Here is a 55,383-nt window from a genome sequence, read left to right as displayed (position 1 = left end):
CTGCGCGAAAAGGGGCAGCATATAACGGTTGCTCTTGGCGGTGGTGGCGACCTGTTTGGCGCGATCGCGTTCGTCTGGTGCTTGCCGACCGCGCCAAACCGTTCGTTCGGATTCCTCAGCGCAGTCCTGCGCGGCGGCGGCTTTTTCAATCGCCTTCTTGTTCGCCTCAAGGACGCTCTGAGCGCCGCTACGCGCCGGTCGCGGCAGCGATGCGTTCAGCGGCATTCTGGGCGGCTTTGGATCGGTCAGATCGGTGGGCGCGCGGTACCTCCATCCAGTCGCAGGGCACCGCTCCCCAGCGCATCACCTCTTCATCCCCTCGCCGTGCCCGGATATCTGTAGGCAGATCGCATGTCGATAATGTTGATTGTCGTTATGTTGACCATTGACCCAAAAAACGTAACGTGACATACCTGTTTCCTGTCGTGTCATGCAGATATGTTTTGGTAGAGTACTTGAGTGACCGACAACGCAACGCCTCGCGCCGCGGATGCACCACATAGCGCCGATTTCGGCCTTCGACCTCAACGAGGCCTTTCGGTCGACCCGGCGGAGGATCTGCTCGACGGCGGCTCGCCCGGCCTGGGCCGCTCCGACGGCGCGGAGGGCGTGCCGGCCGAACCGCCCCTGGCGCCCACCGCCGACACTGGGGCCCCGCACGGCCGATGTGCCTGGGACGGCCAGCCACTGCCCCGCTCCACTGGCCGCCGGCCCCGCCAGTACTGCAGCGACGCCTGCAAAACCGCCGCCTCCCGCGCCCGCCGCAAGGAACAGCTCACCGCGGTGACCACTGCGGTGACCGAGTCCAGCGTGGTTCTGGCCGAAGCGCGCCCGCTGCAGGAGGCACTGCGCACGCTTCTTGACCGCTTCGCCGAAAAGGTCGATCTGGCCGAAACCGGCGCGCTGGCCCGGATCAGCGCCGTCGAAGCCGAAGCCGCCGAGGACCGCTCGGACGCCGCGATCGCCCGCGAGCATGCCGCGGCCGCCGATCGCGCCCGCATCAACGCCGAACGGCGGATGCGTGAGGCCGAACAGGCCCAGCGACTGGCCGAGGAGCGCGAGCGCACCGCCCGCGCCGACCTGGAACGCATCGGGGAAAAGACCCGCGCTCACGTGCTCGAACTCGGCGAAAAGCTCGGTGACGCCAAGAAGGCCCTCGAGCTTGCCGAAGGCGTGAGCGCCGACCAGGCCAACCAGCTACGCGCGCTGCGCACCGAAAACCGCGAGTTGCAGGCCGCACGCACGGCATTGGAGGACGAGCTCGCCGAACGTGGCCGCCAGCTCCACGACAGCCAGCACACCAACGCCCAGCTCCGTACCCAGCTGGCCGAACACAGCGACCGGGCCGCAGCCTTGGCGCTGCAACTGGCCACCGCCACCGCTGAGGCCGCCACAGCGCGCGAGGAGGCCCTGGCCACCCACGCTGACCTGGAGAAAGTGCGCCAGCGTCACGACGAGCAATCCCAGCGTCTGCGCGTCGATCTGGAGGCCGCCCGCCAGCAGGCCGAGACCCGCACCGCCGAACTGATCCGGGTGCAGACGCTGCACGAGGCCGCCCAGGACCTGCTCGCCGAGCTGCGCGGCCAGCGGGAGGATCTCACAGCCCGCTATGACGCTCTGTACGCCGAGGTGGGGGAGCTGCGAGCCGAGATCGCACGAACTCGGGCGCACCCCGCACCTGACGCCTCAGAGCCCGAACGGAAGCGGTGAAGCTGTACCCGGCCGATATTTCCCCAGACGGCGATGTCGGCCTGCCTATGAGGCGCGATGTCGATGGTCAAGACAGGAGAGCCGAAGAGCCGTCTCCCGGGTATGGGGAACCTACGACGATCAGCCAGAGAACGTTCACCGGTAAGCCTCAGATGACCAGGCCAGACTCTGTCGATCGTGTATGACCACCACTGACATCACGGTGGCGATTCCTGCTGACAGAAAGTGACGAAACCGCAGGTCAGCGGAGTGTGACACCACCAGAACATCACGGGAAACATCACCGGATGTCGGCTGGGGAACACCGTTGCGCCTGCTCAGGAGGGCTTATAAACCCCGCAGGTCAGGTCGCCGGGTTGCGGAACGTCCGCCGGAGGGACATGTAAGGGGCTTCAGCAGTTAGGGCGAACCTAGACAAAAACGACAAGGAAGGGGGGAGTCTTTAGGTTGCTGACACGAAGTGACGATTTCGCGGACACCAAGCGACGAAACCCCATGTCAGCGAAATGACGCATCCCAAAGATCCCGATACGGGGCGAATGTGCGCCCGCTCGGGGTGCGCCAACCGGCTCGAGTCACCGGGCCGCGCAGGCCGCCGCAGCGGCCGTCCGGCTCTGTACTGCGGAGACGCCTGCCGCGCCGCCGCGCACCGCGCCCGCACCCCGGCGGTCACCGACGCGCTGCGCCGCGCCGGCGCGCTGAGCGGCGACCTGTTGAGCGCGGGCGAGCAGTGGAGCGCTCACCTGGCGGCCTTCACCGAGGCGCTGAACGCCGCCAGGTGAGCGCGCCACCGCCGCCCAGCACAAAGCCCAGGCCGCGATCACCGGAGCCGACCAGGCCGTCCAGCAGGCCACCGCGGCACAGCAACGCGCCGAGGAGTCCGAACGCGCGGCCTGGCGCGCGGCCGGCGAACACGAATCCGAACGCGCCCGCGCGGTGCAGGCCGCCGCCGCGGCCGAGGAACGCTGCGCGGCCGCCGAGCGCGCCACCCGGCGCATCACCTCTGAGCGCGACGCCCTGCAGGGCGTCCTGGAGGCCGAACGCCGCCAAGCCGCCGCTGCGGCCGATGAGCACGACCGGCAGATCGCCGCCTTGCACAACGCGCTGGCCGATCGCACCGCCGACCTCGACCAGGCCCGAAGCGACCTGGGGACCGCCGGTAGTCGTCTTGAACGCGCTGAGACCGCCCGGCACAAAGCCCACCAGGACGCCGAAACCGCCCGCGCTCAGACCGGCCGGGTCCGCGAGGAACTCAGCGCGCACATCACCCGGCTGAAAGAAGAGCTCGCCACCGAACGCGGCGAGACGTGGCGAACCCGAACAGAACGCGACGAGGCACGAACCGCCACCGCGGTGGTCGACGCCCGAATGGAGGCCCTGCGGCAGGCCCACCAGCAGGCACTGCACAACGCCGAACACCGCGCCCAGACCGCCGAGCACCGCGAACAGATCGCCCAGCAGACGATCAACCGCCTCCTGGCCCTCCATCCGGCCGCAGAGACCGTATCGGCCGAGGGAACCGACAATGCCGCCCGTAGCGAGGACTTCCCTGAGCGCCCCTGAGACGCACACGCTTCTGCGCTGCGGCGGCCGCCGACGCCGGAAAACGTCTCCCTCGACGCCGCTTCGGCCCCGTTTGGGGAGACCAGTCGTCGGCGGAGGAGCTGGGCGTCGAGGTAGGAGCGGGTGATCCCAAGGGAGGGTCCTGCCGATCTCGCGATGGCGGACGCCGCTCGACAGCGAGGGCGAGCCGCCGTCGTAACGCACCACGCGCAGTACTGATCTTCACCCCCTCGTTCCCCGGCACTGGGAGAGGCTGCCACGACAGCTGCTGACATTTAGATGGCAGCAGCGCTGACACTTGATGACAAAAATGCAGGTCAGAGCACTAATGAGGACTGTCAGTACGTGGCAAAGTGCCACAACCTGTCAGTCGAGGGTGGCCAAAAGCGGTATCGAAATGCCCCGGAGGGTCTTCAGCAGACCGGAGGAGACGCTGCTCGTGCGGAGGAAGAGCATCGGCGTGTACACGACGGGTGGCGCACGTCAGGGCGATGAGCGTTCCAGAAAATGTGGCTCTTAGCTGGGAAAACTACCTGCGCTACGGGACCTTCAGCAGGTGGATCAAGTAAGACTTAGTGATCTTGCTGACACCAAGTGGCAAAACCGCTGACATCAACTGGCATTACGCCAGGACAACTTCGTGGCAGTTCGCAACACAGGACAACAGAACAGGGGGGTGTCGTTCGGCACAAGTTCCGGGTAACTTGCGGGAATTTACATTCCCGGTAGTTGCCGATATGCGCCGTACGCGCAACGGATCGCCTTTATTGATTTCTAATTTCCAGAAAATCAATCCTGTAGGCTGGGCGCATGCGGGAGACGGGAACGATGACGCCGTGCAGGCACTGCGGGACGCCGATCGAGCAGCGGCAGGGCCGCGGCAGGCCGCGCGCCTACTGCGCGCAGGGGGACTGCCAGGCGGTGGCCAAGCGGGAACGCGAGATGCGGCGGGCGACGCCGGGCCTGGAGGGGTCGCTCGCCAGGGCCGAGGAGTTCTACGACCGCATGGAGAAGGGCATGATCGCGGCGATAGAACCGCTGGCCCAGGTGCTCGCCCAGGAGCTGAGCCCGGCCGGGGTGGAGGCCAAGGTCAGCGCCGTGCAGGCCGAGGCGCACACCCGGGTGGCGATCGCGCGTACCGAGCGCGAGCAGGCCTTCGAGCAGGTACGGCTGGCGCGGGAGGCCTCCGAGCACGCCCGCCGCGAGCGTGACGCGATGGCGGAGCGCGTACGGGAGGCCGATGCCGAGCGCGACACCGCGCTGGCCGACGCCGAGACCGCCAGGCAGCAGGCGCTGGCCGCGTTGCACGAGGCCGCCAGCACCGAACGCCGGGCCAGGCAGGCCGAGCAGGAGGCCACCGGCAGGGCGCAGCGGGCCGAGGCGGCCCGGGACGCGGCGCTGCGCGAGATGGCCGAGCGGGTGGAGGCGGCCGAGAGCGAGACCCGCCAAGCCCGGGAGCGGGCGCTGGCCGAACGCGAGCAGGCCGAACGGGCGCTGGCCGAACGCGAGCGGGCGCTGCGCGAGGCCGCGACCGCCACCAAGGCGGTCGGGCAGGCCGAGCGGGCGGTCGCCGCCGCGGTGGCGCGGGCCGAGGCCGCCGAGGCCGAACGCGATCGGGCACTGACCCGTGCCGACGCCGAGGCCGACGCCCGCGCCCAGGCCGTGGCCGAGGCCGCGCAGGCGGGCACCCGGGCCGAGCGGCTGGAGAAACACGCCTCCGAGGTGGAGAAACGCACCACGCGACGGCTGGCCAAGGCCGAGGAACGGGCCGCGGAGAAGGTCGCCCAGGCCCAGGAGCGTGCGACGGCCACGGCGGCCGAGGCGCTCGCCGAACGCGACGAGGCGCGGATGCGGCTGGCCATGGAGCAGATGCGCCTGTCGGACCTGCGGGAGCAGATGGAGACGCTGCGCGCCGAGGCCGCGCTGCTGCGGGAGCGCGCGGTCACCGCGGAACTGCGGGCCGGCCCCGGCTGACGGCGGCGTCCGGGACGGCGAGGCCCGCAGCGGGATCGGCGGGATCGGCGGGATCGGCAGGGTCGGCGGGGTCGGCCCCGCGGCGGAAGCGCACGTTCCACGGGCAGGAAGGCGGCCAGGCGGATCACGTGCGGCAGAGGATGGATCGTGATCGACGCCCATGTCGCGGGGGTTGAGCAGCAACCGAACCGTCAGTGGCGTTAGCGAGTCCTCGCAGCGCGCGTCACCGCCACTGACGGTTCGGACGGGGGTCGCCACCGGCAGGTTGGGTGCCGGCAGCAGACGATTTTCCGACAGGCGCTCAACCAGCGTCGCGAACCTCCGGAAAGCCGAACATCAAGTGACAAAGCATGACGTTGAGCAGCCGGTTCGGAGGCAGAATTGACGACAGTATTTTCCGACAGATAGAACGGGGCTCCTCATCCCTTTCCGAGGAGCGCCGGTGCAGATCGTCTACTCCCGTGTCTCCACTGCGACGCAGTCGCTGCTGTGACAGCGGCACATCCTCACCGAGGCCGGCCTTCTCGTGCGGACCGAAGGCGTCGCCGAAGGATTCCGGCCAGCTGACGGGGTTCTCCTCTTCGAGGATCCGGCCACCACCTCCACGATTCCCGCTCTGGAGCGTCCCGCGTTCGGCAAGATCGCCGCCAAGACTCACCCGGGCGACACCTTGACGGTCTCGGAGCTGTTCCGGCTGTGCCGCGACCTGCTCGACATCCACGCCGTCCGCAACTGGTGCCAGGCCCGCGGCGTCGTCCTGCGGGTCCTATCCGGGCCGCTGTCGAACTTCCACGATCTGGCCGCCAATGACGCCACCACCGCCGTGATCATCAATGTGATCACGGCCGTGGGCCAGTTCCAGCGCGACATCCAAAACGAGCTCACCGGCGAGGGGATCGCCGCCGCCGAGGCCCAGGGCCGCTACCGCGGCCGCCCGCCCGCGCTCACCGGCGGCGAGGCGGAGGTGGTGCGGTCGACGTACACCGATCAGGGCGCCTCGATCGCGGCGCTCGCCCGCACTCACGGGGACCCTTAAGACGATCTTGTTAGCGCTGCTCCGAGACGTTTCCGCTGATCATCCGACATAACGACATACGTGACTTGAGGTGCTGCCGTTCCCGCTAATCCTCCTCTGGCCTGTCGGCATCAATGACGGTGGCAGGTTGCGGTGTATCGATGACCGGGGAGAGATCGGGGGGGAGGTTGCTGGCGGGGAGTGTGGTGTGGGTGCGGGCGCCGGGGGCATCGGCCACCCAGGGCAGGACACCGGCTCCGCCGGGGAATTCGCCGGTCACGTAGTAATCCGTACGGAAGTCGAGGCTCGCCTGATTGCTGAGCATGCTGCCATCGGCACGGATGGGTTCGAGTTCGTGCCGCTCCATCCACAGGCAACCGGAGCTGCGCGGTGGAATCGTGAGACCGCGTTCTTTGGAACTCTCGGCCATGATCGACACGTCGCGGCGCCTTTCGTACCCCATTTCGGTCGAGGTGGAGAAGGACGCGGAGACCGATGTGCTGACGCCCATGCCGAAGGGCTTGGCGGACACCTCCACGCCGACCGACGCACCGACGCTGATGCCCGTGGTCCGACTGAAGGAGGTGCCGTCCTGCTGGGTGACGCCCGTGGTGACGGTTTCCTTCTCAGTCTGGGGCTCGGTTCCGTTGCGGTTGTCGCGGTAGAGGATGAGGGTGAAGTTCCGATGGCGACGGACCCGGTAGAACGGCGAGTTGTGGATCTGCCAGTCCACGTCGCGGGCGGGATCGTCGATCATGTAGTAGGGGACGGTGACGGTGCGGTCGGTCACCCTCGTCTGCGTCGGTGGCCTTTCGTGCGACGTCAGAACCGGGATATCAGGGCCATTGCGGCGTTCCACGACAGCGGGCAGGTCCAGGATCCAGGTGGTGGGCGTCGGCGCGGGCCGCCCGGCGACGGTCACGGCCGTGAACCCGCCCGTGGGAAGGAGTAAGCGTTCTTCGGTGTCCACACTCGGGTACGAGGGAGTCACCACCGACCATAACCGTATTCCGTTGAATTCGAACAACTGCTCGCCGCATTCGCCCTGACGCACATATTCACGCCCATTATGCACCCGTTTAATGCAATTCATCTCGTACTGAGTGGGCGGCTCGGTGGACCTCGTCGTGGCGACGTCGCTCAGGGCGACGTAGCCCTCCGGAGGGATCGGCCGCCAGAGACGGCAAAGCCCCTCGGAGTGCCCGTCCCTTGGGAGATCGCCGATTAGCTCCCACCTGACAGGGGGCCGTAACATATCCTGGGCCGCGGAGAGGTCCAGCAGCATCAATGACGCCACACCCGTCCGTTCCCCTGACTGCGACCACGTATCCCCTCGCGTTCCGCCCTGCCCGAATTGGTGTACTACCCTCCGCCAATCCCCGGGAGGCATGGCTGCGGATCTCAGGCCACTGATGATCATATGATGAGGGTTCGGGGCGCCCTGGGGTCTCCGTGGCCAGCCCACTGAGAGGTTAGGGGAGATCGCGACTCCCAGATCGCCGTAGCGTTGAGTGACCATTACGAGGCTCCTTCGCATAGAGGGTGGTTACCGCACGGTCTCCTGCAAGCCTCATGTCGCCACTCCCGCGTTCTTGCTGGGATGAAAGGACAACGGAATCGACCGTGCTCGGTCCAGTCTGACCAGAACGCTGCCCAGGTCATCGAATGAACTGATCTTGGCGGGGCCATTCCTGGCATTGGCCAGAGATTTGAAACCTGCTGACGCATAAGTGGCAGCCAAACATGCGGCTGCCTGCTGAGGAGTCGCTGGATGTTCCCGTCCTACGCCCCTGTGCATACACCTCCTCCGTGAGGGCCATGAAGTGGACGCACGGCAGGAAACAGGTGAGATCCATCCGAGCGTATGTCAGCTCGGGCCACCCAGACCTTTCCTGTCCGCTTTTGGACATTTTCCATGCTGTCGCCGGTAATGCCACGCCGCTTACTCGACGCGTATTGCGAATATGCCGTGGATGCGGACCACGTACGGCTACCAGCCGCGACCCCAAGAAGGCGGGCAGGCGCCTCCATGCCCGCCATCGTCTCCCAGACCTACCGCATGGTCCGGGTCACTGACCTCGAACCACACGCCGGCAACCCGCACCAGGGCGATGTGGACGTGATCGCCGCGTCGATCGAGAAGAACGGCTTCTACGGCACGATCTTGGTCCAGGCGTCCCGGATGCGGATCATCGCCGGTGAGCACCGCCGGCGCGGCGCCAAGGCCAGGGCTGGCCCAGGCGCCCGCCCTGATCCTCGACGTGAACGACGACACCGCGCTGCGCATCCTCCGCGGACAACCGCATCGCAGAGATCGGCGGCTACGACGACCAGGCCCTTGACGCCGTTGTCGGCGACCGCGGCGGAGCCAGGAGCAGACACCGCGGACCTCCGGCGGGATCTGCGTGCCCACGCCCGCGAGATCACCCGCTTCCTGACCGGGTCCGACGCCGGCGCGGTCTTCCGCGCGCTCACCGCGCAGGCTCAGCACGACCCCGCACTCGCCGCCCGATTGCGCTTCGAGCATCTCGGCAGGCAACGCGGCCACGACCGGCTGCCCTTCGAACGCGCGGTCGCCCGCGGCGCACTCGACCCCGGCGTCGACGTCGACCTCGCCGTCGACCAGATCGTCGGGCCTATCTACTGCCGCGTCCTCGTCACCGGCCAGAGCCCGACCCCGGAGTTCACCGACGCACTCGTCGACGTCTCGTCAGCTGGCACACCGAGGGCTGAGCGGCCGTAGGAGTGCCCTCTCTCCTGCGGGTTCGTGCGGGCCGAGGGGGAATCCGCCGTCGGGCCGAACCACGCTCACCTTGTCGCCGCCGATCACCACCGGGACCAGGCCGTCCCCTCGGCCAGGCCGACGCCGGCCGGGTCGATCCACCACCGCCGGGCACCGGAGATGTCGGCGCGGGGATGGACGCGGCGGCCTGGGCGTGGCCCCGCACGCCGCCGGTGAGGAGCCGTGTGCTCTCCGGCGGTCAGGACGGCTGAACGGCGTCGAAGAGGGCGATGGCCTCGGCGGGGTCCGGGCTCACGAGACGTTCCAGGCCGGCCGCCGTGATCTCCGCCCACCTGCCGGCCCGTTCCCACATCCGTTCCTCGAAGACGCGGACGGCCTCGTCCAGATCGCCGGGATCGGAGGCCGCGGCGACGGACTCGGCCAGTTCGGAGCCCTCCAGCATCGCGAGATTCGCGCCCACCCCCAACGGGGGCATCAGGTGGGCGGCGTCGCCCAGGAGCGTCACCCCGGGGACGTGCTCCCAGGTGTGGGACACGGGCAGGACGTGCAGGGGGCGCTGGACGAAGGCGGTGCCGTGGCGGAGAAGGTCGAGGACGGGAGCGGCCCAGCCGTCGAACAGATCCAGCAGGCCTGACCGCACGGCCTCGACGTCGGCCGGGTCCAGGCCCGAGAGCCGGTCCGGGGGCGTGCGGAACTGGGCGTACACCTTGACGTGGCCGCCGCTGTTGCGCTGGGCGACGAGGGCGCGGTTCACGCCGTACACGGCCACGGAACCGTCGCCGACGAGCCGGGCGAGGCCGGGGTGGCGGGTGTCGACGTCGTCCAGGGAGGTCTCGACCAGGGTGACGCCGGTGTAGTGCGGTGTCGCGGACGAGATCGCCCGGCGGACCCGGGACCAGGCGCCGTCCGCGCCGACCACGAGGTCGAAGGTCTCCTGCCGCCCGTCCGCGAAACGGACCAGCGCGCCGTCCCGGGTCCCCGGCACCACCTCCGTCACGCCCCGGCCCCACCGAACGTCGAGGGGGCCGAGCAGCAGGTCGCGGAGCTGCCCCCGGTCGATCTCGGGATTGGCCCGGTCACCCGGGCGGGGGCGCCAGTCGCGAAGGACGGTCCCGTCCGTGTCCAGGATGCGCATGGCCTGCCCCTCGGGACGCGACAGCGCCTGGAACTCCGCCAGCAGTCCCGCCCTGTTCAGCGCGAGCTGGCCCATCCCCTCGTGCAGGTCCAGCGTGCCGCCCGGAGGACGGGCGTCGGGGGAGGCGTCGCGTTCGAGGACGGTGACGGGGTGGCCGTGGCGGTGCAGGACGCGGGCGAAGGTGAGCCCGGCGGGGCCGCCCCCGACCACGGCGATGCGATGTCTCATGTCGATACACTGTATTTTAGAAATATATTGTATCGCAATAGTACGATGTATCCATGACCGTCTGGGATCGGCCGGAGCCGCCGACTCGTCCTGTGCCGCTCGACCGGGAGCGGATCGTCGCCGCCGCCGTCGCGCTGGCCGACGAAGGCGGGCTGGAGGCGGTGTCGTTGCGCAAGGTCGCCGCCCGGCTGGACGCCGGCCCGATGCGGCTGTACGGGTACATCGCCACCAAGGAGGAGTTGTTCGACCTCATGGTGGACGAGGTCCACGCCGAGATCCTCCCCGAGGAGCGGCCCGGTGACTGGCGGGAGGCGCTGCGCGTCCATGCCCACCGCACCAGGCAGGCCGCCCTCCGTCACGAATGGCTGGCCGACCTGCTCGGCGGCCGTCCCACCCTGGGCCCGAACGCCCTCGCCGTGACCGAGGGCACGCTGGCCGCCCTCGACGGCCTCGCCGACCTCGACACCGTCCTGCGCGCCGTGGAGACCGTCGGTTCCTACCTCACCGGCGCGATCAGGCGTGAGATCGCGAACCTGCGGGCCGAGCGCGCCACGGGCCTGTCCAAGCGCGACTGGCAGCGCGCCCACGGCCCGCACATGAGGGCGATGCTGGACACGGGCCGCTTCCCGGCGCTGGCCAGGGCCGTGCACGACGGCACGGAGGTGGACGCCGAGGTGTCCTTCGCGACCGGCCTGGACTGGGTCCTGGACGCCGTGGCCGCCAGACTCACCCGGCCACCGGCGTGACGCCCGGGACTTCCCGGTGACGTCACGTCCATGGCGCCGCACGACGCCGCCGGAGAACGATCGGTGGAACGGCGTCGGCGGCTGCCTATCATGTGGCGATGGATCTTCTCATCCTCGGTGGTACGCGCCATATGGGGCGTTCGATCATCGAAGCCGCGGCCCGTCGTGGCGACACGGTGACGATCGTGAACCGCGGCCTCAGTGGCCGTCCGCCCGCGAGCGTCGACGCGCGCGAGGCCGATCGGACCCGGCCAGGCGCGCTGGCGGACGCACTCGGCGACGACCGGTGGGATGCCGTCATCGACACCTGGGCCGGTGCGCCGTGGGTGGCGCGGGACGCGGCCCGGCTGCTGCGGGACCGCACGGGCCACTACGGCTACGTCTCCAGCCGCTCGGTCTACCGCTGGCCGCCGGCACCCGGTTTCGACGAGTCCGCGCCGGTGGTCGACGGCGACCAGGACGGCACCGACGAGAAGTTCTACCCGGCGGCCAAGCGCGGCGCGGAGATCGCGATCTCGCGGGTCTTCGGGGAGCGAGCCCTCCTGGCTCGCGCCGGCCTCATCCTCGGACCGTACGAGGACGTCGGCCGGTTGCCGTGGTGGCTGCGACGGCTGTCCCGGGGCGGCCCTGCCCTCGCGCCCGGACCGGCCGACCGGCCGCTGCAGTACCTCGACGGCCGCGATCTGGCGGAGTGGATGCTCGCCGCCGCCGAACGTGGCCTGGGCGGGATCTTCAACACGGTCAGCCCTCCCGGGCACACCACGATGGGACGGCTGCTGGAGGAGGTCCGCGCCGCGACGGGCTCGGTGGCCCGGCTGGTCTGGACGGACCCGGCGGTGATCGAGGCGGCCGGCATCGCGCCCTGGACCGAACTGCCGATCTGGACACCTCCCACGGGGGAGATGGCCGGGCTGCACGCCGGCGACGTCACCGCGGCGGCCGGGGCGGGTCTGACCTGCCGGTCGGTGAGGGAGACCGTCCACGACACCTGGGACTGGCTGCGCGTCGAGGGGGAGCCGGAGCACCGGGCCGACCGGCCCCCGGTGGGCCTGGACCCCGAGCGTGAGCGGGCCGTGCTGGCCACGGTGGAGGGGGACGGCGGCTGAGCGGAGGGTCAGGGGGTCGTCGAGAAGGTGATCTGGTCCGGTGCGGCGTCCAGGAGGATCAGGACGCCGGCTATCCCGACGATCCAGCGCAGTGTCGAGCGGGATCCGGAGGAGAGCTTCTTCTCCCACCGCTCGAACCGTTCGCGCGTCCGTTCGCCCAGGGCGCTCCAGGCGGCGAGGAGCAGGATGCCGGGGGCCACCATGACGGTCACGTACACGCCCAGGAGCGGTGACCACTGGGCGGCGGTCAGGCCGGCCGCGGTCATGACGCCGATCGCCGCGAAGTACGGCACGGCGGTGGCGAACTCGAACAGCCAGGTCCCCAGCCCCAGCAGCAGCATCGCGCCTGCGGTGAAGGACCGCGCCCGGGGGGAGGGCGGTTCGGACTTCCTGTCGGGGATGAAGTAGCTCCCCGCGATGAGCGCCACGCCCACGGCGGCCTGCCCCCAGGCCCACACGGTGTCGTCGATGACCGGCATGACGGCGCCCAGGCCGAGCATGAGCAGGACGCCCAGGGCGAAGTAGGCGATCGCGACCGATCCGAGGTAGACGCCGAGCAGCGCGGCCAGTCGGCGCGGCCTGGACAGCAGCAGGTAGAGGGTCACCCCGACCACGGTGGGGCTCAGCGTGTCGAGCAGGGCGAGCCCGAGAACCGCCCCGATCGTCTCGATCGGCAAACCTGCCTCCTCAGGGGAGTCGGCGAACCGTAATAACACGGCCGTGTCAGTTAAAGTAGCACACAGGTGTTAGCATGTGAACGTGCCGCGACTCGTCGATCATGAACAGCGGCGGGCCGAGCTCGGCGAGGCGGCCATCCGGGTGATCCTGCGCGAAGGCCTCGCCGGTGTGACCGTCCGCGGGGTCGCCGCCGAGGCCGGCTGGTCCACCGGATCCCTGCGGCACTACTTCGGCAACCAGCACGAGCTGCAGGCCTACGTCGTCCAGGCCACCACCGACACCATCCGCCGGCGGGTCCTCCCGCGCGTCCAGAGGCCCCGCGCCCACGGGTCGGTGGTCGAGCGGATCGCCACGATCGTGGAGGAGATGCTGCCCCTCGACGCCGAGCGGCGCGAGGAGTACGTGCTGTGGTCGGCGGTCGTGGACTGGGAGCGCCGGCACCCTCCGCGGGAGGGCTCCGCGACATGGAACGACCAGCGGGCCCTGTACCGCCAGTGCGTCGCCGTCCTGTGCGGGCACGAGTCGGTCCGGGAGCCGGACCGGGCCGCGGTCCCGCACCCCGACGCCCAGGTCGAGCTCTGGGCGGCGCTCCTGCACACGTTCGTCGACGGGCTCGCCTCCCAGATCGTGAACACCCCCGGCGAGGTGTCCGCCGGCACCGCCGCGCGACTGCTGCGCTCGCTGCTGGAGGCCGTACCCCGCACGCGGCCGGATCGGAGCGGGCGCCGGCCGTGAGCCGGGAGCGCGGCACGGGCCGCGCCGGCGCCGGCAGGGCGGACGGGAGGCGGGAGCCCGGCTCCCGAAGGGGCCGCCGGGAGGCCGGTGACGGCCCTGAAAGGTCATCTCCCGGCGATCCTGGTCCACCGAGATGGTTAAGGGAATGCTTGACCATTCGGCCGATCGGCGACATAGTTAAGTACATGCCTAACAATGGTGCTTCGCTGGACCGGGTCTTCCACGCGTTGGCGGACACGACCCGGCGCGCCATGGTCGAGCGGCTGGTCCGCGGGCCGGCCTCGGTCAGCGATCTCGCTCACCCCCTGCCCATGTCCCTGCCGGCGGTCATGCAGCACCTTCAGGTGCTCGAGGCGTGCGGCCTGGTCCGGTCGGAGAAGGTCGGCCGGGTCCGCACCTGCCACGTCGAGCCGGAGGTGCTGCGAGCCGCCGAGGACTGGATCGCGCGCCAGCGCACGCCCTGGGAGAAGCGCCTCGACCGGCTCGGCGACCACCTGACCGAACATCCCGGAACACCCGACCAGGGGAGCACGTCATGACCGATCGTTCCGTCACCCAGGCCACCTTCAGCCTCGAGCGTCTCTACCCGGCCCCGCCGGCACGCGTGTTCGCCGCCTGGGCAGACCCCGCCACCAAGGCCCGCTGGTTCGCCGGCGCCTCCGCCGAGCACGAGCTCGACTTCCGCGTCGGAGGCCGGGAGGTCAACCGTGGACACGAGGGGGAGGGGCCGGCGCTGACGTTCACCTCGCTCTACCACGACATCGTCACCGACGAGCGGATCGTCTACGCCTCCACCCTGCACGCCGGGGAGGACCTGTCGACCGTCTCGATCACCACCGTGGAGTTCGGCCCGGCCGGCGACGGCACCCGGATGCTGCTCACCGAGCAGGCGACGTTCCTCGACGGCCGCGAGGAGCCCGCCTGGCGTGAGGAGGGCACCTCCCGCTGGCTCGACGCTCTGGGCCCCGAGCTGCTGGGCGCCACCGGGAAGGAGTAGACGAGCGCGATCCGGAGCGGCCTGCCGGTGGCGGGCTTCACCCTCGGCCCCGTTCCGGGCGGGCTGCCGCTGGAACGCTTCTGGTGGGGATCGGTGTTCCTGCTCGACGTTCCCGGCGCCGTCGCGGCCTCGTCACCACGCCGTCATCGCGCCGCCCGATCGCGGTGACCCCTCGACGAGGCCACCGCGGAGGAAGGTCGCGCCGACCCGGGCGAAGGCCCTCAACCGCGCAGTCGCGCGTTGAGCCGTGCGGCCTGCCGCATGAGATGGTCGCGTTCGGGGAGGTTGGGCGCCGATCGGGCGGCTTCGGCGTAGAGCCGCGCCGCGGTGACCGGGTCGCCGTCACGCTCGTGCAGGTACGCGGCGACGGCGGTGTGACGGGGCAGGGCGGGGTCGAGCCGCGCCAGGGCGGCCAGGCCGCCCCGCGGGCCGTCGGCCTCACCGACCGCGACGGCCCGGTTGAGGCGGGCCACCGGGCTGTCGGTGAGGCGCACCAGTTCGTCGTACCACTCGACGATCTGTACCCAGTCGGTCTCCCCGGCCGTGCGGGCGTCGGCGTGGAGCGCGGCGACGGCGGCCTGGGCCTGGAACTCGCCCAGGCGGTCGCGGGCGAGGGCCGCCTGGAGCACGTCGACGCCCTCGGTGATCAGGCGGGTGTCCCACAGGCCGCGGTCCTGCTCGGCGAGCGGCACGAGCCTGCCGTCGGGGCCGGTCCGTGCCGGGCGCCGGGCGTGGTGGAGCAGCATGAGCGCGAGCAGGCCCGCGACCTCCTCGTGGTCGATCTCGGCCGCCAGCCGGCGGGTGAGCCGGATCGCCTCGCCGGCGAGGTCGATGTCGCCCGAGTAGCCCTCGTTGAAGACCAGGTAGAGCACGCGCAGCACGGTGGCGACGTCACCGGGCTGGTTGAACCGGACGTCCGAGACGGTCCGCTTGGCCCTGCTGATCCGCTGGGCCATGGTCGTCTCCGGCACGAGGTAGGCCTGCGCGATCTGACGCGTGGTCAGGCCGCCGACCGCGCGCAGCGTGAGCGCGACGGCCGAGGCCGGTGTCAGGGACGGGTGCGCGCACAGGAAGTACAGCCGGAGCGTGTCGTCGGCCACCTCGCCCGGGCCGGGCGGGGGCTCGCCCTCGACGCGTGCCTCGCGGTGCCGCCGGGAGGTGTCGGCGCGGGAGGCGTCGAGGAACTTACGCCAGGCCACGGTGACCAGCCAGCCCTTGGGGTCCCGCGGCGGGTCGTCCGGCCACACGCGCACGGCCTCGACCAGGGCGTCCTGCACGGCGTCCTCGGCCGCCGCGAAGTCGGTCCCGCGACGGACGAGGACACCGATCACCGCGGGCACCAGCTCCCGCAGCAGCGACTCCTTCACTCGGTCACCGTGGGCCGCTCACCGTAGAACGGGCGCACCTCGAGCCACTCGTGGAGCGGCTTGCCCCCCGCGCCCGGGGCCGCGGACAGTTCGGCGGCCAGTTCGAGCGCCCGCTCGTAGGTCTCGACGTCGATCACCATCCAGCCGGCGATCAGGTCCTTGGTCTCCGCGAACGGGCCGTCGGTGACCGGCGGCCGCCCCTCGCCGTCGTAGCGGACGAACGTGCCCTGCGGGGAGAGCGCCTGACTGTCGACGAACTCGCCGGTGCCCTCGAGCCGAGCGGCGAAGTCACGCATGTACTGCACGTGGGCCGAGACCTCCTCCGGCTCCCACTGGTCCATCGGCACGTCGTTGACCGATGCCGGCCCGCCCCGGTAGTGCTTGAGCAACAGGTACTTGGCCATCGTGTTCTCCTCAGTGCGGTACGGCCCATTGTGGCCGTGTTCACTCCGGGGACGGAGCCGCGCGCGGGTTCTCGACACCCGGAGCGTGCCGAGTTCCAGGACCTGCTTCTGGCCGTCACCACCCTGGGGCGCCCACATCGCCGGACGAGAACCCGCCCGCACGCATCCAGCCGCGACAACCGCGCCAGCCGATGTGACGCATCGGAGCCTGTCCAGCACGGGCGGTCCGACGATGCGCGGGTTTTGCTACACCGAGCCGATCACCTGCTCCCCGGGGAACCTGGCTGGACAACCGCCCTGACCAGCGGCTTCGGGAGCTCACTGCCCCTTTCGCTCGTATCCCGGAGCTCTCTCCTCAGGGGCGGGCGCACGCCTCGGGGCAGAATGTGGCCTCGGGGTGGCGCGGCGACGGTTTGTCCAGGAGGGGCTGTCGTCGTGATTTCAGGTGCTGGTCGAGGAAGGCCGCCACGTAGGCGCGGGTGAGCTCGGAGGAGCGCGCCGCCGGCAGGACGCCGGGGACGGGCCTGACGGCGAGGGCACCCGCCAGCAGCGGCAGGTCGGTGAAGGACTGGTGCTCGGCTTTCGACAGCACCAGCCAGCGTTTCCATCCGGTCAGTAGTTTCCAGTCGCGGTCCCAGGAGGTGTCGAGGCCGCCCGGGACGTGGTCTTTCGAGCCCAGGAACATGAACGGCCGGGAGAGGCCGTCCTTGGGGATGCGGGCGTAGGTGGTGCCGTCCATGTCGATCCCGGCGCGTACGCGGGGGTCCTTGACCATGGTCGCCACGGCGGCGGCCCCGCCGATCGACTGGCCCGCCATCGCGATTTTCCCGCGGTCGATCAGGCGGGAGTGCTTCCACGTGGTGGTCAGCCGGTCCAGGACGAAGGAGACGTCGGCGGCCCGGCCCTGGACCACTCCCGTGCCGAAACCCGGGTCGCTGTCGCTGTCGCAGGCCAGGCATTCGGCGACCCGCCCGCCGGGGAGGACCGTGCCGTGGTTCTCGTGGGTGTGGTCGATCCCGGCCACGACGTACCCGCGACTGGCCAGGTCCTCGGCCAGGGAGGTCAGGGTGCTCACCGGTTTGGTGAAGCCGGGGGAGAGCACCACCAGCGGAAACCCGTGCCCGGAGGGGACGGCGTCCCTGACCGCGTTCGTGCGCGTCGTGCTGAGGATGTCGTACGACACGCGGGCGATCCTGGAGGCCTTCAGAAGCAGTTCCGACTCCTGCGGTGTCATGTACGGCGCGGGTTTTCCGTCGCGCTGCCCGGTGGGGTACCACAGGGTGACCTTGAGTTCCCGGGTGTCGGCGTCGGGGTTCCAGGGGTCGGGGCGGGAGGTGTCGGTCAGATGGAGGACGGTGGTGCCGACCGGGTGGGGGCCGGTGGGGGCGGGCAGGGTGACGGGGCCGGGGGGTGTGACCGGTGGGGCGTCGGCTCTGGGGGGTGCGGGTGCGGAGCAACCGGAGGTGACGAGAACGGCCAGGGCGGCCAGTCCCGCGGCGATCGCCGGAATCTGTCTCATGGCGAGGTCCTTCACGTGCGCAGCAGGGTCAGGGCCTTGGCCAGGGCGGGGTCGTGTCCGGTGGCCGCGTCCTTCGGGGTCAGGGGCACCTGGTGGTCGGGCGGCACGCCGATCCGGTCGATCACCTCGCGGCCGGGCCCGAGGTGGTGCCTGGCGGGCAGGCTCAGCAAGGTGTTGTCGGCCAGCAGGTAGGACCGGGCCGGGCCGGAGACGACACCGGCGGTCCTGGTGCCGACCAGCAGGCCGGCACGCAGGTCCTTGATCGCGGAACTGAAGTGCTCACACGCCGAGGCGCAGCCCCGGTCGATGAGCACCACCAGCGGCAGGCCCAGCGGCTCGACGGTGTCGTCGGTCGGCATGGCCTGGCAGGTGCCGTCCGCGGTGCACTGGTAGGCGGTGTTCCTGTCGCGGGCGAAGGCGCTCACCAGCCGGGTCGCCTCCGCGGGGCTGCCTCCGCCGTTGCCGCGCAGGTCCAGCACCAGGCCCGACAGCGTCCGGCCGGCGCGCAACCGGGAGACGGCCTTGAAGACCCGGTTCGCGGCGTCGGAGGTGAATCCGGCCACCCGCACATAGGCCACGCCGTCGCCGTTGTCGCCGTTCAGCAGTTTCGACTGCACCACCCGCAGGGTGGCCGGGTCGCGCGGGTAGAGGCCGGGGACGAGCCTCACGCTCCAGCGCCGGCCGGTGGCCTGTCGTAGCAGCCGCAGCCGCACCGGGCGCGCTTCGGGGTAGCGCGGGTAGAGGGCGGCGATCGCGGGGGTGGCCCGCTGGTCGACGAAGGGCGCCGAGCCGTTGATCGCCTCGATGACGTCACCCGGTCGCAGGCCGGCGGCGTGCGCGGCGCCGCCCTGCACGGCGGTGACGAACAACGGGGCGACACCGCCGCCGCCGGTCACCTGCGGGCCGGTGATGCTGGCCTGCAGGCCCAGGCCGTAGCCGTCGCCGTCGTAGAAGTCCGGCGGTCGCCGGGTGTCGTGCGCCCAGCGGGCGTGGTTGTCGTCGAGGGCGGCCACGACGGCCTCCAGGGTGATGACGGCCAGCGTGTCGCGCAGGTCGGGCACCCGGTCGGTGACGGTGCGGTAGGTGGCCTCGAAGGCGGCCCAGTCGCCTTTCCGGTCGCCGGTCAGGGCGGGCATGGTCGCCTGCGGCAGATCGCGTCCTCTGCGGTCCAGCTCCCGGGTCAGGGCGGCGAATCCGGCGGCCAGCAGCGTACGGGCGTCCAGGGTGGCGCCGCCGTGGTGGTTGCCGAGGATGCACAGGTAGGCCTGCTCGATGACGTCGATCGTGGTGGTCGTCTCGGCCCGGGGAGGACCCTGGGGCGGCGCGCAGACCGTGGCGGCCGCCGTGCCCGCCTGCGCGCGCGGCGGCTCCGGCGCCGTACAGGCCGCCGTCAGCAGGAGAACGAGCCCGGCGGCCGCCGCCCTGACGGTGACGACGGCGGCGGCGGCCCTGGTTGCGGTCACGACAGGCGCCTTCGGAGCCACCAGAAGCAGAAGCCGGTCAGGCCGGCCGTGAGCAGCGCGTAGATGCCGGTCTCGATCCACTGGAAGGGCCAGAAGCGCTCAAGAGGCTGGTAACTGGCCCGCTGCCGGTAGCCGAGGCCGCTGATCTCGGCCAGGCACGCGCCCATGTTCGGTGGTCCGCCCGACGGTGCGCAGGGACCGGACGTGGTGGAGACCCTGACGGGGCCCCTCTCGTCGACGCCGGTGATCACACGTCCGGATGGGTCGAGGAGATCGTTGGACAGGTTCCAGGCGCCGGCGTGGCCGGGAACGGACGCTTTCAGCATGATGCTCGCGGATCCCGTGTCCCCCCTCACGCCGATGCCGCTCGTGTTCGCCTCGCTGATCTCGAAGGTTCCGGTGACCGGGGGCATCAGGTGGGGACGGACCAGCAGCGGCACGGCGAGCTGGATCGCGACGAACACGGCCAGCGTGAGGGCCATCGCCGGCAGCGTACGGCGCAAAAGCATGCCCACGGTCACCCCCAGGACGAACGCGAAGGCCGCGTACCCCATCGGGGCGATGCCGCGCGCGCCGAACACCAGGGGCGCCATCTGCGCCAGCTCCGGCACCGCCGACCGGTCCAGCGGAGCGGACCACCAGGTCACCGCGAGCCCGCACACCCCGGCGGCGGCCATGGCCGTCACACCGACGAGCCCCAGCTTGACCGCCAGCCAGCGGCCCCGGGTGACGCTCTGGTTCCACACCAGCAGATGCGTGCCCGCCTCCAGCTCCCGGGTGACCAGCGGCGCCCCCCAGAAGAGCCCGACCAGCGCCGGCAGGAGCAGCACGACCAGACCGGCGGCCACGAAGGGCAGATGGTACTGGTCGAAGAAGCGGTCGTAGAAGCGCTCGCAGGTGCCGTCCAGGGTGCAGGCGGCGAGCCCGGTGGAATAGCGGGAGGCCAGGTCCGGGCCGGTCAGCGCCAGGGCGGCGGCGAGGGCGAGGAGTACGGCGGCCATCATCGCGGCCGAGCCGCGGAACTGGCGCCAGGTCAGCCAGATCATCGCTGTGCCCCCAGGCTGACGGGCCGGCTCCCGGTCACGGACCGGCTCTCGGTGACGCGCTTCTCCATGTAGGCCAGCACGAGGTCCTCCAGGCCGAGCGGGGTGACCGTCCAGGCGGGGTCGTGGATCGGGGAGTCGGTACGGACCACGTACGTGCTCTGCCGGTCGGTGTGACTGGCGAAGATCACCTGCTGGTCGGCGGGGAGCCGGTCGGGGTCGCGGCGCGGGCCGGTGAGCCGGTGGTGGGTGGCCAGCAGCGCGTCGGTCTCCCCGGCCACCTCGACGCGGGAGTCGACCAGCACGATCAGGTAGTCGCAGACCCGTTCCAGGTCGGAGACCAGGTGGGAGGAGAGCACCACGCTCAGCTCGTGCTCGGCGACGGCCTCCATCAGCCCCCGCATGAACTCCCGGCGGGCCAGCGGGTCGAGCGAGGCCACCGGCTCGTCCAGGATCAGCAGCTCGGGCCGCTTGGCCAGGCCGATGGTGAGGGCGAGCTGGGCGCGCTGGCCGCCCGACAGCCTGCCCGCCCGCTGCGCGGGATCGAGACCCAGTTGCGCGATCCTTTCCCGTGCCATGCCGTCGTCCCAGCGGGGGTTGAGCCGGGCGCCCAGCCGCAGGTGGTCGGCGACGGTCAGCGCCGCGTAGACGGGGGTGTCCTGGGCGACGAACCCGACCCTGGCCAGTTGCGCGCGGCCGCCTGCGGGACGGCCGCCCAGCACGGCGATGTCACCCGTCGTGGGCTCCAGCTGGCCACCGGCCAGCTTCAGCAGCGTGGTCTTGCCGGCGCCGTTGGGACCCACCAGCCCGACGACGTGACCCGCCGGGATGTCGACGGTGCACTCGCGCAACGCCCAGCGTCTGCCGTACCTCTTGCCCAGCCCCTGGGCCTCCAAGACAGCGGTCACGCTATGTCCTCCTGAGAAACGGTGCGAAAGGTGGTGGTGAAGAGGGCCTCGATGCTCTCGTCGTCGAGACCGGCCCGGCGTGCCTTGGCCAGCCAGCGCCGCAACTCCAGCCGCAGCGGGCCGTGCGCGGCCAGCGAGGTGCCGGTGAGGGTCGCCGTCACGAACGTCCCCACCCCCTGACGGGCGGCGGCCAGGCCCTCGTGCTCGAGTTCCCGGTAGGCCTTCAGGACGGTGTTGGGGTTGATCGCCAACCGCGCCACCACCTCCTTGACGGTCGGTAGCTGATCGCCCTCACTCAGCAGGCCGAGCCGCAGCGCGTGCCGTACCTGCTGGACCAGCTGCAGGTACGGCGACACGCCGGACTTCGCGTCCAGATGGAACTCGATCACCGGTTCTCCCATACATCTAGTGTACTAGTACTTTAGATGTTTGCATGTATGGGGCCGATAAGGAAACGGCGTCCCTCGCCGGGACGGTTCATCGCCGCCGCGCCGGCGTGGCGGCGCCGGATCGGTAAGAGGGTCGATACGAGGTTCGGTGCGAGGTTCGGTGCGAGGTTCGGTGCGAGGTTCGGTGCGAGGTTCGGTGCGAGGTTCGGTGCGATCCCCTTGGAGCCGCCGGGCCGGCTCCAAGGGGATCGCTCACGGGGACAGCCGGTGCAGGTCCCGGGGGAACAGTGTGACCTGGCGGATGTTCGGCACGTCGAGCAGGCGCGCCAGGAACCTCTCCAGCCCGAACGCGAACCCCCCGTGCGGCGGCATGCCGTGACGCATCGCGTCGAGGTATCCCGCGTACGCCGACAGGTCGCTCTCGCCGCGCGCCTCCAGCGCCCGCACGTAGTCGCCGTACCGGTGCAGCCGCTGACCTCCGCTGACCAGCTCCAGGCCGCGGAATATCAGGTCGATGGCGCGCGAGTACCCGGGGCGCGCCGGGTCGGGGTGGGTGTAGAACGCGCGGTGCGCGGTCGGGTAGCCCTCGACGAACACGAAGTCCGAGCCGTGCTCGCGCAGCGCCCACTCCCCGAGCAGGCGCTCGTGCGCGGGCGCCAGGTCGGGCTCGGCGCTCAGGTCCTGCCCGGTCTCCCTGCCGACCATCTCCAGGACGTCGGCGAAGTGCACCACCAGCGGCTCGGGCGGCAGCGCGGGCATGGTGACGCCGAGCAGGTCGAGCGAGGGGCCGGCCGCCTCCCGGATGGCGTCCAGCATCCCCCCGACCGTGGCGTGACAGGCGGCGACGACGTCGCGGTGGTCGTCGACGAAGCCCATCTCGGCGTCGAGGGAGGTGTAGGAGGCCAGGTGACGGGCGGTGTCGCTGGGCTCGGCGCGAAAGACCGGCCCGACCTCGTAGACCCTCTCGAAGACCCCGACCATGATCTGCTTGTAGAGCTGGGGCGACTGCGCCAGGTACGCCGGACGGCCGAAGTAGTCGAGTTCGAAGACGTTCGCGCCGCTCTCGGTGGCCGTGCCCACGATCTTCGGGGTGTGGATCTCGACGAACGACCTCGCCTCCAGAGCGGCCCGGAAACCCGCGACCGCGGCCGCGCCGATCCGGTGCACGGCGGCGAGCCTCGGGTGGCGCAGCGCGACCGGCGCGTGGTCGAGCAGCACCGGCAGGCTCACGTTCAGGTCGGGCCGGTACAGGTCGAACGGGGGCGGCTCGGCCGGGTCCCCCAGCGCCTCGATCACCGGAGAGGTGACCTCGGCGCCGCCCGGCGCGGACGGGTTGGCGGTGACCGTGCCGACGACGGAGACCACGGTCTCCTCCGGCAGTTCCTCCAGCCGGGCGCGGGTGGCCGGTTCTGACACGACGACCTGGGCGACACCGGCGGCGTCACGCAGGACGAGGAAGGCGACCGACTTCAGTGAGCGTCGGCGATGGACCCAGCCCGCGAGACGTACGGTCTCGCCGATGTGCGCGGGCAGGGCGTCGGACAGGATGCGTTGCATGGTGGTGACCTCCTCCGGTTCGCAACGCGTCCCCTGAGAGGTGCGGGCGAGCGGGATCCTCGCGGTGCCACCACACCTTCACCGTGCCGTCACGGGGACGGCACGGCCTCTGTGAACCCGTGACGTGGGTGAGGCGGCGGGACTCTACTTGGCCGCAAGGCCGTTCCTCCCCGCAGCTCGGGAGGGTCTTCACGCCCCGGCCGGAGTCCGCCTTCGCAGCTACCGGCGGCTCTCTCCGACTCCGGTGGTCGAGGTGCTACTCGGCTCCGTCGTCGCTGTTGGGCGAGATCCTATACCGCCCGCACGAGCGGCAGGGAGGACGGGCCCGGCCCGTACCGCCCGCGGAAGGCGGTGGGGGAGGGCGAGCCCGGGCGTGGGCGGCCTGCCCGGAGGGGATTTCTTGATCACGTTACGATGAGCCCATGGCACTGCTCCACAAGGCCACGCTGCGGCCGACGAAGCTCGAACTGCTCGCCGCCTGGCTGCCCGGCCGCGAGTGGTACGACGGGCCGGCCGGTGAGGTGCTGCGGGTGGCGTCCTACCGGTTCGACGACCCCGCCGACGCGGTCGGGATCGAGACGATGCTGGTCCGGGTCGGCGACGGCCCGGTTCACCAGGTGCCGCTCACCTACCGCGACGCGCCCCTGCCCGATGGTGAGGACCGGCTGCTGGGCACCGCCGAGCACTCGGTGCTGGGCAGGCGCTGGATCTACGACGGGCCCGGCGACCCGGCGTACGCGGCGGCGCTGGCGAGCGCGATCCTCGACGACACCGGCCAGGCCGAGCAGGTGGTGGCGGGGGTGGACGGCAGGCTCGAACGCCGCGAGCCCGACATGAGCATCGCCTCCGGCACGGGCGGCGCGGTGGGTGGCACGGCCGGCGGCATGGTCATGGGCACGGTGCGTGGCGCGGCCGGTGGCGTGAAGGCGGCCGCCGCGGGCGCGATCCGGCGCGTCGTCGAGGGCGACCCGACGCTGATCGTGACGGACACCGTCGAGCTGGACGTCGTCCGCCGCCTCGACGCCGGCACCGGCCTCACCGGCGCCGTGCTGACCGGTTCCTGGCCCGGCCGGGCGGCAGCGGTGCCACTGGCGGCCGCGAGACCCCGCTCCGCCGCCGACCTCGGACGATCGGCGGGCTCCCGCGCCGACGCGGACCCGGGCGACTATGTCTAAGGTGTTCTCGTGCCCGCCACGCTGAACGCCGAAAAGACCCGCTCCGCGCTGCGCACGTCGGCGCGCATCTCCCTGGAGATGCTGCTCGTCGTGCTGATGACCGCGGTGGTCCTGTGGATCCTGGGCCAGATGTGGTCCGTCATCTGGCCGCTCGTCATCGCGCTGCTCCTGACCACCCTGACCTGGCCCGTGGCCCGCTTCCTGCGCAGGCACGGCTGGCACCCCACCCTGGCCGCCTCGGTCGTGACCCTGCTCTTCCTCCTGGTCGCCGCCGGCATCGTGGTGCTGATCGCCGTCCCGGTGGCCTCCCAGTCCGGCGAGCTGGTCACCGGCGTGGGCGACGGCATCCAGCGCCTGCGCGACTGGGCCTCCGGGCCGCCGTTCAACATCGGCGACAACCAGGTCAGCGACGTGTTCAACACCGCGGTCGCCCGCATCCAGTCCAGCGTCGGCAGCATCGTCACCGCCACCCTCACCGGGGTGGGCACCGTGGTCAACGGCCTGGTCACCACCGTCCTGGCGCTCTTCCTGATGTTCTTCTTCCTCAAGGACGGCCCGCGGTTCCTGCCCTGGCTGGCTCTCCAGCTCCCCGGCCGTCTCGCCAGGGACGTGCCGACCGTGGCCTCGCGCGGCTGGGACACCCTCGGCTCGTTCGTCCTCTCCCAGGCCTTCGTGGGCCTGCTCGACGCCGTCTTCATCGGGCTCGGCCTGTGGATCGTGGGCGTGCCGCTGGTTCTTCCCCTGGCCGTCCTGACCTTCGTCGCGGCGTTCATCCCCATCATCGGAGCCCTGTTCGCGGGCTTCGTCGCGGTCCTCATCGCGCTGGTGTCCAACGGCCTGACGGACGCGCTGATCGTGCTCGCCATCATCATCGCCGTGCAGCAGCTCGAAGGGAACGTGTTCCAGCCGATGGTGCAGAGCCGCGGCCTCGGCCTGCACGCGGCGGTGATCCTGCTGGCCGTGACGCTGGGCGGCAGCCTGGCGGGCATCGTGGGCAGCCTGCTCGCCGTGCCGGTCACGGCCCTGATCGCCGTGGTGTGGAACTACCTGCGCGAAGAGCTCAGCGATCCGCCCCCGGCGATTCCCGAGCCGGACACCCCCGCGCCGGACACCCCCGGGCCGGACACGGTGGCGGGCGTATGACGGTGACGGGCAGGTGTGAGGACGCGCGGTCCCCGGCGTAGGCTGGGGCCGTGCGCTCAGGGCGCCACCGGTCCGCGGGAAGGGTCCACCCCACCTGACGCTCCTGCGACGGCTCGGCCCCACCTCTTTTCCCGCCTGATCACGCGGACGGCAGGCACGAAGGAAAGGAGGCTTCCATGCCTGTCCACCGCCTGCCCGACGGCCACGGCGTCGAACGGTTCCGCAAGCGGGCCAAGACGCTCCTGCGGCACGTGAGGGCGGAGGTTCCCGAGGCGCTCGGGCTCGTCGCCGAGTTCCATCCCCGGCCGCCGCGGGCACTCAGGCTGTCCGACGCGCAGCTTGTCACCGCCCGCATGTACGGCTTCGCGAGCTGGCCCAGGCTGAGGGAGCACCTCGCCACCGTCGAGCGGTACTCCCGCTCGCCGCACCTGGTCGGGCCGAGCCCGGAGGAGCCGGAGGAGTTCCTGCGGCTCGCCTGCCTCACCTACGGCGCGGACCACCCGGGCAGGACCGGGGAGACCGGCCCGCTCGCGGCCCGCCGGCCGTGGCTGCGCACCGCGAACGTCTTCACGATGGCGGCCACCGGATCGGCCGACGCCCTGGCGGCCGCGCTGGCCGCCGACCCGGGCGCGGCCCGCGCGCAGGGCGGGCCCTTCGGGTGGGAGCCCCTGCTGTACCTGACCTACGCGCGCCTCGACACCCCCGGCGAGTACGTGAGAGCGGCCCGGCTCCTGCTCGCCCACGGCGCCGACCCGAACGCCGGATACCTGTGGGACGGGCTGCCCTCGCCGTTCACCGCGCTCACCGGCGCACTCGGCGGGGGAGAGGGCGACCAGCCGGCGCACCCGCGGGGCCTGGAGCTGGCCAGGCTGCTGCTGGAGGCCGGAGCCGACCCCAACGACGGCCAGGCCCTGTACAACCTCGGGCTCGGCGGTTCCTTCTCCGACGACACCGTCCACCTGCGCCTGCTGCTGGAGTTCGGCCTGGGGCGCGGCGAGGGCGGGCCGTGGCACGCCCGGCTGGGTCCGGCGCTGCCGTCCCCCCGGCAGATGCTCCGCGACGAGCTGGCCACCGCCGCGCTGCGGGGCGGCCCTCGGCGGGCCCGCCTGCTCCTGGCACACGGCGCGGAGGTGGACGGCCTGGGCGGGCATCCGGCGTACGGCGGGCGCACGCCCCGCGAGCTCGCCCTGCTGAACGGGCACACCGAGATCGCGGAGATTCTCGCCGCGGCGGGCGCCTCCGCGGAACTGGACGAGACGGAGGCGTTCATCGCCGCCTGCATGCGCGCCGACGCCGGCGCGGTGGCCGGATTCGGCCCGGAACCCCTGGCGCGAGCGCTCGTACGATCCCCCGGGCTGATCGGCGAGGCGGCCGGGGGACGCAGACCCGCGGCGGTACGGCTGCTCGCGGGTCTCGGCTTCGACGTGAACCACCTGCGCCGATCGACCCCGCTGCACACGGCGGCCTGGAACGACGACGTCGAGACGGCCAGGACGCTGGTCGAGCTCGGCGCCGACCCGTCGATCAGGGACACCGAGCACGACGCGACCCCGCTCGGGTGGGCCGAGCACGGCGGCAGGCACCGCGTGGCGGCGTACCTGCGGGATCTGGGGTGAACCCGGCAGGGGTGACCGGCCACCGCGACCTGGTTCGGTGCGGTTCGGTGCGGTTCGGTGCGGTCGGGGCTCAGGCGACCGAGTGGGTGATGGTGGCGGTGTAGGTGCCGACGCGGACGCCCGCGGGCAGGGTCACGGTGATCGCCGGGTTCCAGGTGGCGGAGGTCTCGCCCGCGCTGTCTGAGGCGGAGAAGGCGGTGCGCGCGGACCCGAGGCCGCCGGCGGTGCCGGGGGTGAACGTCGCCTCCCCGGTCGTGGCCGTGGTCTCGCCGGGGGAGTAGCCGATGAGACTTCCGGCGATGGTCTCGGACGCGGTGGCGCCACCGGTGGTGAAGGCCGTCGCGCTGACGGTCGCGGTCCAGGCGGCGTCGAGGTCGTAGCGGGTGTCGGTCACGGTGACCGCGCCGAGCGGGCCCGAGACCTCTGCGCTGCCCGCCCGCGCGGACCCCAGGTCCGCGCTCTCCGGCACGCTGATGGACAGCGTGCCGGCGGGGCGGGTGACGATGTCGGTGTCCATGGTGACGGTGCCGTCGCGGGCCAGGACGCGGCCGTCGATGATCACGTTGGCGCCGACGGTGATCGAGGCCAGCGCGAGGAGCGTCCCGGAGAGGGTGGAGCCCGCGCCCAGTGTGGCCGAGGTGCCGATCTGCCAGAAGACGTTGCGGGCCTGGGCTCCACCGGTGAGGGCCACCGTGCTGGCGCCCGCGGTCAGGAGGGTGGAGACGGCCTGGAAGATGAAGATCGCGTCCGGGTCCCCCTGGGCGTCCAGGACGAGGTCCCCGGTGTTGCTGAAGGTGCCGGAGGCGGAGGCGTAGATCCCCGGCGTCAGCGTGGTGGCGCCGAGGTCGGTGGGGATGGTCGCGGTGGAGGTGCGGGAGGCGATGTCGGCGTAGGCGGCGGCCGCGTCGCTCTGGGCCCGGACGGCGACCGGGTCGTCCCTGTGGACCGTCCCGGCCACGCTCCCGGGCGGGAACCCGGTCATCGCCGCGCCCGGGGTCACCCCGACGTTGCCGGTGACGACGGTGGCACCGGTGTTGACGACGGAGAGGCCGGCCAGGACGGCGAAGCTCCCGGCGGTGCCGAGCGCCACCGGCGGTTGCGGGGCGCTCGCACCGGCCCTCCCGGCCGGGAGCACGACCACGAGCACGGCCAGGAGGGCCGCCAGAAGCACCGTCACGAGCGCCTTCGTGCGCACGGTCACGGGTGCCGTCGTACGAGCCGTCGCGAGTGCCGTCGTACGCGTGGTCACGAGCGTCGTCGTGCGCGTCGTCACGGCGGGCGGGCGCGCCGGGGACCGTACCGGCGCCGGCACCGGCGGTCCTGGGTTCCCGGCGCGTCGTGGCCCGGCCGGGACGAGGCTCCCCATCCGTCCCCCTCCCGGGTGATGATCTCGCTGTAGCCGAGGATAGGGGGTCCTCGCGGGATCGGCCGTGAGACCTGCGGCGCGCCGCCGGCCTGCGAAGACGTTCGGTGTCCGGTGATCGCGCCGGAGGCGGGCCGGACCGGTTGTCGGTGCCGGACGATAGCCTCGCCGCGTGGCCGATCACGTGAAAGCCGGTGGCGGGGTGACCGCACCGCCTGGTCCCGAGGTTCTCCGGGCCGTTCCCCGCGGTGCGGGACTGCCCGGGCCCGAGGGGATGGACGCGCTGGAGCGGCACCGGATCGCCCTGACCGGTTACTGCTACCGGATGCTCGGCTCGCCGTTCGAGGCGGAGGACGCCGTGCAGGAGACCCTGGTGCGCGCCTGGCGGAGCCTCGACCGGTTCGACGAGGGCCGCGCGCCGCTGCGGTCGTGGCTTCACGCCATCGCCACCAACGTCTGCCTCGACATGCTGCGGGGCGCGCGCCGCCGGGCCCGGGTGATCGATCTCAGCCCGTCCGCGCGGCCCGGCCCCGATCTCGGCGTGCCGCTCCCCGAGAGCGCCTTCGTCCAGCCGGTCCCGGACGGCCGTGTCCTGCCGGTCGGCGGTGATCCCGCGGAGCTGGCCGCCCAGCGCGACACGATCCGCCTGGCGTTCGTCGCCGCGCTGCAGCACCTCCCGCCCCGCCAGCGGGCGGTGCTGATCCTGCGCGACGTGCTGTGCTGGAAGGCCGAGGAGGTCGCCCGGCTGCTGGACACCACGGTCGCCTCCGTCACCAGCGCGCTGCAACGCGCGCGGGCGACGATGAGGACCGTCCCGGCCGCCTCCGACGGTCCTGCCGGACCCGCGGAGCCGCACCGTCCGATGGACGAGGCGCGGCGGCGGCTCCTCGCCCGCTACTGCGACGCCTTCGAGCGGTACGACGTCGAGGCCATGGTGGCGTTGCTGCACGAGGACGCCGTCACGTCCATGCCGCCGTTCCTGTGGTGGCTGCGCGGGCGGGCCGCGATCCGCCGGACGCTGCTCGCGGCCGGACGGCCCTGCGCGGGCGCGCGCCTGGTGCCGACCACGGCCAACGGCTCACCCGCGTTCGCGCAGTACCGGCCGTCCGGCTCCGGGGGCGGGCTGGAGCCGTTCGCGCTCGTGGTCCTCACGATCCCGGGCGACCTGATCACCGAGATGACGACCTACCTCGACGCCGACCGGCTGTTCCCGCTGTTCGGCCTGCCGGCCGTCCTCGGGGCCGGGGCGGGCGTCCTGGAAGATCTTCCGGGCGAGCGATGAGTTTCCGGCCGCCGCTCCGTACTACTCGCGTACCCGGTGGCGGTCACCGGGAGCGGAACGAAGGGACGGTGACACCATGGCGGACCACGCGGATGTGAACGGCGTACGCATGTGGTACGACGAGCGTGGCGAGGGGGAGCCGCTGGTGCTGCTGCACGGCGGGTTCTCCGACAGCAGGGACTTCGACGGCAACCTCGGTGCGCTGGCCGGCCACTTCCGGCTGCTGCTGCCCGAACGCCGCGGCCACGGCCACACCGCCGACGTGCCGGGGCCGATCACGGTCGAGGCGATGGCGCAGGACACCATCGCGTTCCTGGAGAAGGTCGCCGGCGGGCCGGTGCGGATGGCCGGCTACAGCGCCGGCGCGATCGTGGCCCTGTGGGTGGCCGTGCGCCGCCCCGACCTGGTCGAGCGGCTCGTCCTGATCAGCGGCGCCTTCGACGTGGAAGGGATGATCGTCCGGCCCTCCGGCGAGGGGCCGCTGCCCCCGCCCCTGGTCGAGGCCTACGCGGAGGTGTCGCCCGACGGTGTCGAGCATCTCCCGGTCGTGGTGGCCAAGCTCGTGAAGGCGGTGAACGAGGAACGTGGCCTGGAGCCGGCGGATCTGCGTGTCGTGACCTGCCCGGTGCTGGTCATGGTCGCCGACGACGACATCGTGACGCTGGAGCACACCTTGGAGCTGTACCGGGGTCTCCCCGACGCCCAGCTGGCCGTCGTGCCGGGCGCGTCCCACATCCTCCTGCACGAGAAGCCCGACCTGTGCACCCGCCTGGTGACCGACTTCCTGACCACCGATCCCGCGCCCACCTGGATGCCCCTGCGCCGCGCCGGGATCGGTCCCGAGCAGGGCTGACCCCGGCGCCTCGCCCGCGTCACGCCGGACGCCCGGACCGGACGCTCCGTCCGGGCGCCCAGTCCGGGCGTCCGGACTGGGCGCCCGGACGGACACCTGGACGGAACGGCGTCCGGCGCGACGCGGGCGGGCCGTCCGGTCCGGCCGGGCATCGCGCTGGAACGATCCATATGCGGGTTTCAGCGCGGGATGCGAGCCTCGTCGGACGAACCGGAAGGGGAACGACATGGGTGAGAGCGCGATTCGGCCGAACGAGACGACGGTGCCGATGATGCCGTGCGCCTCGGTGGAGGAGACCCTCGCCTTCTACGAGATGCTGGGATTCGAGGCCACCTACAAGCAGAGCAGGCCCTACGTCTATGTGAAGCTGCGATGGAGCGGATTCCAGCTGGACTTCGGCCCACCGCCCAAGGGGATGGATCCGGCCCTGGAGACGTCCGGGGGCTGCCTGGTCATGGTCGACTCCGTGGCTCCCTACCACGCGGCGTTCGTCGCGGCGATGCGCCGGGTCCACGGCAAGGTGCTGAGCTCCGGCCTTCCGCGGATCACCCGCTACCGGCCGGGCGCGTCCCGGTTCACGCTGTTCGACCCGTCCGGGAACTCGATCGTCTTCATCCAGCGCGACGAGCCGATCGAGCTGGAGTACGGCGGTTCGAAGAAGCTGACGGGTCTGGCCAAGGCACTCGACAACGCCCAGATCCTGCGCGAGTTCAAGAACGACGATCTGCAGGCCTTCCGCGCGCTCAAGTCCGCGGTGCGCAGGCACGGCGCGGACGCCCCGGTGGCCGAGCGGGGCATCGCCCTGTGCCACCTGGTCGACCTGGCCACCGTCCTCGGCGAGCCTGCCGATCCGTGGGCCGCCGACCTGCGCGCCCTGGAGCTCACCGCCGAGGACAGGCAGCGCATCGAGTCCGAACTCGGGCATCTCCCCAGGCTGCGGGAGTGGCTTCCCTGACTCGGCGGGAGGTGGAGCCCGAGGAGGGCAGCCCGCCGCTCCTCGGCGGCCCTGGCCGTACAGAGGTCTTACCGTCGGGCCGGACCCGACCCGGGTGGGGGCCTATGAGAACCCGGGTGGGGGCCTATGAGAACAGGCCGGCGATCGGCTTGAGCCCAGCGATCAGCTCGTCGAGCTCGTCGGCGCTGAGCACGTCGTAGGCCGGCGCCGCCAGTTCGTCGGTGAGGGCCTCGATCCGCTCCTTGGTCGTGCGGCCGGCGTCGGTGAACCCACCGGCGGCGTCCACGAGGCCGCGGTCGCGCAGCCCGTCGACGACAGCGGCCAGCTGTGCCTTGGGCAGGTGGTGGATCCGGCCGAACCTCTCCGCTTTCATCCCGAGGGACAGAGCGAGCAGGACGTGGGCCTCGGTGCCGCCGATGCCGTGGGCGAGGAGGACGGCGTTGTGACCGTCCCCGCGGTGCTCGCGCAGCAGCGTCGCCGCGTGCCAGAGTCTGGCCACCGGCTCCTCGGGCACCTCCAGCGCCCGGAGCCCGGCGTACAGGGCCCGGCCCTGGGTCGGCGCGCTGACCGCTGCCCGGGTGGCGAGGTCGGCGACCCGCGCCAGGCCGGGGGAGTCGGCGAGCTCTCCGATCGTCTGCCGCAGCGCGGCGGCGCTGCCCCGCTCGCGCACGGCGATCGCCTCCTGCGGGGTGGTCTTCCCCCAGACCCACGGGATGTGGCGCGCCACCTCGCCGTCGGCGAAGTTGTAGAAGACCGCGTGCACCACCTCGGCCGGTGCCGGCCCCAGCGGCGCGGCCCGGCCCGCGAAGTATCCGTCCCAGTAGTTGCGCATGCCCAGGGCCAGGAACGCCTCGTTCGCCACCTCGGAGAAGGTGACGGTGGCGATCGGCTCGACGAGCTCGAACATGCGGCGGACCTTGGCCTGCGGGTGTGGCATCGTTCGGATCTCCCCGTGGTCTGACCGCGCCCCGGTGGGCGGCCTCTCACCCTAGCCGCGAACGACGACGTGGTCGCCGAAGGTGGCGCAGGCGGGACGGGTGCGGAAGACCGCCCCGATGGCTGCCGAGTATGTCCAGAGTGACCGGTTCCGTGGTCCCGTATCCACCTGTGCGATCTTGCCGATCTTGAGATCCGCGATTGCGAGGTCAGCGGCCTGAAGATCGTCGACTGCTACGGGGGCGACGTCTACCTCTGGGGCCGTCGACAGAGGGCTTTTGCTGTTCCGGCAACAATAGTTGCCAGCAACGAAGGGGTGGGACGAGTATCTCCGGTGAACGGGAGGTGTGTCTCTTGACCAAGACGAGAACACGCGCCGAGACCGCCGAAGACGGCGGGCGGCACTATGACGTGGTGGTGGTGGGCGGCGGAGCCGCCGGGCTGAGCGGGGCCCTGGCCCTGAGCCGCGCGCGGCGCTCGGTGCTGGTGGTCGACGCCGGCAGCCCGCGCAACGCCCCGGCCGCGAACGCGCACAACTACCTGGCCCGCGAGGGAACGCCCCCCTCGGAGCTGCTGGCCGCGGGCCGCGAGGAGGTGTCCGGGTACGGGGGCGAGATCGCGCGGGACGAGGTCGTCACGGCCGAGCGCCTGGACGCGGGGGACTTCCGCGTCACCCTGCGGGACCGGCCCCCGGTCACCGCGCACCGGCTGCTGGTGACCACCGGCCTGGTCGACGAGCTGCCGCAGGTGACGGGGCTGGCCGAGCGGTGGGGACGGGATGTGCTGCACTGCCCGTACTGCCACGGCTGGGAGGTCCGCGACCAGCCGATCGCCGTCCTGGGCGACGGGCCGATGGCGGTGCACCAGGCCCTGATGTGGCGGCAGTGGAGCTCACGGGTGACGCTGCTGCTGCACACCGCGCCCGAGCCCGGCCCCGAGGAGTACGAGCGGCTGGCCGCCCGTGACATCGCGGTGGTGAAGGGCAAGGTCGACGCCGTGGAGGTGGGCGACGACCGGCTCACCGGTGTGACCCTGGCCGACGGCCGCACGGTTCCCTGCCGGGCCGTGGTGGTCGCGCCGTACTTCGCCGCCCGTTCCGGTGTCCTGGCGGACCTGGGGCTGGAGGTCACCGAGCAGGAGATGGGCGGGCACGTGATCGGCACCTTCGTCGCCTCCGACCCGATGGGGGCGACCGCGGCGCCGGGGGTGTGGGTGGCCGGAAACGTCACGCTCCTGACCGAGACGGTGATCGGAGCCGCCGCCGCGGGGCTGCGGGCCGCCGTGGCGATCAACAGCGACCTGATCGACGAGGACACCCGCCGGGCCGTCGACGCCCGCAGGGACGGCCGATGAACCGGTCCGGTACCTCGGGGAACGTTCCGACGGTGAACCGGACCGGCACGATGCCGAGGGAACGTTCCAAGGATCGGCCCGGAATTCACACGGGACCCCGAGGAACGGCCCGCCCGTGAACCCTTTCCGTACGAGAGCATCAGGAAGGACCGCACCCATGACCCACGACACGCACGGCACCCGAGACGCCCAGGACTCCTACGACACGACCGCCGAGGAGGAGTTCTGGAACGGCCGCTACGGCGAGAGCGAACGGATCTGGAGCGGCGACCCCAACGGGGCCCTGGTCGGGGAGGTCTCCGGCCTGGAGCCCGGCAGCGCCCTGGACCTGGGCTGCGGTGAGGGAGGGGACGCGATCTGGCTGGCCCGGCAGGGCTGGCGGGTCACCGCCGTCGACATCTCCCCGGTCGCCCTGGAGCGCGCGGCCGGGCACGCGGCCGCCGTCGCCGGGGACGTCGCCGGTCGCATCGACTGGCAGCGGCACGACCTGGCGACGTCCTTTCCCGAGGGGGCCTTCGACCTCGTCTCCGCGCAGTTCCTGCACTCCCCGGGCGACATGCCCAGGGAGAGGATCCTGCGGGCCGCCGCCTCGGCGGTCGCGCCGGGCGGGGTGCTCCTGATCGTCGGGCACGCCGGACCCCCCTCCTGGGAGAAGGAGCCCGACGGCCGGTACGGGTCGCTTCCCACCCCGCAGGAGGTGTTCGAATCCCTCGGCCTGCCCGCCGGGCGGTGGGAGGTGCTGGTCAGCGAGGAGCACCCGCGCACCCAGATCGGCCCCGACGGGCAGCCGGGCACCCGTACGGACAACACCCTCAAGGTCCGGCGCCTGGCCGGGTGAGGCCGCCACGACGGCCGGGCGTCCTTTCCCCGGCACCTCTCGCCCGGTGTCGCCGCCTGCCGTGACGTTCGGCGGCGACCCGGCGAACCGGCGATCAGGTCAGGTGAACGGGGAGAGGGCGAGAATCCCGGCCGCGCCACCACGGCACGAGCTGGACGACACCGAACGCGACCTCGGCGACGAGGAACGCCCACAGCAGCGGGGTGGCGCCACCGGCCAGCGCGTACGCCTGCCAGGTCGCGAACAGCGTGCGCGCGGCGCCGTCGAACAGTCCGTGCACCGGCAGTGTCCTGACGATGCGCAGCAGGGCCCAGACGACGACGGCCGACCCCATCAGGTTCGCGTACAGGGTCAGCATCGGGTCGGGGGGCGGCAGGACGCCCAGGCCGAGCGCGCCCCCCAGCGACGACAGCGCGCCGTGCAGCAGCGCGTACGTCCACGGCGTCGCGAATCCCGCCGTGACGACGAGGTCGTACCAGGCACTGGCGCGCACGACGCGACGATAGACGGGTCCCGAGGGGGCGGAACGGGGGATCACGATGAGCCTCCTGCTGGTGTCGCTGCGGACGGCTCACGGTAAAGGGTGGAGTACGCTCCAAGGTCAAGCCCGCGATCCCGACGGAGGGTCATGCGCATCGGAGAACTGGCCGCGCAGGCGGGGATGACCACGGACACCATCCGCTTCTACGAGAAGATCGGTCTCGTCGCGGGCCGGCGGCTGGCCAACGGTTACCGCGACTTTCCTCCCGAGACGGTGGCCTGGCTGCACTACGTCCGCACGGCGCAGACGCTCGGGTTCACCCTGGCGGAGATCGCACGGCACGGCGAGGAACTGAACGACGCGCCGGACACCGCGCGGGCGCTGTCCGCGTTGTTCGAGGAGAAGATCCAGGTGGTCGACGCGCGCATGGCCGAACTCGCCGCCCTGCGGGCCGAGCTCACCGCGCGCGTCGGCACCGGATGCCCGCTGCGGGCGACCGGCCGGGCCGCCGGGTCCGGCGCGGCGGGGACGTCTCGCCCGTCCGGGACGTCCCCGCAGACGTCCTGAACGTCCTTGTAGACGTCCGGGACGTCTTCGCGGACGTCCGCGGACGTCCGGGACGTCTGTCAGGCGGGCCGCGCGGCGGGTGCCGGGGCAGTGGCCTCGCGGGCCTCGCGGGCCTCGCGGGCCTCGCGGGCCTCACGGGTCTTGCCGGCCTCGCGGGCCTTGCCGGTCTCGCGGAGGATCAGCAGGCCGGTGACCGCGATCAGTGCCGAGGTCAGGCCGTGGACGCCGAGCGCGGCGACCGTGGAGCCGTGGTGGGCCAGGACGTTGACCATGTCGCCGAACGGGGCGACGGCCGTCATCAGCAGGACCCAGCCCAGGGCACGGCGGTGGCCCGTCACCAGCAGGACGCCCATGGACAGGCCCATCGCGATCTCGCGGCTGCCCTTCACGACGGGGAAGCCGCTGTCGTCGGAGGGCCAGTCCGGCAGGCCCGGGAAGGACGTCCCCAGAGGAAGGACGAAGGACGACCCGAGGTAGAGGGTGAACAGGACGACGGCGGTGGCCAGGACGGTGTTGAGCCTCTTCGGCGACATGGTCGTTCTCCTTCGATGTTCGGACCGCGCGGGAATCGGACCGGGCAGGGTTCGGACCGCGCGGGATTCGGGCCGGGCAGGGTTTTCAGCCGCGGATGCCGCGGACGCGGCGGACGCGGCGGATATGGCGGGCGTAGCGGGGGCGGCCGACGACGTGCCAGATGACGCGCACCGGGATGGGAAGGCCGCCGAGGACGACGGCGCGCTCGGCCGGGTTCGCGTCCTCCAGGACGGCGCCGAAGAGCGTCAGCAGGGTGAGCTTGGGAGTGTTGTTCACCAGGTGGTCGCCCAGGGAGGCCCACTCCCGTTGGGTGACGTGCTCGGCCGCGAGCGGGAGGAGGGTGGCCTCCTCGTCGTCGAGGTGTTCCAGCAGGACCGCGTGGTGCTCGGAGAGGGCGGCCACGAGGGTGTCGCGCTCGTCCGCGCCCGCTGCGGCCTCCCAGGCGGGAACCGCGGCGTCCAGCCTGGTCAGAGTGGCCGCGACGCGTTCGTGCTGGGCCTGCATGCGCAGGACGATGTCGGCCTCCAGGTCCACCCGGGACAGGAGCGGCGGCCACAGCAGCTCGTCCTCGCCCTCGTGATGGTTGTGCAGGCCCGTGCGGTAGACGCGGAAGTGGCCGGCGATCACCCTGGCGCGAGCGGTGTCACCCGGCACGACGGCCGCGACGAGTTCCGTCAGCAGCCGTGACTCACGGCGGAGCACGCGGTGGACGATCTCCATGTCCTGGGTGTCGACGCTCATCTGTCCTGCTCTCCGTCGGTTGCGATGTGTTCAGGCTGCTCCCGGGTGTTTGGAGGTTGCTTGGAGCTGATTTGGAACATCTACGTACGATGTGCAGATCATGGTCTTCATCCGGGTGCTGGGCGCGTTCGCGGCGGAGGTGGACGGTGCGGCCGTTCACCTCGGCGGGCCGCGGCAGCGGGGCGTGCTGGCGCTGCTGGTGGCGGCGCGCGGGCAGGTCGTGCCGGTCGACCGGATGATCGAGGATCTGTGGCGCGGGGAGCCGCCCGCGCGGGCGCTGATGTCCCTGCAGGTGTACGTGTCCAACCTGCGCCGGCTGCTGGAGCCGGGACGTCCGCCGCGCACGCCGGCCCGGCTGCTGGTGAGCGCGGCGCCGGGCTACGCGCTGCGGCTGCCACCGGAGGCGGTGGACGCGTGGCGGTTCGAGGACCTGCTGGGCCGGGCGCGTACGGACACCGACCCGCGTGCCGCGCAGGCCCGGCTCGCCGAGGCGCTGGGGCTGTGGCGGGGACCGGCGTTCGCCGAGGTCGCCGACGAGCCGTGGGCCGCCGCCGAGACGGCCCGGCTGAACGAGCTGCGCCTGGTCGCCGTCGAGCTGCGCGTCGCGGCGGGTCTGCGCGGCGGCGACCCCGCCGCGGTGGTTCCCGAGGCCGGGCGGCTCACCCGCGACGAGCCCCTGCGCGAGGAGGGCTGGCGGCTGCACGCCCTGGCACTGTGGAGCAGTGGCCGCCAGGCCGACGCGTTGGCGACGCTCCGCCGCGCCCGCGGCATCCTCGCCGAGGAGCTCGGGCTCGACCCCGGCCCTGACCTGACGGCGTTGGAGGAGGCGATCCTCACCCGGCGCACGGACGTCCTGCGCGAGGCCGTGCCCCCGCCCCCGCCGACCGCCTCGCCGCGGGTGGCCCCGCTGCCGGGGGCGGCCCCGATCGCCGGGGCGCCGTTCGTCGGACGCGAGGCACAGCTGTCGGCACTGGTCGCGGCCGCCACCGAGGCCGCCGCCGACGGAACCCGGATCGCCCTCGTCACCGGCGAGGCCGGGCTCGGCAAGTCGACGCTGCTGTACCACCTCGGCAGGCGTCTCGAACGTGACGGGTGGCTGGTCGCCGTCGGCCGCTGCCCCGACGTCGACGGCGCGCCGCCCGCGTGGGCCTGGGCCGAGGTGCTGAGAGCCGCAGCCGCGACCACGTCCCCTGGCGGGTTCGCGGACGACCTCGCGCCGCTGCTCACCGACACCGGACCGGCGGGCGACGACGCCACCGCCGGGCGGTTCCGGCTGAGCCGGGCCGTGTGGAGGTGGCTCGCCGCGGTCGCCGCGGAACGCCCGGTCGCCGTCGTGCTGGACGACCTGCACCGGGCGGACGCCGCCACGCTGGAACTGCTCGGCGGTGGCCTCGGCACACGGGCCCCGATCCTGGTCGTCGCCGCGTACCGCGCGGACGAGAGCGGGCACCTCACCGAGACGCTGGCCTCCCTCGCGCGCGCCACGCCGCTGCGCCTGGCGCTGCCGGGGCTGGACGACGAGGCCGTCGCGGAACTCGTACGGACCGAGTGCGAGGCCGACGAGGAGACCGTCGCGGGGATCGCCGAACGCACCGGAGGCAACCCGTTCTACGTGCGCGAGAGCGCCCGGCTGCTGAACGGCGAAGGCGCGCTGGTCGCCCTGTCCGAGGTCCCCGAAGGCGTACGGGACGTCCTTCGCCGCCGGTTCGCACGCCTGCCCGAGGGCGGCGTGTCCATCCTCCGGCTCGCCGCGGTCGCGGGCCGGGAGAGCTCGGTGGACGTCCTCGTGAAGGCCGCCGACGCCGACGAGAACGGCGTGATGGACGCGCTGGACGCGGGCGTCGTCGCCGGGCTCCTCGACGAGCCCGGCCCGGGCCTCGTCCGCTTCGTCCACGCCCTCGTCAGGGACACGCTCATCGCCGACGTCAGCAGGCTGCGTGCCACCCGGATGCACGCCCGGATCGCCGCCGCCCTCGAAGGCGGCGGCGACATCGCGGCGCTGGCCCACCACCACGCGCGCGCCGGCTCACCGAAGGCCGTCGGCCACTGCGTCCGGGCCGCCGAGCTCGCCGAGGCCCGCTACGCCCACGACGTGGCGGCCGCCCTCCTCGCCGACGCCGTCACCACCTCGACCGGCCCGGACGAACGCGTCGAACTGCTCGGCAGGCTGCTGCGCGCGCAGATCAGGGCCGGAGCCGTCGCGGCCGCCCGCGAGACACGCCGCGAAGCCGTGGAGTACGCGGAGTCCCTGGGCCGCGACGACCTGATGATCGCCGCGTTCACCGCGTGGACGGAACCGACCCCCTGGCAGGCCCGTACGTACGGCACGGTGGACCGGCCCGTCGTCGAGCGCCTGAGCCGCCTGCTGAAGCGCGGATCGGCCCCTTCGGTGCGGTCCCGGCTCCTGACGGCGTACGCGCGCGAACTGGTCGGCGAGGACGACCCGACGGTCGCCGAGGCGGCGCGGGAGGCACTCGAGCTCGCCACCGACCCCCGGCAGCGGGCCGCGGCACTGGAGATCCTGGCCGAGGTCCACGGCGACGCCGAGCTCTGCCGGGAGCTCGTGGAGATCGGCATCGAGCACGACCTGCCGGTCTACCGCGTCACCGGGCTGCTCAACCACGCCGCCGTCGCCGCCGCCGCCGACGACCCGGTGACCATGCGCCGGGTGATCACCGAGGCCCTGGAACTCGCGCGTACCTACCGGATGCGCGAGGCGATCGCCGTCGCCGAGATCACGCTGGCGACCCTGGCGCTCGTCGAAGGCCGATTCGCCGACGCCGAGCTCCTCTACGTCCGGGCCGACGAGGACATGCGGCGCATCGGATCGGTGCACACGGGCTTTCTCCAGCTCGCCCTGGCCACGGTCCGGCTGAACGAGGGCACGCTCGGCGCGCACCTGGACGACGTTCGCGCCCTTCACGCCGTGCTCGGCCCGATGGTCTGCGACCTGCTCGCGCTCGCCCTGCACGCCGACGGCCTGGACGCCGAGGCCCGCGAGGTCCGCGCGTCATCCGGCCCGATCCGCCCCGACTTCTTCTTCACCTTCCTGGCGACGTTGCGCGCGACGGCCGTCGTCGCCCTGAACGACCGCGACGCCGCCGAGGAGGTCTACGCGACGCTGCTTCCGCATCGCGACGGCCCCCCGGCGGGCGCCGAGAGCCTGTCGCTGGCGCTGCGCCCGGTCGCCCACACCCTCGGCGAACTGGCCGTCCTCCTCGGCCGCACCGACGAGGCCGCCGCCCACTTCGCCCGGGCGGCCACCGTCGCCGACCGCTGGAACGCACCCCACTGGGCCGCCGAGGCCCGGTCGCGAACGACCACCTGCCGGCCGTAGCCGAACCCCGGCCCGTCACCGCCCACGACCCCGCCACGCCCCCGCCGTGGACGCCTCGCGCTCGCCCGCTTCCCGTGCGGGGCCATGCCGTCCGGCCCCGTCTACCGGGCCGGCTCGGCATGGCCGCCGCCGAAGACCTCCTCGACGAGCCTCCGCGTGGCCCTCTGGAACGCCTCGCCCAGGGACGCCTCGACGTCGTCCACGTAGTTCAGCGAGGCGGTCAGGATCCTGCCGCCGCCGGGGGTTCCGTACATCAGCGCCGCGTGGCCCGCGAAGCCTCCGTTGTGGGAGACGAGCGTGCCGCCGTCCTCCGTGGTCAGCACGAACACCCCCAGGCCGTAGTCCATGCCCGGTGCGCCCGTCGGGTACGGGGTGCACATCTCGGCCAGCAGCGGGGCCGGCAGGAGCCTGCCGCCCAGCAGCGCGGAGAGGAACGTGTGCAGGTCCCGGGTGGTCGAGATCATGTCGCCGCCGCTGGAGATCCAGGAGGGGTTCTGGAGGGTGACGTCGACCGTCCTGTGCTCGCCGGCCTCCTCGTACCGGTAGTAGGCGTGGGCGTGCGGCTCGGGGACCTCCGGTCCGGTGGTCGGCGACGTGGTGCCCGTCAGCCCGAGCGGCTCCAGGATCAGCCGCCGCATCTCCTCGGCGACCGGGCGGCCGGTGACCTTCTCGATCAGCAGTCTCACCAGCACGTAGTTGGTGTTGGAGTAGCTCCAGGCCGTCCCGGGCTCGAACCGCGCCGGCCTGGACAGCGCCAGTTCCACCAGCTCCTGCGGCTGGTAGGTCGCGAACCGGTTGTCCACCCACTCCCGGCCCGCGGTCGTGGCGGGGATCCCCGGCGTGAACGTCCCGTCGTCGTAGTACTCGCCGGTGAAGTTGAACACCCCGCTGGTGTGCCGCAGCAGCATCCGCACCGTGATCCGCTCGTCCAGCCCGAGGTCGGGCAGGTAGTCCGCCGCCGGGGCGTCCAGCTCGATCGTGCCCTCGGCGACCAGTCGCAGCACCAGGGCCGCGGTGAAGGTCTTGGTGTTGCTGCCGATCCGGACGTGCCCGTCGAGGGGCGGCGGGGCGGTCCCGCCCAGCCCGGCCGTCCCGGCGCTGCCGGCCCACGTGCCCCGCTCGTCGTGCACGCGCAGCGTCATCCCGGTGAAACCGGAGTCGACGATCTCCTCGATGACCTTCCGCAGCTCCGGGCGGTCCTGGTCGGTCAGGGTGACGGACATGGTGGTGTGCTCCTCGGGAGGTGTGGGGGATTCGATCGGACGGTCAGGGTCGCCCGGGGGCGTCCCCCTCACAGGCTGCGGGCGGTGACGTCGCCGTACGCGGTGGTCGCGTGGATGGTCAGGGCGGCGTCGGCGCCGTCGGTGTTCCTGAGCGCGTTGCGGATCCGGCCGTGGGTGGTGCCGGCGTCCAGGGTGGCGGAGACCCCGCGGGCGGCGCCGACGGAGATCTCGCCGGACTCGGTGCGCAGCGTGACCGTGCCGCGCACGGCCTCGGTGACGCGGAGGTCGCCCTTGCGGGTGCTGATCTCCGCCGGGCCGCCCAGGCGGCCGACCGAGAGGTCGCCGGCCTGCAGGGTGAGGCGGGCGCTCGCGGTCTCGTCGAGCGTGACCGAGCCCTGCGCGCCCTCGAAGACGACGTCGCCGAGCCGTCCGACGCCGCGGAGTTCGGCGTCGGACGTCGTCGCCTCGACGCGGGAGCCGGCGGGCAGCCGGACCGTGACCTCGACGGATCCGGAGGCGCCGAGGAGTTGGTTCCTCGCCTCCGGGGCCTTGATCCGCAGGACGCCGTCGCCGTACGCGACCTCGGTCCGCTCGGCCGCCTTCACGTCGCGGCCCTTCGAGGCGTTCGCGGGGAGGACCTCGACCACGGTGTCGGCCCGGTCGGCGGCGATGAACCGGATACGGCCGGCGGGGATGTCGAGGACGGCGGTCACCGGGGCGGGGGTGTCGAACTTCTGCATCGTGAGCTCCTGGGGTTCGTTCTTTCCGACGATGGAAACACTACGTTGCATTTCCGAATACAGCAATCGTCTCGTTGCGCTCGCACGACATAAATACAGATCAGAGCCAGTAATCTGTTGCAATGGCTTTGGATTTAATGCAATGATCACTGCTCTGAACGTTGCAATGACGTGAGAATGAACGCTATGCTGAGGACACCTGAGACCACGAGGGGGACCGCGATGCCGGGAGGCAGACTCACCCAGCAGGACCGCCGTCAGATCGCCCTGGGGCTGGCCGAGGGTCTCGCCTACGCGGAGATCGCCAGGGGCCTCGACCGCCCGACCTCGACGATCACGCGTGAGGTGATGCGCAACGGCGGCCCCACCGCCTACCGCGCCGACCTGGCCCACCGCGCCACCGAACACCGCACCCACCGCCGCAGAGGCGCCGCGCCCCGGGCCCCCGGCACGCCGCCGCAGGAGCACGGACGCGACGCCGAGGCCGTGCGCGAGTACGAGGAGGTGTTCGCCACCGTCTTCATGCAGTCGGGCCTGCCCAGGATGACGGCCCGGGTGCTGGCCGGTCTCTACACCACCGACAGCGGCAGCCTCAGCGCCTCCGAACTCGCCGGCCGCCTCCAGATCAGCCTGGCGTCCGTCTCCAAGGCGATCACGTTCCTCGAGGGCCAGGGACTCATCCGCCGGGAACGCGACGAACGCCGACGCGAGCGCTACGTCGTCGACGACGACGTCATGTACCAGTCGACGATGGCCAGTGCCCGCGCCACCGCCCACCTCGGCGAGATCGCCCGGCAGGGCGTCGGCATCATCGGCCCCGGCACCCCGGCCGGCGCCCGCCTGGAGAACATCGCCCGCTTCGTCGAATTCATCTCCGAGAGCATCGCCCGCGCCGCGGACCATGCCCGCGACATCCTCCACACGAAACCCGGAGCGACCCCGGACTGAACCGCTCCGGCCTCGACGGAGGTTCCGGTGTGTGGTCTCCACCGGCCCCGGCGCGGTCCGAGCGCGCGATCACACCTCTCCAGGAGAAGGCGCCGCGGTTTCCCGCCGGTCACCGTCGTCCTCGGCCCCCGCGGTGAGTCCACGACCACACCGGCGCCCGCCGAGGAAGGCCGGCGCGATCGGGTCCCCCGCCCCCTCCCGATCACGCCGGCCCACCCCCCCCGACCCCCGCCCCCCCGACCCGGTGAGCCACATGGCCACCGGGGCGACACCGGGCGTGCGCACGCGTCGGCGCGCGGGCACACCCCGGCGCACGAACACCACGCGGCCGGATCCGGTGAGGTGGATCCGATCGCCGGTCATGGCCGCTCGTGCGAGACACCAGTGAACAACGCCCGCACGCCGCCACGGAAACGATTCGAGGGGATTCGAATCCAACGGCGCCGGTGTTATCGTCTGGCCATGATCCGGTTGGAGTTCGGCGTGCGGACGCTGGGCAGGACCCGGCTGTCGGTCTCTCCGGTCGCGGAGGCCGTGGAATGGCTGAAGCTGGTCGCGGACGGCCGGCGGCACCCGGTGTTCGGTGATCCCGGACCCGCCGCCAGAGGCGTCCTGCGGCACCCGGACGTGGCGCTGGTCGTCGATCTCCTGCCACCCGCGGGACGCGACTACACGCCGGACCTGCTCACACCGAAACCCCGGACCGGCTCGTGGAAGGAGATCCTCCACACCCAGATCGCCGAGATCGAGGCGACCGGCCAGGACGACGTCGACGCCCAGGTACTGTCCGGCCTCCAGAAGCACTGGGGTCGTCCCCTGTCCCCGCGGGTCCGGCGGCTCGCCGAGTCCGGGCGCCTGCAACCGCGCCTCGCCGCCGGCCTCGACCGGTTCTGGCACGAGGCGCTCCACGACGGCTGGCCGTCGCTGCAGTCCGTCCTCGACGACGACATCGCCGGACGGTCGAAGATCATCGCCGAGCACGGGGTCGGGCGGATGCTGAGCGAGGTCCACCCCAGGGCCGGCTGGAGCGGCGACGCCCTGACCATCGACAGCCGCTACGACATCACGCTCGACCTGACCGACCACGACGTCGTGCTGACGCCCACCGTCCTGAACCGGACCGAGCTCATGTTCCAGCTCGACGACGCCGCGCAGGTGACCGTGTACTACCCGGCCTGCCGGGCGGGCGTCACCGGCCGCCGCGACCCCGCCGAGCTCACCGAGGTTGTCGGCACCGCACGCGCCGCCCTCCTGGCCGACCTGGGGGTCGCCCGCTCGACCGCGGAACTGGCGGGCAGGCACTCGGTGGCGGCCAGCACGGTCTCCTACCACCTGGGCGCCCTGCACCGTGCCGGGCTCGTCGCCAGGCACCGGGACGGCCGGCGCGTCCTGTACCGGCGCACGCGGCGCGCGGACGTGCTGATCGACCCCTCGTGACGGCGGGGTCCCGGTGGCGGTGCCGGTCGGGCCCCGGTGACGGCCGGGATTCCGGAGGACGGGACCGCTCGCCACGACGGGGGCACGGGCCCCGGGACGGCCCACTGCCGATCTTCGTGGCCGCCCGCGGCCGTTCCCGGTGACGGGCGGTCAGGCGTGGCCCCCGGAGAGCAGTCCCCTGTACCGGCGGACGACCGGTTCCAGATGGTCGGCGTGCGGCCCGTCGAGGCGCGCGAGGCCGGCGGGGGAGCCGACGAGGGCGATCCGGTCCAGCTCCGGGTCACGCCCCCGGGCCCTCTCGCGGGACACCACGGCCGCGAACCGTTCACGCAGGAACCGCTCCGGCCGGCGGGGGGCCAGGAACAGCACGCCGACGTTCCCGTTGCCCTCGCGCGTGACCAGCCACCGGGTCAGGTCGCCGGGTGCCGTCTCGACACCGGTCTCCTCGGCCAGCTCCCGGGCCGCGTTCCGGCGGAGCACGGCCTCGTCGATGACCGCGCACTCCTCGGGCGGCTCGACGGACCCTCCCGGAAGCTGCCAGCGACCGGGATCGGCCGTGGAGGGCGACATCCTCCCCACCAGGAGGCGCCCGTCGTCCGTCGGCTGCGCGACGCTGACGAACAGGTTCGGAAGCCACGACGTGGCGCCCGGCACCAGGCGCAGCGCGTAGAGCCGGTAGGTCGTCCTCACCCAGGACAGGACCAGCCCGTCCGGCCCCTCCCGTTCCATCCCCGCGCACGACGCCACCGGCCCGTCGAACAGGCTCGGGTTGGCCCGCACCGCCTCGTCCCACGCGCGGTTCATGACGACCAGCTCGTCGGCCGGCACCCGCGGCACGGCGCCCTCGACGAGACGGAGCCGGCGGACCTCCAGGAGTTCGGCCCCGGAGGGTCTCAGCGCTGCCTCGGTCATCGAATAACTCCCATGGATACTCCGGCCTTCAGGCCGGGGAGGAAACGGGAGCGGGAAGGCGCTCCGGCGCCTGGGCGTGCCTGGACCCGCACGACCCGCTTCACCCGTTCCACCCACCACCTAACTGACCTTGCCATATCGTGCGAGGCATGGCACAGACCGTGAAGCGGGCCTTCACGTTCCGCTTCCACCCCACGAACGAGCAGGCAGCGGAGCTGTCTCGCACGTTCGGCTGCGCCCGCCTGGTCTACAACAAAGCCCTCCAGCACCGCACCCACGCCTACACCATAGAAGGCCGGAAGCTCTCCTACGTCGAATCGTCGGCCACGCTGACCGAGTGGAAGAAAACCGGCGACCTCGCGTTCCTGAACGAGGTGTCGTCGGTCCCCCTCCAGCAGGTGCTGCGCCACCTGCAGTCGGCGTTCGCGAACTTCTTCGCCAAACGGGCCAGGTACCCCACGTTCAAATCCAGGAAGAAGTCCCGCGCGAGCGCCGAGTACACCCGTAGCGCCTTCCGCTGGAAGGACGGTCAACTCACCCTCGCGAAGATGGACACGCCGTTGAACGTGGTGTGGTCGCGCCCCCTTCCCGAGGGGGCGGCCCCGTCCACGGTGACCGTGTCGAAGGACGCGGCCGGGCGGTGGTTCGTGTCCATCCTGTGTGAGGACCGCATCTCCCCGCTTCCCGCGACCGCGAACGTGGTCGGCGTGGACGTGGGGATCACGGCGCTGGCGACGCTCTCCACCGGGGAGAAGATCGTCAACCCTCGGCATGAGCGGGCCGACCGCAGGAAACTGGCCAAGGCTCAGCGGCGCCTGGCCCGTAAGGAGAAGGGGTCGGCGAACCGGGCCAAGGCCACACTCAAGGTGGCGCGGGTGCATGCCCGCATCGTCGACCGCAGGCGTGATCATCTGCACAAGGTCACCACGCGTCTCGTCCGTGAGAACCAAACGGTCGTGATCGAAGACCTCACCGTGCGCAACCTGGTCAGGAACCACACCCTGGCCCGCGCCGTCTCCGACGCCTCCTGGCGTCAGATGCGCACCATGCTGGAGTACAAGGCGCAGTGGTACGGGCGGGAGCTGCTGGTGGTGGACCGCTGGTTTCCCTCCTCGAAGCTGTGCTCGGCGTGCGGCGCCCTCCAGCACTCCATGCCACTCAACGTCCGGGAGTGGGTGTGTGCCTGCGGCGCCTGCCATGACCGGGATGTGAACGCAGCCAAGAACATCCTCGCCGCCGGGCCGGCGGAGAGGTGAAACGCCTGTGGAGCTGACGTAAGACCTCAACGAGAGTCCTCCTCTCGGGCGGGCGGTCGGCGGTGAAGCAGGAACCCTCACGGGCGACCGTGGGAATCCCCTCCCTTCAGGAAGGGGAGGATGTCAAGCTCGCACACGGGTCCTTCCGGGCCGGTCGGCCGTACGGCGATACGAGGTCCGAATCCAGCCTTCATTGCTCGTCTGAATCCCGCCAGCCCGCGATCGCGCCCCCCTCCTAGCTTTGTCCGCGTGAGAAGCCCCTCATCGGGCTCCACGTGGAGAGCCTCGATCGAGGCTCGGCGAAGGGACACCTATGGATCTGCAGCTTTCCGGTCGCGTCGCGGTCGTCACCGGCGCCTCCAAGGGCATCGGCCTGGCCGTCACCCGCACCCTCCTGGCCGAGGGGGCGCGCGTCGTGGCCGCCTCCCGCAAGAGCACCCCCGAACTGGACGAGCTCGCCGGCGACCACCTCGTGCACGTACCGGCCGACCTGATGGACCCCGAGGCGCCCGGCCAGGTCGTGGCGCGGGCCGTGGAGGAGTTCGGCGGGCTGGACATCCTGGTCAACAACGCCGGAGGCCCGCCCCCCGGCGTCTCCCTGCCGCGTTTCTCGTTCCTGACCCCCACCGACGACGACTGGCGGGCGATGTTCGAGTTCAACCTGTTCTCGGTCGTACGGGCCGTCCGCGCTGCCGTCCCCCCGATGCTCCGGCGGGGCGGGGGAGCGATCGTCAACGTCTCCTCCGGCAGCGCCCGGCAGCCCGCCCCGATGAACGTCGACTACAGCGCGGCCAAGGCCGGGCTGAACAACCTCACCAAGGCGCTGTCGGAGGAGTTCGCGCCGCAGGGCATCCGGGTGAACACCGTGTCCCCGGGCCCGGTGCGGACGCCGTGGTGGACCGAGGAGGGCGGCGCCGCCGACATCATCGCCGCCCAGGCGGGCACCGACCGCGACAGCGTGCTGGACCGCGTCGCGGTGGAGATGATGCGGCTGACCACCGGGCGTCTCGTCGAGCCCCAGGAGGTCGCCGACGTGATCGCCCTGCTCGCCTCGCCGCGCTCGGCGAGCACGACCGGCGCGGACTTCGCCGTCGACTCGGGACTCCTCAAGGAGATCTGAGGTCGCCTCGCCCGTACCGGTGCAGCGCCTCCACCTGCTCGTAGGAGGGGACGCCGTCCGGGACCGGCTCACCGGCGGCGATGTCCCGCGCCGTGGTGACGGCGGCGTGCAGCGCCGCGCGGAACAGCAGCGAACCGTAGCTGATCCTGGCCACGCCCAGCTCGGCCAGCCTGCGCAGCGGGATCTCCCGCTGGACGAGCACGTTCACCGGCACCCCGGCCCCGGCGACCAGCGTCTCGATGTCCCGCTCGGTGTTCGCGCCCGGCACGAACACCCCGTCGGCCCCGGCGTCGGCGTAGGCGCGGACCCTCGCCGCCGCCAGCGCAGGGGCACCGGGAAGGCCGAGCCAGAACGCGTCGGTACGGGCGTTGAGGAACACCTCGGGCACCCGCCGCTTGACCACGCCGATCAGCCGCGCCTGGGCCTCGACCCCGGCCAGCCCGGCGCCCCGGCCGTCCTCGAGGTTGATCCCGGCGATCCCGAGACCGGCCAGCTCGGCGACCAGGTCGGCCACCTCGCCGGGGCTCCGGTGGAAGCCGTCCTCGACGTCCACGCTCACCGGCACCCCCAGACCGGCGATCGAGCGCGCCAGCGCCACGGTCTCCTCCCGGGTCGCCCGTACGGCGTCCGGTTTGCCGGCCGCCGCGGCCACCCCCAGGCTCGTCGTCCCGATCGCGGCGAACCCCGCCCGCGCCAGCGCCGCCGCCGAGGCGTGATCCCACGCGCAGGGCAGCAGCAGCGGCTCCTCGCCGTGGTGCAGGGCCTCGAAACGGGCGAACGTCATCGCAGCACCGCCTCGACCGTTCCGGCGGCCAGGGCCAGCGCGACCCGCCGGGCGGGACAGGCCCGCGGGCCCGCGCCGAACGTCAGGGAGGCGTGCTCGTCCCCGGGTGCCCGGCCCGGCTCGGGGAACGCCCGTGGGTCGCGGTTGGCCGCCGCGATGTCGAGCACCACCTCCCGCCCGCCGGGTGCCCTGCGGCGCAGGGCACGGACCGGAGGATCGTCACGCAGCGTCCTGGCCAGCAGGCCCTCCACCGTGCCCCTCGTGTTCACCGTGTCCGCCCTCCCGGCGGCCAGCGCTGCGCGGACCAGTCCCGCGGTTGCGCCGCACGCCTGGGCCAGCAACCCCGCCAGCACGGCCAGCCGCTCCGGGGCGGGCTCTCCCAGCAGCCGTGAGAGCAGGGCCACTCCCGCGTCGGCCGCCTCCCTGGCCGCCCCGCCGTCGTCGGCTCCGGGTACCGGCAGGTACAGCGGGGCGACCGCCGCGACGGCCTCCACGGCCCGTGGCCCGTCCTCGGCCGGTACGCCCAGCGCGACGGCCAGCACCAGCACCGGGATCAGTTCCACGGGGCAGGGGAGAGGCCCTCCCTCCGGGGAGGCGAGCCGGAAGGCCTCGGCGCGCAGCGTGCCCGGGTCCAGCCCGGCCAGCACCGCCTCACCCGCGGCTCGCCGGGCGGCGTGCTCGGCTCCCTCGGCGAAACGGCCGACGGCGCCGCGCAGCCACGCCACGGTCGGCGCCTCCGGTGCCTGCGGGGGGCGCGGTACGGGGTCGACGGTGAACCGGGGATCGGCCAGCACGGCCCGTACCTCGGCATGAAGGTTCACCACCAGGGGATCCGATGTCATGGACCAGAGGCTAGGGGCCGGACGTTTCGGTGCCGGCCGAAACGTCCGCGCGTGCCACGGTGCCCCGCGATCACCCCACCGGCCGCCGTTGCCCGCCCTTGTCCATCCCTCGCTCAGCCGCGCCAGCCGCCCTCGTCCACCCCGCCGGGCACCTCCGCCTCCGGGTCGTAGGGGGTACGGGTGAAGACGAAGGTGTTGAGGTCGAGGTGGCTGAGCGAGCCGTCGTGCCGGCGCACCACGCGCAGCGTCTCACCCGCGTAGTACCCGTCCTGCCCCAGCCAGGTCCCGTCGTCCTGGGCGGTGAACCGGGAGGCCCGGCCCGTGCCCGCGACGGGGTTGAGGGAGACACCCCCCTCGGGCAGCAGCCGCAGCGCGTACGCGCTGGGACCCCAGTACCACGGGCCGGTCAGCTCCAGCAGCCCCGCGGTGTCGGCGACGGGCTTCCACTCCTCGGGCAGGTGCGGCTCGTGCTCGTCGAGGATCGCCAGCAGGTCGGTCAGCAGGCCGCGGCCGATCCCCGCCGTGGAGTTGGCGGTGAACAGCACCCCCACCTTGTCGGACGGGTCGGCCCACACCGTGGCGAGGAAGCCCGGCATGGAACCGGTGTGACCGGCCAGGCGGCGCCCGCCCGCGCGGGCCAGTTGCAGGCCCAGTCCATATCCGGAGGTCCAGGCGTCGCCGTCGTCCACGGTCGCGGGCTCGCGCATCTCCGCCACCGTGTCCGGGGCGAGCACGCCCTCGGTGTCGCCTGCCACGAACGCCGCCCACCGGGCCAGGTCGGCCGGGGTGGACCACAGCTGCCCGGCCGGGGCCATGGCGACCGCGTCGTGCTCGGGCTCGGGCAGCAGCACGTCCGCCCAGGGGTGCACGGCGTAGCCGAGGGCGTGCGGGGCACGGGGCCGGGGCGTGGTGTCGTTCATGCCCAGTGGCCGCAGGATCTCCTCCAGGACGGCCCGCTCCCAGCTCATGCCCCGGTGCCGGGCGACCAGCTCGCCCAGCAGGGCGAAGCCCAGGTTGGAGTAGTGGAAACGGCGTCCGGGCCGGTGCTTGACGGTCTCGGGCCCGAGACCGTCCAGGAGCTCGCCGGCGGGCACGCCCGGGGTGCGCTCCCACCACGCGCCCGGCGACTCGGCGCTCAGCCCGGAGGTGTGCGAGAGCACCTGGGCGACGGTCACCCCGCCGATCCGCGGGCCGGGCACGTGCTCGCCGATCGGGTCGAGCAGGTCCACCCGCCCCTCGTCACGCAGGCGCATGACCACGGCGGCGACCAGGCTCTTGGTGATCGAGCCGATCCGGTACTGGGTGTTCGGGGTGGGAACGATCCCGTCCACCCGGCCACGCGCGCCGAACCAGGCGATCTCGCCGTCGCGCACCACCGCGGCGGTCAGCGAGGGCAGGCGGCCCCGCGACTGTTCCACCGCGATCCTGTGCAGCAGCAGCCGAGCCGTACTCTCCAGAACCGGCGACATCAGAGGGCTCCTCCCGAGGTGAAAAAAGTGCCCCCAGGCTAGTGGCGGGCGAGCCCGGAGAGCATGGGGGGCACCTCTCCCCGGTGCGTCACCGTCAGCCTCCGGGTCGCCCGGGTGATCGCCACGTAGAGGTCGTTGCCGCCCATGGGGGCCTGGGTCAGGATCTCGGCGGGTTCGACGACCACCACGGCGTCGAACTCCAGGCCCTTGGAGGCGGTGACGGTCAGTACCGCGACGGGGGAGTCCAGGACGTCACCGGAGGCGGGGAAGAGTGCGGCGATCCGGTCGTGGCGGGCGTCGGGGACGATGACGGCCAGGCGGCCCTCGCCGATCTCCGCCAGTTCCTCCTCGACCAGCGCCACCAGCGCGCCGGGACCGGCGGCGGCCCCCATAGCGGCTTCGGTGCCGGCCCCGGCCCCGGCCCCGGCCCCGGCCCCGGTGCCGATGTCGGTGTCGGTGTCGTCCCGGTCGTCCGGTCCTCGGGGGGAGACACCGGGGGAGAGGGGGGCGTCCAGGTCGAGGCGTACGGCACGGGGTGGGCTCCCGCCCTCCCGTACCGACTCGGGAGGGTGCCGGTCCGGCGCCACGGCCGCCAGCACGTCCGCCGCGACCCGCATGATCTCCACCGGGGTCCGGTAGTTGACCGTCAGCGTCTCCTGCCGCCGGCGGCCCCTGACGTAGGGATCGAGCATCTCCCCCCAGGAGCGGGCCCCGGCCGCGGAGCCGGTCTGCGCGATGTCCCCCACCACGGTCAGCGACCGGGCGGGGATCCGGCGCATCACGGTCCGCCAGGCCATCGCCGAGAGCTCCTGCGCCTCGTCGACGATGACGTGCCCGTACGCCCAGCGCCGGTCGGCGCGTGCCCGCTCGGCGGTGGTCCGGGCCGGGGCGGGCGCGCGGTGGCGGTCGGCCAGCGCGCCGGCCACCATCATCCCGTCCTCCAGCAGGCCGGTGAACTCCAGCACGCCCAGCGCGTAGAGCTCCTCGTCGTCCGCGCCGTCATCGTCGTCTCCGGCCTCACGCAGGGCCGGGCCCGCGGCGGCGGCGACGTCGTCGTCCTCGCCGAGGAGTTCGGCCGCCTCGTCCAGCAGCGGCACGTCGCCGACGGTCCAGGGCCCGCCGTACGGCCTGAGCAGGGCGGCGCGTTCGGCGCCGGACAGGGCGGGGGCGGCCGAGCGCAGGGCCTCGGGGGAGGCGAGCAGGTCGGCGATCAGCCGTTCCGGGGTGAGCGCCGGCCACAGTGCGTCCAGCGCCTCGCGGACCGCGGGCTGCGACCAGAGCACCTTGCGGGCGTAGCGCAGGTCGTCCTCCTCCAGCGGGCCGTCGAGCCGGACGGCCTCGTCCACGGCCAGCGCCCTGAGCATGTCGACCAGGAACAGCCCGCGGGCCACGTTGTGCGGGTGGCGCACGTTCGCGGCCCGGTCGCGGGCGCGCACGCAGGTGTCGTGGTCCACCGTCAGCGTCATCCGCTCCACCACCACCTCGATGCCGTCGCGTACGGAGGTCCGCACCGGGATGCTCACCTCCAGGTCGCCCTCGGGCACGCGCCGGCGGTCGGCGAGCGCCGCGGCCACCACGCCGGCCATGCGCGGATCGCCCTTGACGACCGCGGCGGCCGGGGGGTCGGCGGCGACGGCGTGCACGCCGGGATGGAGCTCGCCCAGGCTGGAGAGCACCACGTCGGTCTCGCCGAGCGAGGGCAGCACCTGGCCGATGTAGCGGGAGAACAGCGAGGTGGGGCTCACCACCAGCACGCCCCGCCGTTCCAGGACGTCGCGGTGGGCGTACAGCAGGAAGGCGGCCCGGTGCAGGGCGGCGACGGTCTTGCCGGTCCCGGGACCGCCCTGGACGACCAGCGCGCCGGCCAGGTCCGAGCGGATCACCCGGTCCTGCTCGGTCTGGATGGTGGCCACCACGTCGCCCATCCGCCCGGTGCGCCCCCGGCGCAGGGAGGCCATGAGCGCGGCCTCGCCGACCAGCGTGCGGCGGTCGCCGTCGCTCAGGCGGTCCAGGTCGAACACCTCGTCGTCCAGTCCCACCACGTCGCGGCCGCGCAGGTGCAGGTGACGGCGGCGGACCAGGCCCTCGGGGGTGGCGGGCGTGGCGGTGTAGAAGGGGCGGGCCGCCGGGGCACGCCAGTCGGTGAGGACGATCTCGCGGTCGGCGTCGCGCAGGCCGATCCTGCCGATGTAGAGGGTCTCGCCGCCGGTGTCGTCGATCCTGCCGAAGCACAGGTCGCGTTCGACGGCGGACAGCCGTGCCAGGCGGCGGGCGTGCTCGGCCGAGGCGACCTCCCGTTCGATCCTCGCCTGGCGCGGGCCGCCCGCCTCGCCGCGCGCGTACTCCGCGCGCAGCGCGACCTCGGTCTCCCGCCTGACGGTGTCGAGACGTTCGTAGAGCCTGCCGACATGGGCCTGTTCGAGGCGCAACGCTTCGGCGAGAGGGGAGGCGTGTTGACGACGCTCCATATCTTTGATAGACTCCTGTCTAATGGGCTACCTGTTTTTGACGCGCACTTAGTGTAGCCCTTTCCGGCTGGATCTCCCGTGATCGACGGAGAACCGCGGCCGATCCCGAGGTGACACCCACCCGTGGGGAGCCGAGAACGCCGACGTGCGGCAAACGGACGATTCCTTGATCTGCGCGCGCGTAGGATCGGCGTCATGGCATTGCGACTTGTTCAGATTGCGATGAACGCCAGGGACGACGCGGCGGTCGGCCGGTTCTGGGCCGAGGCGCTCGGCTGGGGCCTCTCCGGCGAGGGACCCGGCGTGACCAACGTCGAGCCCGAGGATCTCACCTATCCCGACCCGGCCGCGGTCTACATCGACGTCGTCGCCGTCCCGGAACCCAAGACGGTGAAGAACCGCGTGCACATCGACCTCGCCACCACCTCGGCGGCGCACCAGGCGGAGCTGGTCGCGCGCCTGAAGGAGCTCGGCGCCACACCCGTCGACGTGGGCCAGGGCGACGTCTCGTGGGTGTGCCTCGCCGACCCGGAGGGCAACGAGTTCTGCGTCCTGGAGACGCGGGAGATGCGGCTGGACACCGGGCCGATCGCCGGGGTGGTGGTCGACTGCGCCGACCCGCGGGCCATGGCCCGGTTCTGGGACGAGGCGATGGACTGGACCCTGAACGAGGTGGACGACGATCACGCGGTGCTGCGCTCGGCCAAGGGCGTCGGCCCGTATCTGGACTTCGTCCGCACCCCCGGCACCAAGACCGTGAAGAACCGGATCCACCTCGACCTTCGCCCCTACCCCGGTGACGACCTGGCGGAGGAGGTGGCCCGGCTGCGGACGCTCGGCGCCGTCGACGTCGACCTCGGCCAGGGCGACGTCCCGTGGACGGTCCTGGCCGACCCGGAGGGCAACGAGTTCTGCGTCCTCACCCCGCGCTGACGCGGAACCTCCCGGTCACCGAGGGCGCGGCCGGTGTCCCGGCAGGACCCTCGGATCGCGGGCCGGCACCCCGCACGGCGCGTACGGGAACCGTCAGATCTCCTCGACGCTGCTCGGCTCGCGCCGGGACAGGTCGATGCCGAGCTCCTCCGCGGCGCGGAAGACGTCCTCGTCGGTGTCGCGCATCTCGATGGACATACCGTCGCTGGAGAGCACCTCGACGTTCAGGCACAGCGACTGCATTTCCTTGATGAGCACCTTGAACGACTCCGGGATGCCCGGCTCGGGGATGTTCTCGCCCTTGACGATCGCCTCGTAGACCTTCACCCGGCCCTGCACGTCGTCGGACTTGATGGTCAGCAGCTCCTGCAGCGCGTACGCCGCGCCGTAGGCCTCCAGCGCCCAGACCTCCATCTCACCGAAGCGCTGGCCACCGAACTGGGCCTTACCGCCGAGCGGCTGCTGGGTGATCATCGAGTACGGGCCGGTCGACCGCGCGTGGATCTTGTCGTCGACCAGGTGCAGCAGCTTCAGGATGTAGATGTAGCCGACCGCGATCGGAGAGGGGAACGGCTCGCCCGAGCGGCCGTCGAACAGCCGGGCCTTGCCGCTCTGCCCCACCATCCGGTCGCCGTCGCGGTTGGGGACGGTGCTGTCCAGCAGGCCGATGATCTCTTCCTCGCCGGCGCCGTCGAAGACCGGGCTCGCCACGTTCGTCCACGGGTCGACCTCGGCGAAGCCCTTGTCGCGCAGGCGTTCGGCCCAGGCCTCCTCGATGCCGGAGATGTCCCAGCCGC

50 protein-coding genes and 2 pseudogenes (1 of these 52 only partly in view) are annotated in these 55,383 nt (G+C 72.3%); 26 read left to right on the top strand and 26 right to left on the bottom strand.

The genetic code is table 11. From position 1 onward, the window contains the following. Nucleotides 1-225, bottom strand: partial view of a hypothetical protein gene (locus ACLQ2R_RS36685; protein ID WP_425966020.1) — the 5' portion only. 63 nt of this gene lie to the left of the window's left edge; only the first 225 of its 288 coding nucleotides appear in the window; it begins with the start codon at nt 223-225; its stop codon lies beyond the left edge, outside the window. Between the two features lie 234 nt (nt 226-459). On the opposite strand from ACLQ2R_RS36685, the gene ACLQ2R_RS36680 reads away from it, so the two are divergent. Together ACLQ2R_RS36680 and ACLQ2R_RS36675 are read left to right on the top strand one after the other, a co-directional pair. Next, complete coding sequence (locus tag ACLQ2R_RS36680; RefSeq protein WP_425966019.1) at nt 460-1,710, top strand: hypothetical protein; 1,251 nt, start codon at nt 460-462, stop codon at nt 1,708-1,710. 539 nt (nt 1,711-2,249) lie between these two features. Further along, nucleotides 2,250-2,492, top strand: coding sequence for a hypothetical protein (locus ACLQ2R_RS36675; protein WP_425966018.1), 243 nt, complete (start codon nt 2,250-2,252; stop codon nt 2,490-2,492). Here ACLQ2R_RS36675 and ACLQ2R_RS36670 read toward each other — a convergent pair. Continuing rightward, entirely contained in the window at nt 2,464-3,198 is a 735-nt protein-coding gene (locus tag ACLQ2R_RS36670) for a hypothetical protein (protein WP_425966017.1), read from the bottom strand. The genes ACLQ2R_RS36675 and ACLQ2R_RS36670 overlap by 29 nt on opposite strands. An 885-nt stretch (nt 3,199-4,083) precedes the next feature. Here ACLQ2R_RS36670 and ACLQ2R_RS36665 point away from each other — a divergent pair. Together ACLQ2R_RS36665 and ACLQ2R_RS36660 are read left to right on the top strand one after the other, a co-directional pair. Beyond that, entirely contained in the window at nt 4,084-5,247 is a 1,164-nt protein-coding gene (locus ACLQ2R_RS36665) for a hypothetical protein (protein ID WP_425966016.1), read from the top strand. 526 nt (nt 5,248-5,773) lie between these two features. Further along, complete coding sequence (locus ACLQ2R_RS36660) at nt 5,774-6,283, top strand: recombinase family protein (protein ID WP_425966015.1); 510 nt, start codon at nt 5,774-5,776, stop codon at nt 6,281-6,283. An 85-nt stretch (nt 6,284-6,368) separates the two neighbouring features. Here the strand turns inward: ACLQ2R_RS36660 and ACLQ2R_RS36655 are convergent, their stop codons facing one another. Continuing rightward, nucleotides 6,369-7,547, bottom strand: coding sequence for a Vps62-related protein (locus ACLQ2R_RS36655; protein ID WP_425966014.1), 1,179 nt, complete (start codon nt 7,545-7,547; stop codon nt 6,369-6,371). Between the two features lie 744 nt (nt 7,548-8,291). On the opposite strand from ACLQ2R_RS36655, the gene ACLQ2R_RS36650 reads away from it, so the two are divergent. After that, nucleotides 8,292-9,005, top strand: a complete 714-nt coding sequence (locus ACLQ2R_RS36650) for a TetR/AcrR family transcriptional regulator C-terminal ligand-binding domain-containing protein (protein WP_425966013.1) — start codon at nt 8,292-8,294, stop codon at nt 9,003-9,005. Between the two features lie 238 nt (nt 9,006-9,243). On the opposite strand, the gene ACLQ2R_RS36645 is transcribed toward ACLQ2R_RS36650, so the two are convergent. Next, on the bottom strand, nt 9,244-10,368 hold the full coding sequence (locus ACLQ2R_RS36645) for an FAD-dependent oxidoreductase (protein ID WP_425966012.1): 1,125 nt from the start codon (nt 10,366-10,368) through the stop codon (nt 9,244-9,246). Between the two features lie 53 nt (nt 10,369-10,421). Between ACLQ2R_RS36645 and ACLQ2R_RS36640 the strand changes: the two genes are divergently transcribed. Both ACLQ2R_RS36640 and ACLQ2R_RS36635 read left to right on the top strand, forming a co-directional pair. Then, on the top strand, nt 10,422-11,114 hold the full coding sequence (locus ACLQ2R_RS36640) for a TetR/AcrR family transcriptional regulator (protein ID WP_425966011.1): 693 nt from the start codon (nt 10,422-10,424) through the stop codon (nt 11,112-11,114). 98 nt (nt 11,115-11,212) lie between these two features. Beyond that, the gene (locus tag ACLQ2R_RS36635; protein ID WP_425966010.1) at nt 11,213-12,220 is read left to right on the top strand and encodes an NAD-dependent epimerase/dehydratase family protein; all 1,008 of its coding nucleotides are present in this window, start codon (nt 11,213-11,215) and stop codon (nt 12,218-12,220) included. Between the two features lie 8 nt (nt 12,221-12,228). Here ACLQ2R_RS36635 and ACLQ2R_RS36630 read toward each other — a convergent pair whose 3' ends face one another. Then, a complete protein-coding gene (locus ACLQ2R_RS36630; protein ID WP_425966009.1) occupies nt 12,229-12,897 on the bottom strand; it encodes a GAP family protein in 669 nt (222 codons plus the stop codon). Between the two features lie 82 nt (nt 12,898-12,979). Between ACLQ2R_RS36630 and ACLQ2R_RS36625 the strand changes: the two genes are divergently transcribed. The 4 genes from ACLQ2R_RS36625 to ACLQ2R_RS36610 all read left to right on the top strand — a co-directional run bounded on the left by ACLQ2R_RS36625 (nt 12,980) and on the right by ACLQ2R_RS36610 (nt 14,798). Beyond that, the gene (locus ACLQ2R_RS36625) at nt 12,980-13,633 is read left to right on the top strand and encodes a TetR/AcrR family transcriptional regulator (RefSeq protein ID WP_425966008.1); all 654 of its coding nucleotides are present in this window, start codon (nt 12,980-12,982) and stop codon (nt 13,631-13,633) included. A 185-nt stretch (nt 13,634-13,818) separates the two neighbouring features. Further along, a complete protein-coding gene (locus ACLQ2R_RS36620; RefSeq protein WP_425966007.1) occupies nt 13,819-14,172 on the top strand; it encodes an ArsR/SmtB family transcription factor in 354 nt (117 codons plus the stop codon). After that, nucleotides 14,169-14,630 (top strand): SRPBCC family protein, encoded by a 462-nt coding sequence (locus ACLQ2R_RS36615; protein WP_425966006.1) that lies wholly within the window; start codon nt 14,169-14,171, stop codon nt 14,628-14,630. The genes ACLQ2R_RS36620 and ACLQ2R_RS36615 overlap by 4 nt, the downstream gene beginning before the upstream one ends. Before the next feature lie 27 nt (nt 14,631-14,657). Next, a complete protein-coding gene (locus ACLQ2R_RS36610; protein WP_425966005.1) occupies nt 14,658-14,798 on the top strand; it encodes a hypothetical protein in 141 nt (46 codons plus the stop codon). A gap of 53 nt (nt 14,799-14,851) precedes the next feature. Here the strand turns inward: ACLQ2R_RS36610 and ACLQ2R_RS36605 are convergent, their stop codons facing one another. The 8 genes from ACLQ2R_RS36605 to aspS all read right to left on the bottom strand — a co-directional run bounded on the left by ACLQ2R_RS36605 (nt 14,852) and on the right by aspS (nt 23,280). Further along, nucleotides 14,852-15,997: an RNA polymerase sigma factor gene (locus ACLQ2R_RS36605; RefSeq protein ID WP_425966004.1), complete on the bottom strand. Its 1,146-nt coding sequence runs from the start codon at nt 15,995-15,997 to the stop codon at nt 14,852-14,854. Next, on the bottom strand, nt 15,994-16,401 hold the full coding sequence (locus tag ACLQ2R_RS36600) for a YciI family protein (protein WP_425966003.1): 408 nt from the start codon (nt 16,399-16,401) through the stop codon (nt 15,994-15,996). The genes ACLQ2R_RS36605 and ACLQ2R_RS36600 overlap by 4 nt, the downstream gene beginning before the upstream one ends. Nucleotides 16,402-16,756: 355 nt before the next feature. Then, complete coding sequence (locus ACLQ2R_RS36595) at nt 16,757-17,920, bottom strand: alpha/beta hydrolase family protein (protein WP_425966002.1); 1,164 nt, start codon at nt 17,918-17,920, stop codon at nt 16,757-16,759. Between the two features lie 11 nt (nt 17,921-17,931). Further along, entirely contained in the window at nt 17,932-19,383 is a 1,452-nt protein-coding gene (locus ACLQ2R_RS36590) for a S41 family peptidase (RefSeq protein ID WP_425966001.1), read from the bottom strand. Further along, nucleotides 19,380-20,429 carry an ABC transporter permease gene (locus ACLQ2R_RS36585; protein ID WP_425966000.1) on the bottom strand — a complete coding sequence of 350 codons (1,050 nt, stop codon included), beginning with the start codon at nt 20,427-20,429 and terminating at the stop codon, nt 19,380-19,382. The genes ACLQ2R_RS36590 and ACLQ2R_RS36585 overlap by 4 nt, the downstream gene beginning before the upstream one ends. Next, nucleotides 20,426-21,334, bottom strand: coding sequence for an ABC transporter ATP-binding protein (locus tag ACLQ2R_RS36580; RefSeq protein ID WP_425965999.1), 909 nt, complete (start codon nt 21,332-21,334; stop codon nt 20,426-20,428). Before ACLQ2R_RS36580 ends, ACLQ2R_RS36585 begins: the two co-directional genes overlap by 4 nt. Beyond that, on the bottom strand, nt 21,331-21,735 hold the full coding sequence (locus ACLQ2R_RS36575) for a GntR family transcriptional regulator (RefSeq protein WP_425965998.1): 405 nt from the start codon (nt 21,733-21,735) through the stop codon (nt 21,331-21,333). Before ACLQ2R_RS36575 ends, ACLQ2R_RS36580 begins: the two co-directional genes overlap by 4 nt. A 240-nt stretch (nt 21,736-21,975) precedes the next feature. Further along, nucleotides 21,976-23,280 carry an aspartate--tRNA(Asn) ligase gene (gene aspS / locus ACLQ2R_RS36570; protein ID WP_425965997.1) on the bottom strand — a complete coding sequence of 435 codons (1,305 nt, stop codon included), beginning with the start codon at nt 23,278-23,280 and terminating at the stop codon, nt 21,976-21,978. Between the two features lie 422 nt (nt 23,281-23,702). On the opposite strand from aspS, the gene ACLQ2R_RS36565 reads away from it, so the two are divergent. From ACLQ2R_RS36565 to ACLQ2R_RS36555, 3 genes are all read left to right on the top strand, one after another. Next, nucleotides 23,703-24,455 (top strand): CG0192-related protein, encoded by a 753-nt coding sequence (locus ACLQ2R_RS36565; RefSeq protein WP_425965996.1) that lies wholly within the window; start codon nt 23,703-23,705, stop codon nt 24,453-24,455. 9 nt (nt 24,456-24,464) lie between these two features. Continuing rightward, nucleotides 24,465-25,598 (top strand): AI-2E family transporter, encoded by a 1,134-nt coding sequence (locus tag ACLQ2R_RS36560; RefSeq protein ID WP_425965995.1) that lies wholly within the window; start codon nt 24,465-24,467, stop codon nt 25,596-25,598. Nucleotides 25,599-25,774: 176 nt separating this feature from the next. Beyond that, complete coding sequence (locus ACLQ2R_RS36555) at nt 25,775-27,214, top strand: ankyrin repeat domain-containing protein (protein WP_425965994.1); 1,440 nt, start codon at nt 25,775-25,777, stop codon at nt 27,212-27,214. Nucleotides 27,215-27,284: 70 nt separating this feature from the next. On the opposite strand, the gene ACLQ2R_RS36550 is transcribed toward ACLQ2R_RS36555, so the two are convergent. Continuing rightward, nucleotides 27,285-28,415, bottom strand: coding sequence for an ice-binding family protein (locus ACLQ2R_RS36550; protein ID WP_425965993.1), 1,131 nt, complete (start codon nt 28,413-28,415; stop codon nt 27,285-27,287). Nucleotides 28,416-28,851: 436 nt separating this feature from the next. Between ACLQ2R_RS36550 and ACLQ2R_RS36545 the strand changes: the two genes are divergently transcribed. From ACLQ2R_RS36545 to ACLQ2R_RS36535, 3 genes are all read left to right on the top strand, one after another. Next, nucleotides 28,852-29,859: a sigma-70 family RNA polymerase sigma factor gene (locus tag ACLQ2R_RS36545; protein ID WP_425966050.1), complete on the top strand. Its 1,008-nt coding sequence runs from the start codon at nt 28,852-28,854 to the stop codon at nt 29,857-29,859. A 76-nt stretch (nt 29,860-29,935) separates the two neighbouring features. Next, nucleotides 29,936-30,712, top strand: coding sequence for an alpha/beta fold hydrolase (locus ACLQ2R_RS36540; protein WP_425965992.1), 777 nt, complete (start codon nt 29,936-29,938; stop codon nt 30,710-30,712). A 226-nt stretch (nt 30,713-30,938) separates the two neighbouring features. Beyond that, nucleotides 30,939-31,667, top strand: coding sequence for a glyoxalase (locus ACLQ2R_RS36535; RefSeq protein ID WP_425965991.1), 729 nt, complete (start codon nt 30,939-30,941; stop codon nt 31,665-31,667). A gap of 124 nt (nt 31,668-31,791) precedes the next feature. Here ACLQ2R_RS36535 and ACLQ2R_RS36530 read toward each other — a convergent pair whose 3' ends face one another. Continuing rightward, complete coding sequence (locus ACLQ2R_RS36530; protein WP_425965990.1) at nt 31,792-32,604, bottom strand: SCO6745 family protein; 813 nt, start codon at nt 32,602-32,604, stop codon at nt 31,792-31,794. A gap of 353 nt (nt 32,605-32,957) precedes the next feature. Here ACLQ2R_RS36530 and ACLQ2R_RS36525 point away from each other — a divergent pair, with 353 nt between their 5' ends. Then, nucleotides 32,958-33,956, top strand: coding sequence for an NAD(P)/FAD-dependent oxidoreductase (locus ACLQ2R_RS36525; protein ID WP_425965989.1), 999 nt, complete (start codon nt 32,958-32,960; stop codon nt 33,954-33,956). A 157-nt stretch (nt 33,957-34,113) separates the two neighbouring features. Continuing rightward, nucleotides 34,114-34,794, top strand: a complete 681-nt coding sequence (locus ACLQ2R_RS36520; protein ID WP_425965988.1) for a class I SAM-dependent methyltransferase — start codon at nt 34,114-34,116, stop codon at nt 34,792-34,794. Nucleotides 34,795-34,888: 94 nt separating this feature from the next. On the opposite strand, the gene ACLQ2R_RS36515 is transcribed toward ACLQ2R_RS36520, so the two are convergent. Next, complete coding sequence (locus ACLQ2R_RS36515) at nt 34,889-35,287, bottom strand: hypothetical protein (RefSeq protein WP_425965987.1); 399 nt, start codon at nt 35,285-35,287, stop codon at nt 34,889-34,891. 135 nt (nt 35,288-35,422) lie between these two features. Between ACLQ2R_RS36515 and ACLQ2R_RS36510 the strand changes: the two genes are divergently transcribed. Then, nucleotides 35,423-35,842, top strand: coding sequence for a MerR family transcriptional regulator (locus tag ACLQ2R_RS36510; protein ID WP_425965986.1), 420 nt, complete (start codon nt 35,423-35,425; stop codon nt 35,840-35,842). A 59-nt stretch (nt 35,843-35,901) separates the two neighbouring features. On the opposite strand, the gene ACLQ2R_RS36505 is transcribed toward ACLQ2R_RS36510, so the two are convergent. After that, nucleotides 35,902-36,375 (bottom strand): DUF4267 domain-containing protein, encoded by a 474-nt coding sequence (locus tag ACLQ2R_RS36505; protein ID WP_425965985.1) that lies wholly within the window; start codon nt 36,373-36,375, stop codon nt 35,902-35,904. 85 nt (nt 36,376-36,460) lie between these two features. After that, a complete protein-coding gene (locus ACLQ2R_RS36500) occupies nt 36,461-37,117 on the bottom strand; it encodes a hemerythrin domain-containing protein (protein WP_425965984.1) in 657 nt (218 codons plus the stop codon). Nucleotides 37,118-37,217: 100 nt separating this feature from the next. Between ACLQ2R_RS36500 and ACLQ2R_RS36495 the strand changes: the two genes are divergently transcribed. After that, nucleotides 37,218-40,454, top strand: a complete 3,237-nt coding sequence (locus ACLQ2R_RS36495; RefSeq protein WP_425965983.1) for a BTAD domain-containing putative transcriptional regulator — start codon at nt 37,218-37,220, stop codon at nt 40,452-40,454. Between the two features lie 101 nt (nt 40,455-40,555). Here ACLQ2R_RS36495 and ACLQ2R_RS36490 read toward each other — a convergent pair whose 3' ends face one another. Together ACLQ2R_RS36490 and ACLQ2R_RS36485 are read right to left on the bottom strand one after the other, a co-directional pair. Then, nucleotides 40,556-41,677 (bottom strand): serine hydrolase domain-containing protein, encoded by a 1,122-nt coding sequence (locus ACLQ2R_RS36490; RefSeq protein ID WP_425965982.1) that lies wholly within the window; start codon nt 41,675-41,677, stop codon nt 40,556-40,558. Nucleotides 41,678-41,745: 68 nt separating this feature from the next. Further along, nucleotides 41,746-42,417: a DUF4097 family beta strand repeat-containing protein gene (locus ACLQ2R_RS36485; protein ID WP_425965981.1), complete on the bottom strand. Its 672-nt coding sequence runs from the start codon at nt 42,415-42,417 to the stop codon at nt 41,746-41,748. 222 nt (nt 42,418-42,639) lie between these two features. Here ACLQ2R_RS36485 and ACLQ2R_RS36480 point away from each other — a divergent pair, with 222 nt between their 5' ends. Then, nucleotides 42,640-43,365 (top strand): helix-turn-helix domain-containing protein, encoded by a 726-nt coding sequence (locus ACLQ2R_RS36480; protein WP_425966049.1) that lies wholly within the window; start codon nt 42,640-42,642, stop codon nt 43,363-43,365. A gap of 462 nt (nt 43,366-43,827) precedes the next feature. Further along, entirely contained in the window at nt 43,828-44,802 is a 975-nt protein-coding gene (locus ACLQ2R_RS36475; protein ID WP_425965980.1) for a hypothetical protein, read from the top strand. 150 nt (nt 44,803-44,952) lie between these two features. Here the strand turns inward: ACLQ2R_RS36475 and ACLQ2R_RS36470 are convergent, their stop codons facing one another. Then, on the bottom strand, nt 44,953-45,714 hold the full coding sequence (locus ACLQ2R_RS36470; protein WP_425965979.1) for an NUDIX hydrolase: 762 nt from the start codon (nt 45,712-45,714) through the stop codon (nt 44,953-44,955). A gap of 149 nt (nt 45,715-45,863) precedes the next feature. Here ACLQ2R_RS36470 and ACLQ2R_RS36465 point away from each other — a divergent pair. Continuing rightward, nucleotides 45,864-47,059 (top strand): annotated as a pseudogene (locus ACLQ2R_RS36465) (RNA-guided endonuclease InsQ/TnpB family protein); the annotation flags it as partial. A gap of 224 nt (nt 47,060-47,283) precedes the next feature. Then, nucleotides 47,284-48,090: an SDR family NAD(P)-dependent oxidoreductase gene (locus ACLQ2R_RS36460; RefSeq protein ID WP_425965978.1), complete on the top strand. Its 807-nt coding sequence runs from the start codon at nt 47,284-47,286 to the stop codon at nt 48,088-48,090. Here the strand turns inward: ACLQ2R_RS36460 and ACLQ2R_RS36455 are convergent. From ACLQ2R_RS36455 to ACLQ2R_RS36440, 4 genes are all read right to left on the bottom strand, one after another. Further along, the gene (locus ACLQ2R_RS36455; RefSeq protein ID WP_425965977.1) at nt 48,077-48,874 is read right to left on the bottom strand and encodes an isocitrate lyase/PEP mutase family protein; all 798 of its coding nucleotides are present in this window, start codon (nt 48,872-48,874) and stop codon (nt 48,077-48,079) included. The genes ACLQ2R_RS36460 and ACLQ2R_RS36455 overlap by 14 nt on opposite strands. Next, entirely contained in the window at nt 48,871-49,716 is an 846-nt protein-coding gene (locus tag ACLQ2R_RS36450; RefSeq protein ID WP_425965976.1) for a cytochrome P450, read from the bottom strand. The genes ACLQ2R_RS36455 and ACLQ2R_RS36450 overlap by 4 nt, the downstream gene beginning before the upstream one ends. Before the next feature lie 113 nt (nt 49,717-49,829). After that, complete coding sequence (locus ACLQ2R_RS36445) at nt 49,830-51,185, bottom strand: serine hydrolase domain-containing protein (protein ID WP_425965975.1); 1,356 nt, start codon at nt 51,183-51,185, stop codon at nt 49,830-49,832. 38 nt (nt 51,186-51,223) lie between these two features. Further along, a complete protein-coding gene (locus ACLQ2R_RS36440; RefSeq protein ID WP_425965974.1) occupies nt 51,224-53,653 on the bottom strand; it encodes a HelD family protein in 2,430 nt (809 codons plus the stop codon). A gap of 195 nt (nt 53,654-53,848) precedes the next feature. On the opposite strand from ACLQ2R_RS36440, the gene ACLQ2R_RS36435 reads away from it, so the two are divergent. Beyond that, the gene (locus tag ACLQ2R_RS36435) at nt 53,849-54,586 is read left to right on the top strand and encodes a VOC family protein (protein ID WP_425965973.1); all 738 of its coding nucleotides are present in this window, start codon (nt 53,849-53,851) and stop codon (nt 54,584-54,586) included. A 93-nt stretch (nt 54,587-54,679) separates the two neighbouring features. Here ACLQ2R_RS36435 and ACLQ2R_RS36430 read toward each other — a convergent pair. After that, nucleotides 54,680-55,383, bottom strand: a pseudogene (locus ACLQ2R_RS36430) (DNA-directed RNA polymerase subunit beta); the annotation flags it as partial.

This window comes from Streptosporangium sp. DT93, from assembly GCF_049844535.1.
In the GTDB taxonomy this organism is placed as follows: domain Bacteria; phylum Actinomycetota; class Actinomycetes; order Streptosporangiales; family Streptosporangiaceae; genus Streptosporangium.
Note: the sequence above shows the minus strand (reverse complement) of the source record. Positions and strands in the feature narration are given on the sequence as shown.

What these genes read in the sequence shown, in the direction of transcription:
- ACLQ2R_RS36615 (WP_425966006.1), top strand. Translation starts at nt 14,169, where the DNA reads ATGACCGATCGTTCCGTCACCCAGGCCACCTTCAGCCTCGAGCGTCTC.
- ACLQ2R_RS36650 (WP_425966013.1), top strand. Translation starts at nt 8,292, where the DNA reads ATGCCCGCCATCGTCTCCCAGACCTACCGCATGGTCCGGGTCACTGAC.
- ACLQ2R_RS36445 (WP_425965975.1), bottom strand. Translation starts at nt 51,185, where the DNA reads ATGTCGCCGGTTCTGGAGAGTACGGCTCGGCTGCTGCTGCACAGGATC.
- ACLQ2R_RS36485 (WP_425965981.1), bottom strand. Translation starts at nt 42,417, where the DNA reads ATGCAGAAGTTCGACACCCCCGCCCCGGTGACCGCCGTCCTCGACATC.
- ACLQ2R_RS36545 (WP_425966050.1), top strand. Translation starts at nt 28,852, where the DNA reads ATGGACGCGCTGGAGCGGCACCGGATCGCCCTGACCGGTTACTGCTAC.
- ACLQ2R_RS36540 (WP_425965992.1), top strand. Translation starts at nt 29,936, where the DNA reads ATGGCGGACCACGCGGATGTGAACGGCGTACGCATGTGGTACGACGAG.
- ACLQ2R_RS36635 (WP_425966010.1), top strand. Translation starts at nt 11,213, where the DNA reads ATGGATCTTCTCATCCTCGGTGGTACGCGCCATATGGGGCGTTCGATC.
- ACLQ2R_RS36530 (WP_425965990.1), bottom strand. Translation starts at nt 32,604, where the DNA reads ATGCCACACCCGCAGGCCAAGGTCCGCCGCATGTTCGAGCTCGTCGAG.
- ACLQ2R_RS36600 (WP_425966003.1), bottom strand. Translation starts at nt 16,401, where the DNA reads ATGGCCAAGTACCTGTTGCTCAAGCACTACCGGGGCGGGCCGGCATCG.
- ACLQ2R_RS36435 (WP_425965973.1), top strand. Translation starts at nt 53,849, where the DNA reads ATGGCATTGCGACTTGTTCAGATTGCGATGAACGCCAGGGACGACGCG.
- ACLQ2R_RS36535 (WP_425965991.1), top strand. Translation starts at nt 30,939, where the DNA reads ATGGGTGAGAGCGCGATTCGGCCGAACGAGACGACGGTGCCGATGATG.
- ACLQ2R_RS36470 (WP_425965979.1), bottom strand. Translation starts at nt 45,714, where the DNA reads ATGACCGAGGCAGCGCTGAGACCCTCCGGGGCCGAACTCCTGGAGGTC.
- ACLQ2R_RS36555 (WP_425965994.1), top strand. Translation starts at nt 25,775, where the DNA reads ATGCCTGTCCACCGCCTGCCCGACGGCCACGGCGTCGAACGGTTCCGC.
- ACLQ2R_RS36595 (WP_425966002.1), bottom strand. Translation starts at nt 17,920, where the DNA reads ATGAGACAGATTCCGGCGATCGCCGCGGGACTGGCCGCCCTGGCCGTT.
- ACLQ2R_RS36665 (WP_425966016.1), top strand. Translation starts at nt 4,084, where the DNA reads ATGCGGGAGACGGGAACGATGACGCCGTGCAGGCACTGCGGGACGCCG.
- ACLQ2R_RS36585 (WP_425966000.1), bottom strand. Translation starts at nt 20,429, where the DNA reads ATGATCTGGCTGACCTGGCGCCAGTTCCGCGGCTCGGCCGCGATGATG.
- ACLQ2R_RS36640 (WP_425966011.1), top strand. Translation starts at nt 10,422, where the DNA reads ATGACCGTCTGGGATCGGCCGGAGCCGCCGACTCGTCCTGTGCCGCTC.
- ACLQ2R_RS36460 (WP_425965978.1), top strand. Translation starts at nt 47,284, where the DNA reads ATGGATCTGCAGCTTTCCGGTCGCGTCGCGGTCGTCACCGGCGCCTCC.
- ACLQ2R_RS36675 (WP_425966018.1), top strand. Translation starts at nt 2,250, where the DNA reads ATGTGCGCCCGCTCGGGGTGCGCCAACCGGCTCGAGTCACCGGGCCGC.
- ACLQ2R_RS36520 (WP_425965988.1), top strand. Translation starts at nt 34,114, where the DNA reads ATGACCCACGACACGCACGGCACCCGAGACGCCCAGGACTCCTACGAC.
- ACLQ2R_RS36505 (WP_425965985.1), bottom strand. Translation starts at nt 36,375, where the DNA reads ATGTCGCCGAAGAGGCTCAACACCGTCCTGGCCACCGCCGTCGTCCTG.
- ACLQ2R_RS36620 (WP_425966007.1), top strand. Translation starts at nt 13,819, where the DNA reads ATGCCTAACAATGGTGCTTCGCTGGACCGGGTCTTCCACGCGTTGGCG.
- ACLQ2R_RS36490 (WP_425965982.1), bottom strand. Translation starts at nt 41,677, where the DNA reads ATGTCCGTCACCCTGACCGACCAGGACCGCCCGGAGCTGCGGAAGGTC.
- ACLQ2R_RS36645 (WP_425966012.1), bottom strand. Translation starts at nt 10,368, where the DNA reads ATGAGACATCGCATCGCCGTGGTCGGGGGCGGCCCCGCCGGGCTCACC.
- ACLQ2R_RS36450 (WP_425965976.1), bottom strand. Translation starts at nt 49,716, where the DNA reads ATGACATCGGATCCCCTGGTGGTGAACCTTCATGCCGAGGTACGGGCC.
- ACLQ2R_RS36480 (WP_425966049.1), top strand. Translation starts at nt 42,640, where the DNA reads ATGCCGGGAGGCAGACTCACCCAGCAGGACCGCCGTCAGATCGCCCTG.
- ACLQ2R_RS36575 (WP_425965998.1), bottom strand. Translation starts at nt 21,735, where the DNA reads ATGGGAGAACCGGTGATCGAGTTCCATCTGGACGCGAAGTCCGGCGTG.
- ACLQ2R_RS36670 (WP_425966017.1), bottom strand. Translation starts at nt 3,198, where the DNA reads ATGGAGGGCCAGGAGGCGGTTGATCGTCTGCTGGGCGATCTGTTCGCG.
- ACLQ2R_RS36510 (WP_425965986.1), top strand. Translation starts at nt 35,423, where the DNA reads ATGCGCATCGGAGAACTGGCCGCGCAGGCGGGGATGACCACGGACACC.
- ACLQ2R_RS36475 (WP_425965980.1), top strand. Translation starts at nt 43,828, where the DNA reads ATGATCCGGTTGGAGTTCGGCGTGCGGACGCTGGGCAGGACCCGGCTG.
- ACLQ2R_RS36655 (WP_425966014.1), bottom strand. Translation starts at nt 7,547, where the DNA reads ATGCTGCTGGACCTCTCCGCGGCCCAGGATATGTTACGGCCCCCTGTC.
- ACLQ2R_RS36495 (WP_425965983.1), top strand. Translation starts at nt 37,218, where the DNA reads ATGGTCTTCATCCGGGTGCTGGGCGCGTTCGCGGCGGAGGTGGACGGT.
- aspS (WP_425965997.1), bottom strand. Translation starts at nt 23,280, where the DNA reads ATGCAACGCATCCTGTCCGACGCCCTGCCCGCGCACATCGGCGAGACC.
- ACLQ2R_RS36565 (WP_425965996.1), top strand. Translation starts at nt 23,703, where the DNA reads ATGGCACTGCTCCACAAGGCCACGCTGCGGCCGACGAAGCTCGAACTG.
- ACLQ2R_RS36440 (WP_425965974.1), bottom strand. Translation starts at nt 53,653, where the DNA reads ATGGAGCGTCGTCAACACGCCTCCCCTCTCGCCGAAGCGTTGCGCCTC.
- ACLQ2R_RS36455 (WP_425965977.1), bottom strand. Translation starts at nt 48,874, where the DNA reads ATGACGTTCGCCCGTTTCGAGGCCCTGCACCACGGCGAGGAGCCGCTG.
- ACLQ2R_RS36500 (WP_425965984.1), bottom strand. Translation starts at nt 37,117, where the DNA reads ATGAGCGTCGACACCCAGGACATGGAGATCGTCCACCGCGTGCTCCGC.